General features: G+C 69.3%; 40 protein-coding genes (2 of these 40 running past the window's edge). 26 read left to right on the top strand and 14 right to left on the bottom strand.

The features are described from left to right. Together ACEXQC_RS11365 and ACEXQC_RS11370 are read right to left on the bottom strand one after the other, a co-directional pair. Positions 1-486, bottom strand: partial view of an alpha/beta fold hydrolase gene (locus tag ACEXQC_RS11365; protein WP_374821882.1) — the 5' portion only. Its footprint begins 291 nt before the window's first position; only the first 486 of its 777 coding nucleotides appear in the window; it begins with the start codon at positions 484-486; its stop codon lies beyond the left edge, outside the window. 61 nt (positions 487-547) lie between these two features. Beyond that, positions 548-1,177 (bottom strand): YqaJ viral recombinase family protein, encoded by a 630-nt coding sequence (locus ACEXQC_RS11370; protein ID WP_374822064.1) that lies wholly within the window; start codon positions 1,175-1,177, stop codon positions 548-550. A 122-nt stretch (positions 1,178-1,299) separates the two neighbouring features. Here ACEXQC_RS11370 and ACEXQC_RS11375 point away from each other — a divergent pair, with 122 nt between their 5' ends. The 6 genes from ACEXQC_RS11375 to rplL all read left to right on the top strand — a co-directional run bounded on the left by ACEXQC_RS11375 (position 1,300) and on the right by rplL (position 5,301). Then, complete coding sequence (locus ACEXQC_RS11375; protein ID WP_510186166.1) at positions 1,300-2,064, top strand: response regulator transcription factor; 765 nt, start codon at positions 1,300-1,302, stop codon at positions 2,062-2,064. Further along, on the top strand, positions 2,061-3,488 hold the full coding sequence (locus ACEXQC_RS11380; RefSeq protein WP_374821888.1) for a sensor histidine kinase: 1,428 nt from the start codon (positions 2,061-2,063) through the stop codon (positions 3,486-3,488). Before ACEXQC_RS11375 ends, ACEXQC_RS11380 begins: the two co-directional genes overlap by 4 nt. Before the next feature lie 106 nt (positions 3,489-3,594). Beyond that, the gene (locus ACEXQC_RS11385; protein ID WP_374821891.1) at positions 3,595-3,759 is read left to right on the top strand and encodes a hypothetical protein; all 165 of its coding nucleotides are present in this window, start codon (positions 3,595-3,597) and stop codon (positions 3,757-3,759) included. 44 nt (positions 3,760-3,803) lie between these two features. After that, entirely contained in the window at positions 3,804-4,034 is a 231-nt protein-coding gene (locus ACEXQC_RS11390) for a hypothetical protein (RefSeq protein ID WP_374821894.1), read from the top strand. 316 nt (positions 4,035-4,350) lie between these two features. Continuing rightward, positions 4,351-4,866, top strand: coding sequence for a 50S ribosomal protein L10 (rplJ, locus tag ACEXQC_RS11395; RefSeq protein ID WP_374821897.1), 516 nt, complete (start codon positions 4,351-4,353; stop codon positions 4,864-4,866). A 51-nt stretch (positions 4,867-4,917) separates the two neighbouring features. After that, on the top strand, positions 4,918-5,301 hold the full coding sequence (gene rplL, locus ACEXQC_RS11400; RefSeq protein ID WP_374821900.1) for a 50S ribosomal protein L7/L12: 384 nt from the start codon (positions 4,918-4,920) through the stop codon (positions 5,299-5,301). Positions 5,302-5,434: 133 nt separating this feature from the next. Here the strand turns inward: rplL and ACEXQC_RS11405 are convergent, their stop codons facing one another. Beyond that, complete coding sequence (locus tag ACEXQC_RS11405) at positions 5,435-6,460, bottom strand: LacI family DNA-binding transcriptional regulator (RefSeq protein WP_374821904.1); 1,026 nt, start codon at positions 6,458-6,460, stop codon at positions 5,435-5,437. Between the two features lie 251 nt (positions 6,461-6,711). On the opposite strand from ACEXQC_RS11405, the gene ACEXQC_RS11410 reads away from it, so the two are divergent. The 5 genes from ACEXQC_RS11410 to ACEXQC_RS11430 all read left to right on the top strand — a co-directional run bounded on the left by ACEXQC_RS11410 (position 6,712) and on the right by ACEXQC_RS11430 (position 13,254). Continuing rightward, positions 6,712-8,028 carry an ABC transporter substrate-binding protein gene (locus ACEXQC_RS11410; RefSeq protein ID WP_374821907.1) on the top strand — a complete coding sequence of 439 codons (1,317 nt, stop codon included), beginning with the start codon at positions 6,712-6,714 and terminating at the stop codon, positions 8,026-8,028. 143 nt (positions 8,029-8,171) lie between these two features. Then, complete coding sequence (locus tag ACEXQC_RS11415) at positions 8,172-9,302, top strand: carbohydrate ABC transporter permease (RefSeq protein ID WP_374821910.1); 1,131 nt, start codon at positions 8,172-8,174, stop codon at positions 9,300-9,302. Continuing rightward, on the top strand, positions 9,299-10,282 hold the full coding sequence (locus ACEXQC_RS11420; protein ID WP_374821913.1) for a carbohydrate ABC transporter permease: 984 nt from the start codon (positions 9,299-9,301) through the stop codon (positions 10,280-10,282). Before ACEXQC_RS11415 ends, ACEXQC_RS11420 begins: the two co-directional genes overlap by 4 nt. A gap of 88 nt (positions 10,283-10,370) precedes the next feature. Beyond that, entirely contained in the window at positions 10,371-12,257 is a 1,887-nt protein-coding gene (locus tag ACEXQC_RS11425; protein ID WP_374822067.1) for an ABC transporter ATP-binding protein, read from the top strand. Positions 12,258-12,291: 34 nt separating this feature from the next. Next, positions 12,292-13,254 carry a hypothetical protein gene (locus ACEXQC_RS11430; protein ID WP_374821915.1) on the top strand — a complete coding sequence of 321 codons (963 nt, stop codon included), beginning with the start codon at positions 12,292-12,294 and terminating at the stop codon, positions 13,252-13,254. Between the two features lie 43 nt (positions 13,255-13,297). Here the strand turns inward: ACEXQC_RS11430 and araA are convergent, their stop codons facing one another. From araA to ykgO, 5 genes are all read right to left on the bottom strand, one after another. After that, positions 13,298-14,821, bottom strand: coding sequence for an L-arabinose isomerase (gene araA, locus ACEXQC_RS11435; protein WP_374821918.1), 1,524 nt, complete (start codon positions 14,819-14,821; stop codon positions 13,298-13,300). After that, positions 14,818-15,615 carry an L-ribulose-5-phosphate 4-epimerase gene (locus ACEXQC_RS11440; protein WP_374821921.1) on the bottom strand — a complete coding sequence of 266 codons (798 nt, stop codon included), beginning with the start codon at positions 15,613-15,615 and terminating at the stop codon, positions 14,818-14,820. Before ACEXQC_RS11440 ends, araA begins: the two co-directional genes overlap by 4 nt. An 18-nt stretch (positions 15,616-15,633) precedes the next feature. Further along, positions 15,634-17,418, bottom strand: a complete 1,785-nt coding sequence (locus ACEXQC_RS11445) for a xylulokinase (protein ID WP_374821924.1) — start codon at positions 17,416-17,418, stop codon at positions 15,634-15,636. Positions 17,419-17,517: 99 nt separating this feature from the next. Then, complete coding sequence (locus ACEXQC_RS11450) at positions 17,518-18,573, bottom strand: LacI family DNA-binding transcriptional regulator (protein WP_374821927.1); 1,056 nt, start codon at positions 18,571-18,573, stop codon at positions 17,518-17,520. A gap of 38 nt (positions 18,574-18,611) precedes the next feature. After that, entirely contained in the window at positions 18,612-18,734 is a 123-nt protein-coding gene (ykgO, locus tag ACEXQC_RS11455; RefSeq protein ID WP_056039375.1) for a type B 50S ribosomal protein L36, read from the bottom strand. Positions 18,735-18,784: 50 nt separating this feature from the next. On the opposite strand from ykgO, the gene ACEXQC_RS11460 reads away from it, so the two are divergent. Continuing rightward, positions 18,785-19,852 carry a CobW C-terminal domain-containing protein gene (locus ACEXQC_RS11460; RefSeq protein ID WP_374821930.1) on the top strand — a complete coding sequence of 356 codons (1,068 nt, stop codon included), beginning with the start codon at positions 18,785-18,787 and terminating at the stop codon, positions 19,850-19,852. 44 nt (positions 19,853-19,896) lie between these two features. On the opposite strand, the gene ACEXQC_RS11465 is transcribed toward ACEXQC_RS11460, so the two are convergent. The 4 genes from ACEXQC_RS11465 to ACEXQC_RS11480 form a co-directional block, all read right to left on the bottom strand. Continuing rightward, positions 19,897-21,339, bottom strand: a complete 1,443-nt coding sequence (locus ACEXQC_RS11465) for a hypothetical protein (protein ID WP_374821933.1) — start codon at positions 21,337-21,339, stop codon at positions 19,897-19,899. 49 nt (positions 21,340-21,388) lie between these two features. Further along, positions 21,389-22,180: a TIGR03943 family putative permease subunit gene (locus tag ACEXQC_RS11470; protein WP_374821936.1), complete on the bottom strand. Its 792-nt coding sequence runs from the start codon at positions 22,178-22,180 to the stop codon at positions 21,389-21,391. After that, positions 22,173-23,324, bottom strand: a complete 1,152-nt coding sequence (locus ACEXQC_RS11475; protein ID WP_374821939.1) for a permease — start codon at positions 23,322-23,324, stop codon at positions 22,173-22,175. The genes ACEXQC_RS11470 and ACEXQC_RS11475 overlap by 8 nt, the downstream gene beginning before the upstream one ends. A 144-nt stretch (positions 23,325-23,468) precedes the next feature. After that, complete coding sequence (locus tag ACEXQC_RS11480) at positions 23,469-28,325, bottom strand: cell wall-binding repeat-containing protein (protein WP_374821943.1); 4,857 nt, start codon at positions 28,323-28,325, stop codon at positions 23,469-23,471. A 190-nt stretch (positions 28,326-28,515) separates the two neighbouring features. On the opposite strand from ACEXQC_RS11480, the gene ACEXQC_RS11485 reads away from it, so the two are divergent. The 9 genes from ACEXQC_RS11485 to ACEXQC_RS11525 all read left to right on the top strand — a co-directional run bounded on the left by ACEXQC_RS11485 (position 28,516) and on the right by ACEXQC_RS11525 (position 49,458). Continuing rightward, positions 28,516-32,625: a cell wall-binding repeat-containing protein gene (locus ACEXQC_RS11485; protein WP_374821946.1), complete on the top strand. Its 4,110-nt coding sequence runs from the start codon at positions 28,516-28,518 to the stop codon at positions 32,623-32,625. A gap of 23 nt (positions 32,626-32,648) precedes the next feature. After that, positions 32,649-35,996 (top strand): cell wall-binding repeat-containing protein, encoded by a 3,348-nt coding sequence (locus ACEXQC_RS11490; protein WP_374821949.1) that lies wholly within the window; start codon positions 32,649-32,651, stop codon positions 35,994-35,996. A 136-nt stretch (positions 35,997-36,132) separates the two neighbouring features. Beyond that, positions 36,133-40,911, top strand: coding sequence for a beta-L-arabinofuranosidase domain-containing protein (locus ACEXQC_RS11495; RefSeq protein ID WP_374821952.1), 4,779 nt, complete (start codon positions 36,133-36,135; stop codon positions 40,909-40,911). 295 nt (positions 40,912-41,206) lie between these two features. Then, positions 41,207-42,367: an HNH endonuclease gene (locus tag ACEXQC_RS11500; protein WP_374821955.1), complete on the top strand. Its 1,161-nt coding sequence runs from the start codon at positions 41,207-41,209 to the stop codon at positions 42,365-42,367. Positions 42,368-42,422: 55 nt separating this feature from the next. Continuing rightward, positions 42,423-43,697, top strand: a complete 1,275-nt coding sequence (locus ACEXQC_RS11505) for an efflux RND transporter periplasmic adaptor subunit (protein ID WP_374821957.1) — start codon at positions 42,423-42,425, stop codon at positions 43,695-43,697. A 104-nt stretch (positions 43,698-43,801) separates the two neighbouring features. After that, on the top strand, positions 43,802-44,479 hold the full coding sequence (locus ACEXQC_RS11510; protein ID WP_374821960.1) for an ABC transporter ATP-binding protein: 678 nt from the start codon (positions 43,802-43,804) through the stop codon (positions 44,477-44,479). Continuing rightward, positions 44,476-45,708 carry an ABC transporter permease gene (locus tag ACEXQC_RS11515; protein ID WP_374821962.1) on the top strand — a complete coding sequence of 411 codons (1,233 nt, stop codon included), beginning with the start codon at positions 44,476-44,478 and terminating at the stop codon, positions 45,706-45,708. The genes ACEXQC_RS11510 and ACEXQC_RS11515 overlap by 4 nt, the downstream gene beginning before the upstream one ends. 100 nt (positions 45,709-45,808) lie before the next feature. After that, a complete protein-coding gene (locus ACEXQC_RS11520) occupies positions 45,809-46,786 on the top strand; it encodes a hypothetical protein (RefSeq protein ID WP_374821965.1) in 978 nt (325 codons plus the stop codon). Between the two features lie 161 nt (positions 46,787-46,947). Then, positions 46,948-49,458 carry an HlyD family efflux transporter periplasmic adaptor subunit gene (locus ACEXQC_RS11525; protein WP_374821967.1) on the top strand — a complete coding sequence of 837 codons (2,511 nt, stop codon included), beginning with the start codon at positions 46,948-46,950 and terminating at the stop codon, positions 49,456-49,458. A gap of 319 nt (positions 49,459-49,777) precedes the next feature. On the opposite strand, the gene ACEXQC_RS11530 is transcribed toward ACEXQC_RS11525, so the two are convergent. Continuing rightward, positions 49,778-50,827 carry a LacI family DNA-binding transcriptional regulator gene (locus ACEXQC_RS11530; RefSeq protein WP_374821970.1) on the bottom strand — a complete coding sequence of 350 codons (1,050 nt, stop codon included), beginning with the start codon at positions 50,825-50,827 and terminating at the stop codon, positions 49,778-49,780. Further along, positions 50,820-52,439: a sugar ABC transporter ATP-binding protein gene (locus ACEXQC_RS11535; RefSeq protein ID WP_374821973.1), complete on the bottom strand. Its 1,620-nt coding sequence runs from the start codon at positions 52,437-52,439 to the stop codon at positions 50,820-50,822. Before ACEXQC_RS11535 ends, ACEXQC_RS11530 begins: the two co-directional genes overlap by 8 nt. A gap of 174 nt (positions 52,440-52,613) precedes the next feature. On the opposite strand from ACEXQC_RS11535, the gene ACEXQC_RS11540 reads away from it, so the two are divergent. The 5 genes from ACEXQC_RS11540 to ACEXQC_RS11560 form a co-directional block, all read left to right on the top strand. Then, positions 52,614-53,615 (top strand): ABC transporter substrate-binding protein, encoded by a 1,002-nt coding sequence (locus tag ACEXQC_RS11540; RefSeq protein ID WP_374821976.1) that lies wholly within the window; start codon positions 52,614-52,616, stop codon positions 53,613-53,615. 177 nt (positions 53,616-53,792) lie between these two features. After that, entirely contained in the window at positions 53,793-55,319 is a 1,527-nt protein-coding gene (locus tag ACEXQC_RS11545) for a sugar ABC transporter ATP-binding protein (RefSeq protein WP_374821979.1), read from the top strand. Further along, on the top strand, positions 55,316-56,455 hold the full coding sequence (locus ACEXQC_RS11550; protein ID WP_374821982.1) for an ABC transporter permease: 1,140 nt from the start codon (positions 55,316-55,318) through the stop codon (positions 56,453-56,455). Before ACEXQC_RS11545 ends, ACEXQC_RS11550 begins: the two co-directional genes overlap by 4 nt. Next, positions 56,452-57,495, top strand: a complete 1,044-nt coding sequence (locus tag ACEXQC_RS11555) for an ABC transporter permease (protein ID WP_374821985.1) — start codon at positions 56,452-56,454, stop codon at positions 57,493-57,495. The genes ACEXQC_RS11550 and ACEXQC_RS11555 overlap by 4 nt, the downstream gene beginning before the upstream one ends. Positions 57,496-57,557: 62 nt before the next feature. After that, on the top strand, positions 57,558-57,671 hold part of the coding region annotated (locus tag ACEXQC_RS11560; protein ID WP_374821988.1) for a family 43 glycosylhydrolase (this coding region is incomplete at its 3' end). 4,691 nt of the annotated region lie beyond the right edge of the window; 114 of 4,805 annotated nt are visible.

Raw genomic sequence — 57,671 nt, forward strand, 5'->3', positions numbered from 1 at the left:
CTCCGCCCCCAGCTCCGACTCCTCACGCACCGCGGCGTAGAGCGCTGTGTCGACGAAAGCGCGTTCGCCCTCGACCGCACCGAGATCGGCCAGCAGCTCCCCGATCACCGGGAAGGCGCGCAGGTTCTCCGGCAGCGACTCGTCGGTGAAGGCCGGACGCACGAACACCACGCGCTCGATCGGCAGCGCCTCGGTGAGCGCGAGACGCAGCGCGAGGGCCGCCCCCATCGAGATGCCGATCAGCGTGACGGGCGACCCGGCGACACCGGACGCCTCCTGCGCGGCGAGCACCTCAGCGGCGAGGGAGGAGGCCATCGCCTCGAGAGTCAGCTCCGACGCCGAGGCGGGCGCGAGGTCCGCGCCATGCGCGCGAGCATCCGGAGCCACGAGGTGCGCCGTCGCAGGCACGATGGGCGCGAACATCGCGAGCGCGTCGTCGCGTGAGCCGCCGAGCCCGTGCAGCAGCACGACCGTCACGCTGTGCACCCCGACGCACGATCCCAGCCCGAGCCCGTGCCCGCGAAAGCAGCGACGACGCGCGTCACCGTCACGGTCGCCCCCGCTCCCCGCGCATCCACGCCAGCAGTTCGTCGGCCCGCCGCACGAGCAGCTCGATCTCCGACTCGTCGCGCGACACCCACTCGCATCGCGGCGCCTCGGCGAGCGGCACGAAGTCGATGTGCTGCTCCCACACCACGAGGGTGCGCTCGGCCCCCAGCACATACTGCTGCCACCACACCTGCCGCAGGTAGCTGCGCGGGATGCTCTTCCAGGGCTTCGACGTGGTCTTGATCTCGGCGAGCTCCACCGTGCCGTCGGGGGCCACGCGGATGCCGTCGGGCGTGGCGAGGTGGCGCTTCTCGCGAGCGGCGTGGAAGAGCGAGACGCTCGGCACGATCTCGTACTCGCTCCTCACCCAGGCCGCGATGGCGGGCTCGCGAGCCCGGCCGTGGTCGGTGAAGGCGTTGCCGCCGAACCCGCTGCCGTTGAGCTTCTCCCAGGCCACCGACGCGATGGCGCGATCGCTCGCGAGCCGGGCCGCATCCGTGGCCGTGACCCCGCGGCTGCGGGCGCGCAGCCAGGCGATCCGATCGGTCGAGGCGGCCACCACGCGGCTGAGGTGCGGCGGTGGCGGCGGGGGAGCGACCTCCTCCTCTTCCCAGGGGAAGGAGAGCATGAGAGAGGTCACCCCACCATTGTCGCTCACCCGACGGATGCGGGCGGCTGCGACATTCTCAGACACAGCATCGTATCTTCATAGACTCCTCATAGCCGACTGCCGATACTGGAGATGTGACCATCGACGCCTCCCTCATCTCCGGCCGCGACGGCAGCTCCGCTGCCAAGCAGCCCCGCCTTCGCCGCGCCGACGGTTCACCCGTGCGCGCTCTCGTCGTCGACGACGAGAACACCCTCACCGACCTCCTCTCCATGGCCCTCCGCTACGAGGGCTGGGAGGTGAAGACCGCGAGCGAGGGCCGCCAGGCCATCGCGCTCGCCCGGGAGTTCCGACCGGACGTGGTGGTGCTCGACGTGATGCTCCCCGACATCGACGGGCTCCAGGTGCTGCAGCGCCTCCGCAACGACGGCCAGGAGACCCCCGTGCTCTTCCTCACCGCCAAGGATGCGCTCGACGACCGCATCGCCGGGCTCACCGCGGGCGGCGACGACTACGTGACCAAGCCGTTCAGCCTCGAGGAGCTCGTGGCGAGGCTCCGCGGCCTCATCCGCCGCAGCACCCTCGTGGTGGCCGACGCCGACGACCCCGTGGTGACCGTCGGCGACCTGGAGCTCGACGAGGACAGCCACGAGGTGTTCCGCAACGGCGACCCCATCGAGCTGACCGCCACCGAGTTCGAGCTGCTCCGCTTCCTCATGCGCAACCCGCGCCGCGTGCTCAGCAAGGCGCAGATCCTCGACCGGGTGTGGAGCTACGACTTCGGCGGCAAGTCGAGCGTGGTGGAGATCTACATCTCCTACCTGCGCAAGAAGATCGACGCCGGGCGCACTCCCATGATCCACACGGTCCGCGGGGCCGGATACATGCTGAAGCCCGCGCTGTGACTCTGCGCCGCACGCTGATCCTGAGCGTGCTCGGCCTCATCGCTCTGGCCGGCATCCTGATCGGGGTGGTGAGCACCCTCGCGCTCAACAGCTTCCTGCTCAACCAGCTCGACGCCCAGGTGCGGGAGGCCTCGAACCGCACGATCATGTCGCTGCAGAATCCGGGGCAGGGCCCGCGGCCCGAGCTCTCGCTGGGCCAGGCCTCGGGAACCATGGTCGCGGTCCTCTCGGACGGCGAGGCCGTGCTGGGGTACGTGCTCGACGAGTACGGCCAGTCACAAGCCCTCACCGAGGATCAGCTGGCCACCCTCGACGTGGTGACCGCCACGGCCGATCCGACGTCCATCTCGGTGGGCGACCTCGGGTCGTACCGCATCGACACCCAGGTCATCACGACCGCCGGCGACCTCGTGGTCACGGGCCTCCCGCTCGACGACGTGACCAGCACCCTCTCCCGGCAGATCATCGTGATCGCGGCCATCACCGCCATCGCCATGGTGGTGGCGGGCGTCGCGGCGCTCCTCCTCATCCGGCTCGCGCTGCGCCCGCTCGACCGGGTGACCGCCACGGCGACCCGCGTGGCCGAGCTGCCCCTCGACCGCGGCGACGTGGCGCTCGCCGAGCGCGTGCCCGCGGCCGACACCGATCCGAAGTCCGAGGTGGGTCGCGTGGGGCTCGCCTTCAACCGCATGCTCGAGCACGTGGCCTCGGCCCTCACCTCCCGGCAGCGCAGCGAGAAAAAGGTGCGCCAGTTCGTGGCGGATGCGAGCCACGAGCTGCGTACACCGCTCGCCTCGATCCGGGGCTACGCCGAGCTCACCCGCCGCACGGTCGACGACCTGCCCCCCGACGTGGCGCACTCGCTCGGCCGCATCGAGTCCGAGGCCACGAGGATGACGACCCTCGTGGAGGACCTGCTGCTGCTCGCCCGTCTCGACTCCAAGCCCGAGCTCGCCCGCGACGACGTGGACGTCTCGCTCGTGCTGGTCGACGTGGTGAGCGACGCCCACGTGGCCGGCCCCGAGCACATCTGGGAGCTCGATCTGCCCGAGGAGCCCGTGGTGGTCACGGGAGACGCGCAGCGCCTGCACCAGGTGTTCGCCAACCTGCTCGCCAACGCCCGTGTGCACACGCCGGCCGGCACCACCGTGGTGGCGTCGGTACGGGTGGGGGCGGATGCGGAGGGGGCCGGGGTGGCGATCGTCGAGATCGCCGACGACGGTCCCGGCATCGATCCCGAGCTGCTGCCCACCCTCTTCGAGCGCTTCGTGCGCGGCGACGGATCGCGGTCGCGGCACGCCGGCAGCACAGGGCTGGGACTCGCCATCGTGAAGGCCGTCGTGGATGCGCACGGCGGCGACGTGACCGCGCGGAGCGAGGGCGGCCGCACCGTTTTCGCGGTGAGTGTACCCCTCAAGGCCTGAGCCGGGAAGGGGAGGCGCGATCCCCCCGTTCGGGGGTATCGTCGGGCCCACGGCCATGTTCGGCCGAGGGAGAACAACCCGAACACCGAAAGGGTGAGATCTCACCATGAACATTCTGCTCATCATCGTCGCCGTCATCGCGATCGTCCTTCTCTTCACCGGCGGCTTCGTCTCGTCGCTGAACTTCCTGCTCTGGGTCGGCCTCATCCTGCTGGTCCTCGCCGTGATCGTCTTCCTCGTGCGGATGATCTCGGGCAACAAGCGCGTCTGACCTGGCGCACGGGGCTCCCAGCCCCGCCGGGTTAGGCTTCGGTCATGACCGATGCGACCCCGAACGAGCAGAGCGAGCCCATCATGGCCGGCAGTGACGAAGCGTCGCTGACGCAGAAGGCCGAGGGCATCCTCGCCCAGGTCAAGGCCGATGCGCCTGGCGCCTCCGGTGCTGACCTGGCGGCTCTGCTCCGCCAGCGCTTCGCCGAGGTCGAGCTCGATGTCAGTGACACCGAGATCGCCCGGCTCGCAGCGTGGGAGGCCGGCGAGAGCTGAGCCCCCGTCGAGGGACCGACCTCCGAGAGGCCGACGAGATCCGTTCTCGTCGGCCTTTCGTCGTCTCCGGGTGCATTTGCATCTCCGGCGGCCGTCGTCTACTCTGAACGAGGCCAAAGACCGCCGGTTATCGGTGTGCTCGTGCAGACGAGACAGATCGATCGAAGATTCGCGTGAGCGAAGACCAGCGCAGGTGTACGAAGCAACGTTCCGCACGCGAGTGCGATCCCAAGCTCCGGCCTCCTGCGCCGGAGCTTTTTTTCATGCGTCTCCACGGTGGTCGTCCCGGCCGACACTATCGATTACTAGGAGCGCCATGGCGAACAAGGAAGCCTCGGTAGCCGAGCTCACGGAACTCTTCCAGAGCTCGACCGCCGTACTGCTGACCGAGTATCGCGGACTCACGGTCGCCCAGCTCAAGCAGCTGCGTGGCAACATCCGTGAGCACGCGTCATACGCCGTGGTAAAGAACACGCTGACCAAGATCGCGGCGAACAACGCCGGCATCTCGTCGTTCGACGACGAGCTCGTCGGGCCGTCCGCGATCGCCTTCGTCCACGGTGACCCCGTGGCCGTCGCCAAGTCGCTGCGTGACTTTGCCAAGGCAAACCCTCTGCTGGTCGTGAAGGGCGGTTACTTCGACGGTAACCCTCTGACCGCCGCCGAGGTCACCAAGCTCGCCGACCTCGAATCCCGTGAAGTCCTCCTGGCGAAGCTCGCCGGTGCCTTCAAGGCTTCGCTGTTCGGTGCCGCATATCTCTTCAACGCCCCGCTGTCGAAGGCCGTTCGCACGGTCGATGCGCTGCGTGAGAAGCAGGAGTCCGCTTCCTAGGCTCACGCCCAGGATCGCGGTTGAACTAACTACCCAATCAAGGAGAACAACATGGCAAAGCTTTCCACCGAGGAACTGCTCGAGGCTTTCAAGGAGCTCACGCTCATCGAGCTGAGCGAGTTCGTCAAGGCATTCGAGGAGACCTTCGAGGTCACCGCTGCTGCTCCCGTCGCCGTCGCCGGTGCCGCGGGCCCCGCCGCCGCTGTTGAGGAGGTCGAGGAGCAGACCGCTTTCGACGTCATCCTCGAAGCTGCCGGCGAGAAGAAGATCCAGGTCATCAAGGAGGTGCGCGCCCTCACCAGCCTCGGCCTCGGTGAGGCGAAGGCGGTCGTCGATGGCGCCCCCAAGGCCGTCCTCGAGGGCGTCACCAAGGAGGCCGCCGAGAAGGCCAAGGCTCAGCTCGAAGAGGTCGGCGCTACCGTCACCCTCAAGTAGTCTCTGCTACTTCTTCAGAAGCCCCGGGCCACGGCCCGGGGCTTCTGCCGTTAAGCGGGTGGTGGTGCCCCGGGTTGCGGCCCGGGGCTTCTGCCGTTAAGCGGGTGGTGTGGTCGACGGGTAGTGCGGGCGCTCAGGAGGCGCGCGGGCGGGGCGGGGCCGTCGAGGAGCGCATCACGAGCCGGGTGGGCACGAAGGTGTGGTTGGCCGGTGGCTTCCAGCCCGGCTGCTCGAGCTGGCGGATGACCCAGTCGACCGCCTGCTCGCCCTGCAGATCGGGCCGCTGCTCCACGGTGCTGAGGCCGAACATCTCCGAGAGCGGATGGTTGTCGATGCCGATGACCGACAGATCGTCCGGCACCGAGATTCCGAGCTCGCGCGCGGCGAGGATGATGCCGATCGCCACCTCGTCGGCCGCGGCGAAGACGGCGGTGGGGCGGCGCCGCGGATCACCGAGCAGCTGCTTGCCCGCGCGATAGCCACCCGGGATGTCGAAGCGCGTGGAGATGAACGACTCGGTGTCGTGCGCGACCCCCGCGTCGGTGAGCGCCTCGAAGAAGCCCGTGAGTCGCTTCGAATGCACGTGGAAGTCCATCAGCTCGTCGACGTCGCCGCCCACATGGACGATGTCGCGGTGGCCGAGGAGCAGGAGGTGCTCGGTGGCGAGCCGCGCGGCCGCGATATCGTCGATGCTGAGGGTCGGCACGACGCCTAGAGGACCGCCGATACCGACGATCGGCTTGCCGAGCCCCACGAGCCGCTCGGTCTCCTCCGGCGTGATCTCGAGGGTCACCGCGATGACCGCGTCGACGCGCTTGCGCACGAGGAAGTACTCGAACACCTTCGAGCGCTCCTCCACCGTCTTGGAGACGTTGTAGAGCATGAGGTCGTAACCGCGATCGAGCAGCGCCCGCTCCACGCCCTCGACGATGCTCGCGAAGAACCACTGGTTGATGCGGGGCAGGATGACACCCACGTTGTTGCTGCGACCGGTGACGAGGCTCGAGGCGCTCGACGAGACGACGTAGCCGAGAGTCGACGCCGCCTCGGAGACCCGTGACCTCGTGGCGGCCGAGACATAGCCCCTGCCGCTCAGTGCGCGCGAGACGGTGGCCTTCGAGACCCCGGCGAGGTTCGCCACGTCTTCGATACCCGACACGGCGACCCCCTCGTCATCGTCTTCTGCAAACGCTTCCAGAATCCTAGCGCCTCCGCTGGAACACCCGCGAGCCCCGCCGTTCCGGGGATGTCCGGAGTCGCCCTCGTGAGAGCGCTCTCTGCAACCAAATCGTTACTTCTCTCCGACCGCTCACGGAAGGTTGTGGAATGCCGAAACTTATGGAAAGGTTTCCCTATCCACGCCCCCCAAGGCACCACAACGGGGGCGCACACACTCAATGAGGAGGAGAAATGCGGTCTATCCTGCACCGCCGTGTCACAGCCCCCATCGCCGTCGCGACCGGGCTCGGACTCGCACTCGTCGGTTGCTCGGGAGGCGCGGGCGGAGGAGCCGGCGCCTCTGCTGAAGCCGATGGCGTCGTCACCGTCTACGGAACCATCGCCGACACCGAGGCCGAGCTGCTCGAGCAGTCCTGGGCCGACTGGGAAGACGAGAACGGCATCGACATCCAGTACGAGTCGTCGAAGGAGTTCGAATCCCAGATCGGCATCCGGGCCCAGGGCGGCAACCCGCCCGACCTCGCGATCTTCCCGCAGCCCGGCCTCCTGGCCGACCTCGCGTCGCGCGACTTCATCAAGCCGGCCCCCGAGGGCGTCGAGTCCAACGTCGACGAGTACTGGTCAGAGGACTGGAAGGCCTACGGCACCGTCGATGACACGTTCTACGGCGCGCCCCTCATGGCCAGCGTCAAGGGCTTCGTCTGGTACTCGCCCAAGCAGTTCGCCGACAACGGCTGGGAGGTCCCTGCGACCTACCAGGAGATGCTCGACCTGACCGCGACCATGCAGACCACCCTCGGCACCCAGCCCTGGTGCGCCGGCTTCGGCTCGGGCGACGCCACCGGTTGGCCGGGAACGGACTGGGTCGAGGACCTCGTGCTCCGCCAGGCGGGCCCCGACGTCTACGACCAGTGGGTCACGAACGAGATCCCCTTCACCGACCCGCAGATCGCAGACGCGTTCACCGCTGTCGGCGAGATCCTGCTCGACCCGAACTACGTGAACGCCGGCTACGGCGACGTCAAGTCGATCAACAGCACCGAGTTCGGTGACGTCGCGACCGGCATGGCGCAGGGCACCTGCTCGCTCACGCACCAGGCATCCTTCTTCGACGGCTTCCTCACCGACGCCGGCGCCGAGGTCGGCCCCGACGCCGACATCTGGGCCTTCGTGACCCCCGCGGTCACCGAGGGTGAGACCGCCGTCACCGGTGGTGGCGAGATCGTCGGTGCCTTCACCGACGACGCCGACACCGTCAAGGTGCAGGAGTACCTCTCCAGCCCCGAGTGGGCCAACAGCCGCGTCTCCCTCGGTGGAGTCATCTCGGCCAACACGGGTCTCGACCCGGCCAACGCGCAGAGCCCCATCCTGCAGCAGGCCATCGAGATCCTGCAGGACCCTGACACCACGTTCCGGTTCGACGCCTCCGACCTGATGCCAGGTGCCGTCGGCGCCGGTACCTTCTGGAAGGGCATGGTCGACTGGATCAACGGCACCCCGCAGGATCAGGTGCTCACCTCGATCGAGGGCGGCTGGCCGACCGAGTAGGTCCACCACCCGCAACGAGGCCGCCCGGCGCACCCGGGCGGCCTCCTCGCACCCCGGGCCGCGACGCCCGTCGTGTACCGTGTCAGCACGGCGTACCCGCGCCGAGCCTGTCTTGAGTCCAGAGTCGCACTCGAAAGGTTGTCATGTCAGAGTTCCTGCTCTGGGTGGGGGGTCTCCCGCCGCTAGCCCAGATCCCCATCGTCGTCCTCGCCTTCGCGGCGGTCGTGGCGCTGATCCTGTTCTTCATCGAGATCGCCCCGCGATCCGGTCGCAAGTACACGATCATCCGTCTCGCCGTGTGCGTGATCGCCCCGTTCCTGGTCCTCGTGCTCGTGGGGTCGGTCTGGTGGGCGGCACTCATCGCCGCCGCGTTCGGCCTGCTGTTCTTCTGGATCGACAAGCGCTCCAAGCAAGGGGCGGGCTACCTCTTCCAGCTCTTCGGCTTCCTGGCCCCCGCGGTCATCCTGCTGCTCATCGGCCTCATCTACCCCACCGTCAAGACCGCCATCGATTCGCTGTTCTCCAGCCGTGGCAACTTCGTGGGGCTCGACAACTTCGCCTGGGTGCTCACCAACCCGCAGAACCTCCGGGTCATCCTCAACACCATCATCTGGGTGCTCGTGGTGCCGACCCTCTCCACCATCTTCGGTCTCGCCTACGCGGTGTTCATCGACAAGAGCCGCGGCGAGAAGTTCTTCAAGATCATCGTCTTCATGCCTATGGCGATCTCGTTCGTGGGCGCCTCGATCATCTGGCGCTTCGTCTACACCTACCGCCCCGAGGACCAGAACCAGATCGGTCTGCTCAACCAGCTCGTGGTGTGGTTCGGAGGGGAGCCGCAGCAGTGGCTCTCCGGCTCGCCCTGGAACACCTTCTTCCTCATCATCGTGCTCATCTGGATCCAGACCGGTTTCGCCATGGTCATCCTCTCGGCCGCCATCAAGGGTGTGCCCGCCGAGCAGCTCGAGGCCGCCGAGCTCGACGGCACGAACGCCTGGCAGCGGTTCACCAACGTGACGGTGCCGGGCATCCGCTCGTCGCTCGTGGTGGTGGTCACCACCATCTCGATCGCCTCGCTCAAGGTCTTCGACATCGTGCGCACCATGACGGCGGGCGCGAACGAGACGAGCGTGCTCGCGAACGAGATGTACACGCAGTTCAAGAACTTCGAGTACGGCCGGTCGGCCGCATTCGCCGTGATCCTGTTCATCCTGGTGATGCCGATCGTCATCTACAACGCCAGACAGATCAAGAAGCAGAGGGAGATCCGATGAGCGCCGTGCAGCCGATCGACCTGCCGGTCGACAAGTCGACGGAGGATCAGCTCCGCCGAGGCGAGAAGTCCCTCGAGCGCGGTGAGACCACCGCGAAGCGCACCAAGCGACGGCTCACGAGCCGCGGTGCCACGATCGCCGCCCTCATCATCGCCGTGGTCTGGACCATCCCGACCTTCGGCCTGCTGATCTCGTCGTTCCGCGACCGCAACGACATCCAGACCACGGGCTGGTGGACGACCTTCTCCAACCCGAGCTTCACGCTCGACAACTACGCCGAGGTGCTGCAGTCGGGCAACTCGTCCGTCACGATCGCCTCGTCGTTCGTGAACTCGATCGCCATCACCATCCCCGCCACGCTCATCCCGCTGTGCATCGCGGCGCTCGCGGCGTACGCCTTCGCGTGGATCGACTTCAAGGGCAAGGACTGGCTCTTCATCGGCGTCTTCGCGCTGCAGATCGTGCCGATCCAGATGGCGCTCGTTCCGCTGCTCTCGCTCTTCTCGCGCGGTGTCGCGGTGGGCGACGACTGGATCTTCTCGGGGATCCCGTCGAACGGCACCTTCTCGCAGGTGTGGATCGCGCACACGATCTTCGCGCTGCCGCTCGCGATCTTCCTGCTGCACAACTTCGTGTCGGAGATCCCGCGCGAGGTCATCGAGGCCGCTCGGGTCGACGGCGCAGGCCACGGGCAGATCTTCTTCCGCATCATCCTGCCGCTCACGATGCCGGCGCTCGCGTCGTTCGCCATCTTCCAGTTCCTCTGGGTGTGGAACGACCTGTTGGTGGCCCTCATCTTCGCCGATGGGGCGGTGGCGCCGATCACCAAGCTGCTGGCGGAGATCACCGGATCGCGCGGCCAGGACTGGTACCTGCTCACGGCGGGCGCGTTCGTGGCCATCGTGGTGCCGCTGATCGTGTTCTTCGCGCTGCAGCGGTTCTTCGTGCGGGGTCTGCTGGCGGGCTCCACGAAGGGCTGACGCGCCCTGTTCCGCACCACCGATTCCGCCGTGGGAGTAACCCGACGGCGGGGTCGGTGGTGCGGCGTATGGTGAGCGCATGAGTGGAATGGGCGGCGGCCGGATGAGCGCAGCGGCGGCCTCCGGTGGGGGTGGCCACCCCGGCGGCCGCAGCCGCGTGTCGTCGAGCGACGCCGACAGGCAGAAGGCGGTCAACGCCGACGCCCCCAAGATCCCGCACCTGCTGCGCCGCATCAGCGGGCTGTTCGTGCCGTACAAGCCCGCGCTCGTGCTCACGGCCGTGCTCGTGCTCTTCGGGGCCGCGCTCACCGTGATCCCGCCTCTTCTCACCCAGCAGGCCTTCGACCTCGGTCTGTTCCCCGCGGGCGGGTCGCCGAACATCCCCGTGCTGCTCGAGCTCGTGGGCCTCATGGTGCTCATCTGGATCGTGTCGGCGGCGCTGGGTGTGTGGCAGACCTACCTCACCGCCACGGTGGGCAATCGGGTGATGGGCGATCTGCGCATCCGCCTCTTCTCGCACCTGCAGCGCATGGAGCTCGCGTTCTTCACGCGCACCAAGACGGGTGTCATCCAGTCGCGGCTGCAGAACGACGTGGGCGGTGTGGCCAACGTGCTCACCAACACGGTGTCGAGCGTGCTCGGCAACACGGTCACTGTGATCGCGGCGCTCGTGGCGATGCTGCTGCTGAGCTGGCAGCTCACGATCGTGGCCGTCATCCTCATGCCCCTGCTGGTATCGGTGCAGCGCAGGGTGGGCCAGGTGCGCGCGCGCATCGCAGGCCAGACCCAGGAGTCGCTCTCGGACATGACGGCCATCACGCAGGAGACCCTGAGCGTCTCGGGCATCCTGCTGGCCAAGAGCTTCAACAGGCAGTCCACCGAGGTGGCGCGCTACTCGGCCGAGAACGACAACCAGATCGGCCTGCAGGTGCGCCAGCAGATGAGCGGGCAGTGGTTCTTCGCCATCGTGCAGATCGTGCTCTCGATCGTGCCCGCCGTGGTCTACCTCGCGGCCGGCTACCTCATCGCGGGCGGCGTCGACGTGACGGCGGGCACCATCGTGGCGTTCACGACCGTGCAGGCGCGGCTCATGTGGCCGCTGCTCGGCCTCATGCGCGTGGGGCTCGACCTGCAGACCTCGGGGGCGCTCTTCGCTCGCATCTTCGAGTACCTCGACCTCAAGCCCGCCATCACCGACCGGGCGGATGCGGTGGCGCTGCCGGCATCCGCGGCGGCCGGCCGGGTGTCGTTCGACGACGTGGGGTTCGTGTATCCGGACGGCGAGGCATCCAACCCCACGCTCGACGGTGTCTCGTTCACGATCGAGCCCGGGCAGTTCGCGGCGTTCGTGGGGCCCTCGGGTGCCGGCAAGACCACGGTGTCGTACCTCGTGCCGCGGCTCTACGAGGCCACCTCGGGGCGTGTGCTCGTGGACGGGCGCGACGTGCGCTCGGTCACGCAGGAGTCGCTCATCGCACGCCTCGGCATCGTGAGCCAGGAGACCTACCTCTTCCACGCCACGATCGAGGAGAACCTGCGCTACGCCAAGCCCGACGCCACCGGGGCGGAGCTGGCCGACGCGGCTCGGCGGGCCAACATCCACGAGCGCATCATGAGCTTTCCCGACGGCTACCGCACGGTGGTGGGGGAGCGCGGCTACCGGCTCTCGGGCGGCGAGAAGCAGCGCATCGCGATCGCGCGCGTGCTGCTCAAGGATCCGGCCGTGCTCATACTCGACGAGGCCACGAGCGCCCTCGACTCCATCTCGGAGCGCGTGGTGCAGGATGCTCTCGACGAAGCGGCGTCGGGTCGCACCACGATCGCGATCGCGCACCGGCTCTCCACGGTGGTGGATGCCGACGTGATCTTCGTGGTCGATCAGGGGCGCATCGTGGAGTCGGGCACGCATCCCGAACTGCTCGCGCTCGGGGGCGCCTACTCGCGCCTCTACGCTCAGCAGCTCAGCCCGGCGTGAAGCGGTTTCGGCGTATCTCCCTAGACTGAGGGGGATGCCGAACGTTGGGGGAACCGTGGGCCGTCGTCGTCTTTCCGTGCTCGTACCTGTGCTCGCCGGGGCGCTGCTCCTCGGCGGGTGCACCGCAAGCGGGCCCTCCGCCGAGGAGCAGGCCGGCGCCGCGCTCGAGGGGTTCTTCGAGGCGGTGGAGGGTGGCGACTTCGCCACGGCTCTCGCGGCCTCCACGGATCCGGACGCCGAGTTCGCGTGCGCGGCGTTCATGGAGGACGGCCAGCCGAGCCCGCGCATCAGCCCGATCGAGGTGGGCTCGGTGCAGGTCGCGGACGACGGCGCCACCGCCTCGGCCGAGGTCACGTACACCCACGATGCCGAGGTGACCGAGACGGTCGAGCTCGAGCGCTCCGGCGAGGAGTGGAAGGTCGTGCTGCCCGACTCCTACCGCGTAGCCGTCGAGTTCGCCGAGCCGGTCGTCGCCGAGGTCGAGATCGAGGAGTGCGCGTTCCCGATGGAGGGCACGAGCACCGAGGTGCGGGTGTGGCCGGGGATGCTCCAGGTGGCCTGGACCGACCCGACGGGCGTGGTGCAGGGCGCCGACCAGGTGAGGGTGCTCGTGCCCTCCGTCGACGCGGCGATCGTGCCCACGGCGGAGTTCGCGGGGATCGACGACTCCGTCGTGGAGCGGCTCGGGCTCGAGGCGTCGGCTGATCTGGCGCAGGTGGTGAGCGACTGCGTGGGCGCCGGATTCCAGGGTGTTGCCTGCCCGGTGAGCCTGCGGCAGGATGCTGCGGCGTCGCCGTTCGCGTTCGAGGACTTCAGCCCCGACTACCGCGACTTCGCGCGGGTGTGGACCGACGACGGCAGCGTCTGGAACTTCGAGACGGTGCCCGGCGAGCTCTACGGTGTACGCGACGGTGCGCCGGCGACGCTGCCGTTCACCCTCACCGGCACCCTCGACCGCGCAGACGACGGCACGCTCGAGGTGAACGTCAACCCCTGAGCGTGCCGCCGGGTGCGGGTGCCCCTGCTGCGGTCCCGAGCGGCTAGAGGCCCTGGGCCAGTCGGTAGTACGCCTGGTTCCAGCGCACCTCGTTGGCGAAGCCCTTGAGGGTCGTGCTCTCGTCGATGGTGAGGAGCTCGGTCTTGGCGATCGCCGCGAAGTCCACGAAGACCTCCACGCCCACCGCGGTCGACATGACCGTGTGGTGCGCGGCGCCGGCGGTGAGCCAGGCAGCGGCGGAGGTGGCGAAGTCGGGAGCGGGGCGCCACACGGCACGGCCCACGGGCAGGTTCGGCAGCGGGGCTCGCGGCTCGACGACCTCGACCACGTTGGCGACGAGACGGAAGCGGTCGCGCATGTCGCTGAGGGCCACCACGACGGCGGGGCCGGGGTCGGCGGTGAAGACCAGGCGCACCGGGTCGTCCTTGCCGCCGATGCCGAGCGGGTGGATCTCGAGCGTGGGCTTCGCGCTCGTGAGCGACGGGCTCACTTCGAGCATGTGCGCGCCGAGGATGGTCTCGGCCCCCTCGACGAGGTCGTAGGTGTAGTCCTCCATGAGGCTCGCACCACCGGGGAGGCCCGCGCCCATGACGTTGGCGGCGCGCACGAGGATGGCGGTCTTCCAGTCGCCCTCCGCGCCGAAGCCGTAGCCCTCGGCCATGAGGCGCTGCACGGCGAGACCGGGGAGCTGCTTGAGCGCGCCGAGGTCTTCGAAGCTCGTGGTGAACGCGCCGAAGCCGCCCTCCTCGAGGAAGGAACGAAGGCCGAGCTCGATGGCGGCGCCGTCGCGCAGGGACTGGTGGCGCTCGGCTCCCTTGCGCAGCTCGGGGGCCACGTCGTAGAGCTCCTCGTACTCGGCCACGAGGGCGTCGACGGCCGCGGTGTCCGCCTCGGCGACCGCCACGGCATCCGCCAGCTCGTTGACACCCCAGGTGTTGACCTGCACACCGAAGCGGATCTCGGCCTCGGTCTTGTCGCCCTCGGTCACCGCCACGTAGCGCATGTTGTCGCCGAAGCGGGCGAGCTTGAGGGTCTTGACGGCCTGCCAGCCGGCGGCCGCACGCGACCAGTCGGCGATCTTCTTCTGCACGAGCGGGTTGGTGGCGTGACCGACCACGGTCTTGCGGGCCACCCCGAGGCGGGTCTGGATGTAGCCGAACTCGCGGTCGCCGTGGGCGGCCTGGTTGAGGTTCATGAAGTCGAAGTCGATGTCGGCGTAGGGCAGCTCGACGTTGGCCTGCGTGTGCAGGTGCAGCAACGGCTTGGCGAGCGCCTCGAGACCGGCGATCCACATCTTGGCGGGGCTGAAGGTGTGCATCCAGGCGATGACGCCGATGACCCTGTCGTCGGCGTTGACGTCGAGGGCGGCGCGGCGGATGGACTCGCTGTCCTTGAGGACGGGCTTCCAGACGATCTTCACGGGGATGGCCTCGGCACCGTCGAGGCTCGCGACGATCTGCTGCGACTGCTCGGCCACTTGGCGGAGCGTCTCCTCGCCGTAGAGGTTCTGGCTGCCGGTGAAGAACCAGATCTCGTAGGGGGACAGGTCGGTGGTGAGCTTGGTCAATTCAGGGATCCTGTCGGGTCTTGTCCGTAGACGTTCTGGTATCGGTTGAAGAGGGAGTCGATGGCGCTCTGCTCGATCGGCTGGGGCTCGCCGAGCTGGCGGGTGAAGAAGACCGTGCGGGCCACATCCTCCACCATGACGGCGGCCTTGACGGCGTCGCGCGCATCCTTGCCGATGGTGAAGGGGCCGTGGTTCTTCATGAGCACGGCGCGCGAGCGGTGGCCCGAGAGCGTGTCGACGATGCCGCGGCCGATGGAGTCGTCGCCGATGATGGCGAAGGGGCCGAGGGGCACCTCGCCGCCGAACTCGTCGGCCATGGCGGTGGTGACGCAGGGGATGGCCTCGCCGCGGGCGGCCCAGGCGACGGCGTAGGGGGAGTGCGTGTGCACGACCCCACCGACCTCGGGCATGTTGCGGTAGACGTAGGCGTGGGCGGCGGTGTCGCTCGACGGCGAGCGGTCGGAGCCCTCGGTGCCCGGGACGACGGTGCCGTCGAGGTCGCAGAGGATCATGTTCTCGGGGGCGAGGTCGTCGTAGTCGACGCCCGAGGGCTTGATGACGAAGAGGTCGGCGCCTGGCACGCGGCCGGAGATGTTGCCGCCCGTCCAGACGACGAGGCCGTAGCGCACGAGCTGGGCGTGGAGGTCGCTCACCTGCTGGCGCACGCGGGCGATCTCGGCCGTGAGTGCGGCGGTGGGGGCGAAGGGGGCGGTGGTGTCGCCCGTGGCAGGGAGGGGGGCGGCCGGCGCGGCTGCGGTGGCCTGCTCGGGGCCTGGGGAGGTGGGATCAGTCATGGGGTTCCTTGTGGGGGGTCAGAGGTGCTGGGCGGCGGCGCGTTCGACGGCGAGGCCTGCGCGGTAGCGCTCGAGGTAGCTCGTGAAGCCGGCGACGTCGGCGGGGTCGGGATCGGAGGTCTCGAAGGGGGCGTCGGCGAAGACCCGGTCGCGCAGGTAGGCGTCGAGGGCGGGCGCGGTGGGGTGCGCGGAGGTGGGCGCCGCGGTGGATGTGCCGGCGAGGGTGGGCGCGGATGCTGCGGGCGACGACGGTGCGTTCGTGGCGGTGACGTAGGAGGCCAGGACCGCGATGCCCCAGGCGCCGCCCTCCGAGGCGGTGGCGGCGACCGAGACGGGGGCGTCGAGGGCTCCGGCGAGGAAGCGCTGGGCGACTCCGGCGGTGCGGAAGAGGCCTCCGTGGGCGAACATGCGGTCGATCGCCACTCCCTCGTCGTGCAGCACGCGCATGCCGAGGGCGAGGGTGCCGAAGACGCCGTAGAGCTGGGCGCGCATGAAGTTGGCGAGGGTGAGACGGCTGTCCGGGGTGCGGACCACGAGCGGGCGGCCCTCGTCGAGGCCCGCGATGGGCTCGCCGGCGAGGTGGTTGTAGGCGAGGAGGCCACCCGCATCCGGTTCGCCGAGGAGCGCCTCGCGGAAGAGGGTGTCGAAGACGGCGTCGCTGTCGACAGCCGATCCGCTGCCCGAGATGGCGCTGGCCTGCGCGAAGCGGGTGAAGAGGCCCGCCCAGGCGGCGAGCTCGCTCGCGCCGTTGTTGCAGTGCACCATGGCCACGGCGTCGCCGGCGGGGGTGGTGACGAGGTCGAGTTCGTGGTGCACGCTGCCGAGCGGGCGCTCGAGCACGATCATGGCGAAGATGCTCGTGCCGGCGCTGACGTTGCCGGTGCGGGGTGCGACCGAGGCGGTGGCGACCATGCCGGTGCCCGCGTCGCCCTCGGGCGGGCAGAGCACGATGCCGGGCTGGAGGGTTCCGGTGGGGTCGAGCAGGGCGGCGCCCTCGGCCGTGAGCTCGCCGGCGGGCTGACCCGCCACGAGCACCTCGGGGAGAAGGGCCGCGAGCGAGCTGCCCTCGCCGAGCGCGATGCCGCGTTCGGCGAGGAGGGCGTCGTAGCGGGAGAGGAGCTCGGCGTCGTAGTCGCGGGTGGCGGAGTCGATGGGGAACATGCCCGAGGCGTCGCCGATGCCGATGACGTGGCGGCCGGTGAGGCGCTCGTGCACGTAGCCGGCGAGGGTGGTGATGGAGTGCACCCGATCGATGTGCGGCTCGGCGTCGAGCACGGCCTGGTGCAGGTGGGCGATGGACCAGCGCAGGGGGATGTTGAGCCCGAACAGCTCGGTGAGTTCGGCCGAGGCCGGGCCCGTGGAGGTGTTGCGCCAGGTGCGGAAGGGCACGAGCAGCTCGCCGGCCGCATCGAAGGCGAGGTAGCCGTGCATCATCGCCGAGACGCCGAGGGCCCCGAACGTGGTGGGGCGCACGCCGTGGCGTCGCTCGGCATCGGCGAGGAGCTCGGCGTAGGCGGACTGCAGGCCGGACCAGACATCGGCGAGGGAGTAGGTCCAGACGCGGTCGACGAACTGGTTCTCCCAGTCGTGGGCGCCGACGGCCAGCACCGCGGAGGGGTCGTCGTCGCTGATGAGGCAGGCCTTGATGCGGGTCGAGCCGAACTCGATGCCGAGGGAGGTGCGGCCGGAGAGGATGGCCTGCCGCGCTGCGTCGGCTGCCCGCTGCGTGTCGGCTGCCCGCTCGGTGCTGGCCTCCCGCCCCGGGTTGGCCTCCTGCTCGGGGGTTGTGGCGGGCTCGCTCATGATGCTCGGACTCCTTCGGCTGCCTGCGATCTTGATGTGATCGATCACATTAAGGATGAGTGTAGACGAATCGTCTGTGCTCCGGAAGAGCGCCCGATCTCACCCGCGACGAGACGGGGCGGAGCGCGGGGGAGCGGTCGATTCGCGCAGCACGAGCAGCGGATCGACCGACGGCACCGCCTCCCGCGCTTCCGGTGCATCGAGCAGCAGTCCGATGGCTCGGCGACCGGATTCCGTGAACTCCTGACGCACGGTGGTGAGCGCCGGCAGGTAGTGCCTGGCCTCGGGGGTGTCGTCGAAGCCCACCACACTCAGGTCGCCCGGCACGGCGAGACCGGCGTCGTGGGCGGCGTGCAGCAGCCCGAGCGCCATCTGGTCGTTGGCGGCGAACACCGCCGTGGCGCCGGCGGCGAGGAGGGCGGTCCCGGCGCGGTAGCCGGACTCCGCGCTCCAGTCGCCCAGCTCGAGCAGATCGGAGTCGAGACCGCGGGCGGCGAGCTCCTGCCGGAATCCCGCCAGTCGCGACGACGCGTCGATCCAGTCCTGAGGGCCCGCGAGGTGCCCGATGCGCGTGTGCCCGAGGTCGGCGAGGTGCGCGGTCGCCTGGCGGGCGGCCTGCAGCTGATCGATCGCGATCTCGGACTCGTCGGTGGTGCCGAGCGTCTGCACGGTCACGTAAGGGACTCCGAACGTGAGCTTGGCGAGGGTCGCGAGCACCTTGGGCTGCGGGGCGATGACCACGATGCCCTCGGCGGCGAGGGCCACGAGGTGGTTGAGAGCCTCGTCGATGGAGGACTGGTCGAGGCCGTCGGCGTTGGCGATGCTCACGCTGTAGCCGCGGCTGCGGGCGGCGGTCTCGACCGCGGCGATGCTCGAGGAGGGGCCGTACTCGCCGCCGGCGGTGGAGAGGATGCCGATGATGCGCGAGCGGCTCGTCACGAGCGCCCTGGCCGCCAGGTTGGGCCGGTAGTCGAGCTCGCGCATGGCATCGAGCACCCGCTGCCGCGTGGTGGGGCGCAGGCTCGGGTGGTCGTTGAGCACACGCGAGACCGTCTGATGCGAGACGCCGGCGGCCTTCGCCACGTCGAACACGCTCGCGGCGCGGGGCGGGCGGCGAGAGGCGGGAGGGGTCGCCGCGGCGGATTCGGAGCTCATGATCCTCTGATTATGGCCCCCCTCCCTGGCCCGGCCGATCACCCCTGGCGGGCTTTGAAGCGCGGGTTGAGCTTGTTGATCACGAACACGCGCCCGCGACGGCGCACGACCTGGGAGCCCGGCATCGCCTTCATGGACTTGAGAGAGTTGCGGACCTTCACGGAGACCTCCGATTGTTGTTGAGAACGGTTCTCAATTAGCATAGGTCACCATGACCAGTCCTCTCGGCCACCGATCCCCCGCCGCGCTCGCCGTCACTCTCCTCAGCGGGAGCGACCCGTCGGCCGTCCGCCGTGTCGCGGGAATCCTCACGGGGCTGCCCGACACCGCTCTGCCCGCCGAGCTCGACCTACCGGGTGCGGGGAACGCGGAGTTCGCGGCTGCTCTCGCGGAGAGCCTCTCCTCGGAGGCGCGGCACGGGATGGTGGGGGAGTCCACGGTGGTGCTCGATCCTGACGCCGATGTCATGGAGGTGGCCTTGGTGCTCGAGCACGTGCTCGAATCCCGGCAGCAGAAGATCCCCGTGAGGATCAGGGAGGTCGTCGCCGTCACGTCGATCGACGAGATCCTCCGGGAGCTGTGCGTGATCGGAGGGTCGACCCTGCACGAGTCGGATCTCGGATCACCGGGGCGCCTCGCGCGTCGGCTCGAGTTCGCGGGCCTCATCGTGCTGACGGACATCAGGGCCGACTCGGCCCCCGCCGAGACCGCTCTGGTCGTGTCGCTGCTTGCGCTCCTCTCGCCGGCGGCCCGGATCGTCTCCGTGCCGGAGCTCGAGGTGGTCCGGCCGTCGGCGTGCCCACTCGTGCGGGGTCGAGCGCATCGGCTCGGCGCATCGATGGGGTGGCAGCGCCAGCTCGGTGACCGGGTCGCCGCCGCGAGCGCGCTCGAGCCCGTGGGCGCCTACGTCTTTCGCGACCCCCGCCCGTTCCACCCCGGTCGCCTGCAGCAGATGGTCTCGGATCGCCTCGCGCCCGATCGGGTCGGCCGGATCGTGCGATCGCGCGGCTTCGTGCGGTTGGCGTCGAGACCGGATCGGATAGGCGAGTGGTCGTCGGCCGGGGATGTGCTCGACCTGGATCCGACGGGCATGCGCAGTTGGGATCCGGAATCCCCGATCGGTCAGGAGATCGCCTTCTTCGGCCTCGACCTCGACAGGCGTGCCCTCGAGGCCGAGCTCAGCGGCTGCCTGCTCGAGGGCGACGAGCTCGCGGCCGGACCGACTCTGTGGGAGCGCTACGTGGATCCGTTCCCGGGGTGGGCGACCCACCACCACTGACGGTCGTGCGGTTCGTCTTCGAGGTGGGCGATCGCGAGGAGGGTTCAGCGGGCCCAGCTGCCGCCCGCCCCCTCGATCTCGGCGGTCTGACGAGGTCCGCCCGCCGCCCTGAGGTCGAAGAGAAGGGTGCGGGAGTCGCCGGTGGAGGGCTCCGACACCTCGACCGCGGCGAAGCGGCCATTCGGGGTGAGCGCCACATCGGCCACCGTGGCCCCGGAGGTTCCCGAGTCGAACAGGATTGCGTCGGCGGGGGTCGCTCCGCCTGGGTCGGCGGCAGGAGCGTCGTCGTCGCTGCGGCGGACGGACACCAGCTGCACGAATTGATGCGTCGCGGGGTCGACGACCGAGTACGACAGCAGCAGGAACCCGTCGGCGACGACCGCATCGGAGGGATAGGCGAAGCGGTCGTCGCCGCGCAGGATGTCGATCGGCTCGACCGCGCCCGAGACGAGGTCGTGCCTCACCAGTCCGTCCTCCTCGCCGATCACCATCGACCTCCCGTCGAGCCCGGTCGTCACCAGCGATGGATGGCTGCCGAGAGGGACCGCGGGGCGGTCCGGCCTCAAGTCGATGAGCACGACGTTCTGATCGACCCCTTGCGCCACGAGCGCGGGACGCCCGGGCAGGAACGCCCAGTCGAGCACGCGCAACGGCTGGCCGTCGATGCCGAGCACGGGCTGGGGAGCCTCCGTGCCCCGCCCGACGAGCAGGACCTTGTCGAGAGTGCGGTCGGCGGATTCCTCCGACGCCTCGAAGCGGAAACCCCAGAGCTGCTCGGTGGCTTCGATGCCGAGCTGCGACGCGAAACCGGGCTCGGGCATCGCGAGCTCGGTGACGGGGTCACCACTCATCTGGCCATCGGGATCGGATTGAAGCAGAAGGAGGTCGTCGTGGCCGTCGGATTCACCCGCGACGGCCACGAGCACCCGCTCGCCACCGGCTGTGAAGTCGGAGATCGTGCGCCCGGTGAGGAGCGTCGTCTCCGCCGGCTGCCCGGTGGGATCACCGATCGACCCCGCCTCGGCGGGCTCGACGAGCACGAGTTCGTCGCCGGCTGGCCCCTCCCGCTCGATTACGAGACCGGCCGCGGGGGTCGTGAAGGTGCGCGCTATCGTCGCGGGCTCGTCACCGAACGATCCCGAGACGCCGTCGACCTCGATGCGGTAGTCGGTGGCGTGATCGAGCACCTCGTCGAGCACGATCGTGATGCGATTCGCCGACGCGGTCAGGGAGAAGGGCACGGCCGGTGTGATGTCGACGTCGTCGGCGTCGATGGGCTGGAGCTGCTGGTTGGCCGTGAGCACCACGGCTTGGTGCGCCGCGTTGACCGAGCGCTCCGGATCGGGAAGCGACACCTCGACCCGCAGACCGATGAGGGCGCTCGCCCCCACGAGCGCCCCTGAGACGAGGGCGAGGACGACGCACGTGGCCGCCACGGTCCACCCGAAGGAGCGGGACGGCGTGGTGGAGCCGGGCTCGGGGGACATAGGCACCGTAGACACCGGCTCAGTGGACATCGGCACAGTGGACTTCGGCTCAATGGACATAGGGATCCGAGGGCTCGTCGACCAGCTCGACCGACTCGGGATCGACCACGACCGCCGGTCCTCCTCCGGTCGAGGGGTTGGCCACGAGCGGGCCCGACACGTGCACCCACTGGTTCTCGTCGAGCGTCGACCGCCAGGACGGCTCGAAGACGGGAACCCCCACGGGCTGAGCATCGACGGCGCAGCACGTCACGATGAACCGGGAGACGTAGTACACGTTCTCCGGGTCCTCGGAGTCCGGGGTCACGAATCCCACGACGTCGGCGCTCGCCCCCTCGAAGTAGTCGGCGGAGGAGATCTGGCCGAGCAGCGACGCCCAGTCCTTCACGGTGAACGACGTGTAGTCGCCTCCGATCGAGATGAGCTCGTCGTCGTCGAGCACCGGTGCGCCCGCGTTCATCTCGCGGTCGGCCGCGGTGGCGCTGCTGAGGGTGGCCGGCGGCACGATGACGAGGCACAGCACGGTCGCGGCCGCGAGTGCGAACGCTCCCGTCACCGCGAAGGCGCCTCTGCCTCGCTCGTGATCGTGGTGCTCTTGATCGTCGTGCTCGTGGTCGCCGTGCGAGTGCGAGTGCTCCGATCCGCTGCGCCCACGCACCCAGGCGAACGCCACCCCCGCCACGATGAACACGGCCGCGATGAGCGCCATCGCGAGCGTGAACTCCACGTAGCGCGGGTGGATGTAGAGCGGCAGCCGGCCGGAGGCGGCCAACCAGAGAGTGGCCCCCACGAGCACGGCGCACAGCACGATGCCCTGCCAGACCGAGACGCGCTCACGCAAGCTGGTTCACCACCAGTCCGATGACCACGGTGGCGAGCCCCACGACGATCGCGATCTGGAGTATCGCCGTGCGTCGATAGGTCGTGCGCATGAGCGCGATCATCTTGAGGTCGATCATGGGCCCGAATACGAGGAAGGCGACGATCGCTCCCGGCATGAAGGTCGACCCCAGTGAGAGCGCGAAGAACGCGTCGACGTTGGAGCAGATCGAGATCACGAACGCGAGAGCCATCATCACGAGGATCGACAGCAGCGGGTTCTGCCCGAGCTGCACGAGCACCTCCCGCGGCACGGCGACCTGCACGAGCCCGGCGACGGCGGCGCCCAGCACCAGAGCGGGCAGCATCGTGGAGGTCTCGCGCACGAACATGTCGACGCTGCCGCCGGCACGTGCCCGACCTCCGGTGACCGTGGGCTCGGGCACACGGCAGGCCGCGGCGAAGCGCCCGGTGAGGATGCTCTCGGGAGCCGGGTGCCGGCTGAACAGCCAGCCCATGAAGTTGGCAATGAGGAACCCGCCGACGATCCGTCCCACGAGGATGCCGCCCTCCCATCCGAAGGCCTGGTAGGTCGTGACGATCGTGATGGGGTTCAGGATGGGGGCGGCGAGGAGGAACACGATCGACTCGGCCGGCGTGAAACCACGCAGAACCAGTCCCCGAGCGAGCGGCACGTTGCCGCATTCGCAGACGGGGAGCAGCATGCCGATGAACGAGATGCACACGCGCCTGAGCACGCCGTTCCTGGGCAGCACGCGCACGATCAGGGTGGGCGGCAGCCAGTGCTGGACCACGATCGAGAGCACGATGCCGAGCACCACGAAGGGGAGCGACTCCACGATCACGCTGATCGAGAGGGTGAGGAAATCCTGAAGCCGATCGGGCAGATCCCAGGCGCCCGCCTCCCCGGTCGCGGCACGCACGGCCACCACGGCGGCGAGCAGCGCGACGCCGATCAGGGCACCTCGCCAGAACCGCGACCTCGGTCGGAGAGCGCCGAACGGGCCGTCGGGAACGAGTGGAGCGCGGCGGTCTGGCTGGGTGGCGGGCGCGCGGGTGGGCGCGGTGGCGGGCGACTTCAAGGGCGGAGCGGCTTCCGGATCTGCGGGCGGACTCCGCGAGGCTATCCGAGCGGAATCGCTCATCCGGGGGACTTCACCGTCGATTCGCGCGGAGTTCGCGCGGAGTTCTCGCAGTGGGCCGGAGGGCAGCGCGGAGTCGTCCCCCGACGGAGAACGGCACCGCCCTTCGCGAGGGGCGGTGCCGTTCTTGGTGCGGTGCGGAGCGGACTAGCGGCAGGCCACCAGGTTCTCCACGGCTTCGGTGAGGGTTGCGGTGCCGCCCAGGAGGGTGACCTTGGTGGCGCCGAGTTCCTCGATCTGGGCGAGGGTCTCGGCCGGGATGCAGTCGCTCAGCACGGTGAACAGCGGCGCGTCGATGCGGGGTGCGTAGGCCGAGCCTGCGAGGGCGTCGGGGAACGTCAGCCCCGTCGCCAGCAGCACGTGATCGGCTTCGGTGAAGAAGTGGTCGTTGATCGACCTGGCCGCCGCGAACCTGTCCGCACCGCCCAGACGCACGACACTCGTGAATCGAGCCGCATCCGCCTGGATGCCCGCGCTGACGGATGCTTCGCCGCCGGCGATCACGACGTCTGAGACACCGAGATCCTGGAGGAGGGTCCTGGTGGCTGCATCGAGCCTGGACGCCGATCCGTTGACGAGGATCACCGGACCGTCGCCGTCGATCGCCGCACCGGCAGCCAGAGCATCCGAGAACGTCGTTCCCGTGGCGAGCACTGCGGTCTCGGTGCCTCGCGGGAACGCCGCCTTCGCGATGTTCCGCGAGGCCTCGAACCTGTCAGCGCCACCGATCCGGGAGACCGTGCCGAGAGTCGCGAGCGACGCCTCGACCATCGTCGACACCGTCGAGGTGCCACCGACGATCACGATGTCCGTCGCACCCAGCCGCTCGATCTCGGCCGAGACCGAGGTCGGCAGGTTCGCCGCCGTGGTCAGCAGGATCGGGGCACCGGCGACCGTGGCCGCGGGAGCAGCCGACAGCGCATCCGGGAACACCTCACCCGACGCGACGTACACGGTGTCGGACCCTTCGGGGAACCCGGCCTTCGACGTGTTGACAGCGACCTCGTACCGGTCAGCGCCCGCGATCCGATCGACCTCGATGCCCTCCGGCGCGCCCTCGAACTCGGCGCTCGCGGTGGAGGCATCCAGGGTGTCGTAGCCCAGGTAGTCGGCCTTCACCGTCTGGGTGCCGGTGAGACCGGCGGGCAGGGCAGCGGTCGCCACGAAGGTGTCGCCCTCGGCGGTCACCGCGGCCGTGGTCGACCAGTCGCCGACCGTGAAGCGCACCTCGCCGGCCACCTCGTGCCCGTCGGCGGCGGTGACCGTGGCGGTCACCTGGCCATCGGCCGAGGTGGAGACCGCCACGGAGGTGGCGATCCGCTCCGGTGCCGAGCCCTGCAGCGAGAGCCACTGAGCGCGGGTGAGGTTGAGCACGGTTCCGTGACGGGGCACGGCGTTGGGGTTGGCGTCGGGCGGAAGATCCGCTCCCTCGGCCTGCGTCCACTCACCCGAGTCGAGGTCGTCGCTGTACAGCGGGATGTAGCCGCCGCCGTTGAAGTCGTCCACGAACAGGTAGTGGCCGTTCGTCGACCCCTCGGGCACCGAGGTGTCGCCCGGGTTGGCCTTGAAGACGGTCGGGCCCTCCACGAGGTTGGTGATGGCCGGAGTGGTGTTCTCCTTGGTGACGCAGTCGGCCACCGTGGTCCAGGCGCCCTCCTCACCGCGCACGGTCGGCGCCCGCAGGTCGGTCGACTTCTCGGCGATGATGTCGGTGCAGGTGCCCTCGCCGATCTCCTTCGTGTAGCGGTAGTAGGTGTCGCCCTCCTTGATCACGGTGGAGTCGATGCGGTCCCAGCCCTCCTGCCAGACCTGCGGCTCCGAGAACGTCTCGAAGTCACGGGTGGTGGAGTAGAGGATCTGCGCGAGCTCGGCACCGGGCGAGGTCTCGTAGTTGTGCGTGGCGTCGGAGAACATGCGCGAGGCCCAGTAGACGACGTACTCGCCGATGGTCTCGTCCCAGTACGCCTCGGGCGCCCAGGCCATGCCCGCGTTCTCCGGGGCGACCTCGACGTGGCGCTGCTCCGACCAGTTCTGGAGGTCGGTCGACTCCCAGATCTCGAGCGAACGGCTGCCGTTGGTGAACGAGTCGTACCAGGAGGTGCCGCTGCCGATGGAGAGGTCGGTGGCGAGCATGTAGAACTTGTCGCCCTCGACCGAGCGGATGATGAACGGGTCGCGGAGGCCTGTCGTGCCCTCGGTGGAGGTCAGCACGGGCTGGCCCTCGTTGACGTCGTTCCAGTTGAGCGCGTCGTTGCCGTCACTCGCGGCGAGGTAGATCTTCTCTCCCTCGACCGTGTTCTGGCCTCCCGGCTCCCCGGCGAAGTAGGCGAAGCCGTAGCCCTCGTCGGGAGTGGCACGCGGCGACTCCTTCACGGTGAGCGTGAACGACCGCGTCGCGGACTCCTCACCGGCTCGCACCGTGGCGGTCACGGTGACCGTGGTGTCGCCCTCGCCCCAGGCGGGGCGGGTCACGGCGCCCGCGGCGATCGTGCCGTCGGCGGCGGCCGCGGTGTCGGTGACCACGGCGGGGTCGGAGGAGACCCAGGTGATCTCCGAGCCGTGGGTCTCGCCTGTGGCCGGGAGCGTCACGCTGCCCACGACGGACTCGGAGCCCGAGATGGAGAGCGCCTCGGCGTCGTCCGCCACGCGCTGCGCGTCGGTGACCTCCTCCACGCCGGCGAGCTCGCGCACCGAGGCGGTGTCGAGTGCTCGGTCGTAGAGGCGGAAGTCGCGCATCTGACCCTTGAAGAGCGGATCGGCTGCCCACGACGAACGGCCGAGGTAGTTGAACGTGGTCGTCCCTCCACCGATCGCGCCAGGCGTGGTGGTGATGTTCGCGTTCGTGGCCACGAGGTTCTCGTTCTGGTACAGACGAGCGACTCCGGGGCTGCCCGCTTCGCCGCCCGAGACCGTGTAGGTGACCCGCACCCACTCGCCCTCCGGCAGTCGCTGCGGACCGGCGGCGCTCAGCTCGGCGCCACCGCTCGTGGGGGTGATGGCGGCACGGAAGGTGTTGTTGTAGTCGCGAGCGGTGGCGAACATGTACCCGCTGTTGGCGGTCGAGGCGTTGCCGAGCACGAACGACATGGTGTTCTGCGGGAGTCCGGCATCCACCCAGAGGTCGAAGCTCGCCGAGACGTCGTCGAGCCCCGTGAGCAGGTTGTTCGGCATCTTTATGCGGTTGCCCGTGGCCGTGGTGCCGCCCGTGAAGCGGAAGCCCTCGGCGCCCGCCCACTGCGGCGTGCCCTCGACGGTGGCGTCGCGGTCGTTGCCCGAGGTGTCCTCGGCCACGGTGCCCGTGGTCTCGTCGAGCTCGTAGTGCACCACGAGCCCCTCTTCGAGGCCGGGCGCCTCGGCGACCGTCACACGAGCGGTGAGAGTGGCCTCGAGGCCCTCCACCCGGCCCGTGACCTCGAACGATCCGACCGCGGAGTAGGCGGCGGGGTCGATCGCGTCCCAGGTGATCTCGGCCTGGCCGGTGGCACCGGAGGTGTAGGTCGCGGCGACCGTGGAGGGCAGCAGCGGAGCCTCTCCCGGGGTCGTCTCCACGTCGAACTCGGTCTGCGCCACGCCCTCGAGCGTGTTGTAGGCCTCCTGCAGGCGCTCCTGCTCGGCGGCCGTGATGGGCAGCACCGTGCCGTGGCGCGGCACGCCGGGGAGGCCGGAGGAGTCCTGCGCCTGCCAGGTGAGGCCCTTGTCGGTGGAGCGGAAGGCGACGTAGCCGACTCCGCCGTGGTAGCCGGGCTGGTCGATGAAGAGCCACCAGGTGCCGTCGTCCTGCACGTCCTTGAAGACCGTGGGGCCCTCGCCGCCCGTGTAGGTGCGGGTGGAGCCGTCGATGGCGGTGTACGTCTGGTTGCGGCCGATCTCGCGGGTCACGAGCGACCACGCGTTCGGATCCTCGGTCACCACCATGGGGTCGCCGCTCGTGGCCCGCAGGGAGTCGGACTTCTGCAGGAGCACGTTCATGGTGCCCTCGTCCTTGGTGAAGCGGTAGTACGTGTCGCCGTCCTGGATGACGGTCGAGTCGATGAGGCCGAGGCCACGACCGCGGTTGGAGTCGCTCCAGATCTGCGGCTCGGAGAAGGTCACGAAGTCGCGCGTGGTGGCGTACATCATGCGGTTGTAGGTGGCGAAGTTGTCGCGCGCCTCAGGAGCGATCGAGGCGTCGTAGATGTTCGAGGCCCAGAACACGACGTACTCGCCGATGGTCTCGTCGTAGTAGGCCTCGGGGGCCCAGGTGTTGCCGATGGTGGCCTCGTCCGACACCTGCACGTGACGCTGGGGCGACCAGTTCACGAGGTCGGTGGACTCCCAGATCTCGAGGTACAGGCTGCCGGTGCGCTGGGCGCGGCCGAAGTCGCCGTTGGGGTAGATCTTGAGGTCGGTGGCCACGATGAAGAACTTGTCGCCCTCGGGGGAGCGGATGATCATGGGGTCGCGGAGACCCTCCTCGCCGAACGAGGAGCTGAGCACGGGGTTGCCGCCGTTGAGCTCGTCCCACTCGAGCGGGCTCGAGCCCTCGCTCGCGCCGAAGTAGATCTCCTCGCCGGCGTCGGTGGACTCGCCCGCGAAGTAGGTGAACATGTAGCCCTCGGGATCCGCGGCGGGCACGGCGGCCTTGACGGTGACGTCGAAGACCCTCGACTCGCCCTCGGCGGTCGCGGTGAGCTGCACGGTCGTGTCCTCGGTGCCGCGGGTGACGGCACCGGGTGCGATCTCGCCGCCCTCGGTGGTGACCACGGCGTCGGAGACGACGGCGGGGTCGGAGGAGCTCCAGGTGATGGTGCTGCCGCTCGCCCCCGTGGTGGGCAGGTGGATGTTGCCGCGCACGTCGTCGGACGACGGGATGGCGATCGCCGCGAGATCCGCGGGGGCGTCGACGGCGGCCGGCGAGATCGATGCCGAGGCGGCGCCCGCAGAAGCGAACTGGACTCCACTGCCGATCAGCACTGTCGCCACCAGGGCGGCGCACCATCGGCGGGCGTGTGTGGACCTGGACATCGATCTCCTCCTCGAGAAACGGTGTGAGCGCTCACATTGCACTCCCGATGAACTTTAGGAGGTTCGGGTGACACCTGTCAACGAGAAATGTGAACCTTCACATTCGGGCCCTCCTGTGGCTAGAGTGATCGCTCACACGGCACCACGAATGGGTCGGGTGTGCGTACTCAACGATGAGCAGAGGGTGACCATGACGTCGAGGATCCTGACCAGAGCGATGGCCGCGGCGGTGTCGCTCGCCGTGATCGGCAGCGGGCTCGTCTCCGCCGGTGCGGCCTCCGCCGCCGAACGACCGGCCGACGGACTGATCGGCGAGTACGTGTTCTCGCAGGCCACAGGTGCCTCGGTGGCCAACTCCGCCACCGGCGCGGGAGCCGTGGGGGCCGCCACCGTGGTCAACGGATCCGACGCCAACTGGACGGGCGACTCCCTCGCCTTCGCCGGCGGCGGCAAGACGAGCGGCGCCAACTGGGTGCGCCTGCCGAACGACATCCTGGCCGGCGAGACCTCGGCCACGGTCACCACCGAGGTGAGCATCGACGCCTCGATGAAGTCGACCTTCAACTTCCTCTGGAACATCGGCAACGATGCGCCCACCTCGTACTTCTTCGCCTCGGTGCGGGATGCGGCGCGCACCGCCATCACCACCTCCTCGAACGCCGGCGAGATCAACGCTCGTGGCGGCAACCTCGAGGCCGGTCGCTGGTACAGCCTCACCTCGGTGATCGACGGCGCAGCCGGCACCATCTCGTTCTACGTCGACGGCGAGAAGGTGGGCGAAGCCGACACCACGCTCACGCCCGCCTCGATCGCCGACCAGTCGCTCAACGCGATCGGCCGCTCGCCCTGGCCCGACCCGTTCTTCAAGGGCGAGGTGTCGACCTTCCGCGTGTACGACCGGGCGCTCTCGGCCGACGAGGTCGCCGATGTCTCCGAGACGGATGCCGCCATCCACGCCGACGAGATGTCAGCGGCCGCCCAGGCCCTGCTCGACGGGCTCGAGCTCGCCGACCAGACCGTCGACGGCAACTACGTGGCCCTGCCCACCGCGGGCGGACGGGTGAGCTGGACGACCTCCGACCCCTCGATCGTCTCGGCCGACGGCCGCGTCACCCAGCCCAGCGAGGCCGACGGCCCCGCCACGGTCACCGCCACCGCCACGAGCTCCGTGCGCGGCGTGACCGCCTCGACGAGCATCACCATCACGGTCGTGCCCACGAGCGACCAGGAGCGGGTGGATGCGGCCGCGGCCGGCTACGCGCTGCCCCCGGTCGTGGCCTCCGGCACCGTGCTGCCCGCCCCTGCGGAGGGCACCGAGGTGACCCTGCAGAACGCGCAGGGCATCGCCGTGGCCGCCGACGGCACCGTGACCGCGGCGGGCGACGCGACCCCACCCGTCACCGGCACGGTCGACGCGATCGTCTCCGCCTCCGGCTTCCCCGGCACGACGGTGCAGAAGCGCTTCGCCCTCACCGTTCTGCCGGCCGCCGGCACGCAGCAGCTGCTGAGCTACCACCGCACCCCCACGACCGAGAACGAGGCCAACAACGCCGACGTGGCACTGAGCATGCACCTCGCCCTCAAGGATCCGGCGGCCACCGACTGGACTCCGCTCAACGAGAACTACGGCATCTTCTTCCCGAAGACCTCGGTGACCCCTCCCGCCGACGGCACCTCGGACGCCATCCTCCGCAGCCTCGTGAACCCCTCGGTGTTCATGCTCGCCGACGGCACCTACGGTGTGATCGCCACCCGCACCGCCCGCGGCGGCGCTTCCGACGGCACCCAGACTTCACGTGTGCTCATCGCCACCTCGGACGACCTGCTCGATTACGACGAGGTCGGCCTGCTCGACGTGGGCGAGACCAACGGCGTCAACGCACCGCACGTCGTCTGGGATTCGGCCGCCGAGCACTACCTGATCGCCTGGACCGACGATTCCGGCACCGCGAAGTACACCACGATGACCGACCTCACCGGAACCGGAACGCGCGGTGCCGTCGTGGCGGGCGACGTGGCCGAGTCCGGAGCGGTGGAGACCGCCGCCGGCATCCAGGACTACGTGGCCGGTCGCAGCGTGCCGGTCGACGCCGCCACCGTGACCGCCCTCGAGGAGCGCTTCGGCCGCATCGCCAACACGGGCTACCAGCCGTTCGACGACGTCACCCTCGACGAGGACGGCGATGTCGCCGCCCTCGAGCTCCCCACCTCGGTGGACCTCGACTACTCGGACGGCTCCACCGGATCCCTCCCCGTCGCGAGCTGGGACACGAGCGGCGTCGACGCCTCGACCCCCGGAACGTACACGGTGACGGGCACGGTCAAGCAGACCGACTACCCGATCCCGTTCGCCGACGAGCGTGCAGACCCCTCGGTCTACAAGTACGACTGGAACGGCACCATGAAGTACCTCATGATCGCCACGAACGACCTCTACGGCTCGAACATCGAGCAGCAGGGCGCCGCCAAGATGCCCATCCGCATCGCCGACTCCATCACGGGACTCTCCGACGCTGCGGGCGCGACCGAGATCGACCTCCTCAAGCGCGGCGACACGGATGCGCAGGGCAACGTGATGACCGGCTGCTTCTGGGCCCCCGAGTACCACGAGATCGACGGCAGGCTGTCGATCCTCTTCATGCCCTGCTACGGCAGCAACCCCGACATGTGGTCGGGTCGCGCGTCGATCATGCAGCTCAAGCAGGACGCATCCGGAGCCGACCTCGACCCGGCCGTCCCGGCCAACTGGACGAAGCCCGAGAAGGTGCTGCGCGCCGACGGCTCCGACCTCAACCAGATCGCCGGCATCTCGCTCGACATGACCTTCTTCCAGGACGAGAAGGGTCAGGCGTACTACATCTGGCAGCACCTCGGTGCGCTCTTCATCGCGAAGGTCGACCCCGCCGCCCCGACCCGTCTCACCTCGGAGCCCGTGCGCATCCTCGTTCCCGAGTTCGCCTGGGACAACACGATCGCCGAGGGCCCGAACGTGATCAACCACGACGGTGTGCTGCAGCTGCTGTACTCCGGCTCGACCGTGGGCAACACCTACACCACGGGGCTCGCCACGGCGGATGCCTCCGGTGACACCGACCTCACCTCGCCCGAGGCGTGGACGAAGCTCGACTACCCCATCCAGAAGTCCGGCATCTACGACGGCGCCTGGCAGCTCGGCACCGGCCACGGCATGTGGTCGGAGGACGAGGACGGCAACCTCATCTACGTGTTCCACGCCCGCACCGACAACAACGGCCTGAGCGGCCGCGACATGTTCGTGCGACGCGTGCACTGGTCGGCCGAGGGGCTGCCCGTGCTCGACATGGAGCGCGAGGAGGAGCTGGTCTCGCCGACCGTGACGCTCGACGTCGTGGTGTCGGGCGGGGAGCCGGAGCCGTCGGTGACGGTGGATCGTCTGGCCGGTGCGGATCGGTACGAGGTGGCGATCAACACGTCGAAGGCCGGGTTCCCGGAAGGGTCCGACACCGTCTACGTGGCGTCGGGTGCGGTATTCCCGGATGCTCTGTCGGCGGCTCCGGCTGCGACTGTTGCCGGTGCTCCGATCCTGTTGACCACGACGGCCGATCTGCCGTCGTCGGTGGCGGCGGAGATCGAGCGGTTGGGCGCCACGGACATCGTGATCGTGGGTGGCCCGTCGACGGTCTCGGCCAAGGTCGCTGACTCTCTGGCGAAGCTCGGGAGTGTGACTCGGATCGGTGGTGCTGACAGGTTCGAGGCGTCGCGGAACATCGCGAAGGCCGCGTTCCCCGACGGTGCCGACATCGCGGTGCTGGCCGACGGGAGCAAGTTCCCGGACGCGCTCTCCGCAGGTGCCGCGCTGGATGGTGCGGGCCCGGTGATCCTGGTGAACGGTGCGCTGTCCACCCTGGATGCGGCGACGAAGAAGCTGCTGACCGATCTGGGTGTGACCGAGATCGCGATCGCCGGTGGTGAGGCGTCGGTGACGGCGGGCATCCAGACGGATGCCGCAGCCATCGCCGACACCACCCGCCTGGGTGGTGCCGACAGGTACGAGGCGTCGCGGACGATCAACGCGGCGTTCTTCGACACCGCCGATCATGTGCTGCTCGCGACGGGGCTGAAGTTCTCCGACGCTCTCGCGGGTTCCGCATACGCACCGACGATCGACGCGCCGCTGTTCACGGTCAAGGGTGACTGCATCCCGGCCGAGACCCTCGCGCAGATCGAGGAGCTCGGGGCCACCAAGGTCACCCTCCTGGGCGGCACCGCCACCCTGAGCGAAGCCGTCCAGAACCTCACCGCCTGCGGACCGCAGTCGTGAGCGCCTCGAAAGGAACACAGAACGTGTCTGCACCCTCCCGCCTGCGCGTCACCGTGGCCTCGGCAGCAGCGCTGCTGATGGTCGCGGGGCTCGGCGCCGTCACCACCGGCGCCGCGAGCGCCGCCCCGGCGGCCCCGGCCGCCGCCCCCGTTCCCGCGCGGGCATCCGCCCCTGCCGACGGACTGATCGGCGAGTACCTCTTCTCGCAGACCTCCGGATCCACGGTCGCCAACACGGCCACGGGCGACGGCACCGTCGGTGACGCGACCGTGGTCAACGGATCCGATGGGCTGTGGACGGGCGACTCGCTCACCTTCACCGGTGGCGCGGCCTCGAGCAGCACCGCCAACTGGGTGGAGCTGCCGGACGACGTGCTCGCGGGCGCCACCTCGGCCACCATCACGACCGAGACCAAGCTCGACGCCTCCATGAAGTCGCAGTTCAACTTCCTCTGGAACATCGGCAATGCCTCCACGCAGCAGTACTACTTCGCCTCGGTGCGCGACACCCCGCGCACGGCGATCACCACCAACGGCGGCGGTGGCGAGGTCAACGCCCGATCGGGATCGGCCCTCGACGCCGAACGCTGGTACAACCTCACCTCGGTGATCGACGGGGAGGCGGACACCATCACGTTCTACGTGGACGGTGTGCTCGTGAGCCAGACCGCCACGACGCTGACCCCCGGATCCATCACCGACCAGTCGCTCAACACCATCGGCCGGTCTCCGTGGCCCGACCCGGTGTTCAAGGGCGAGGTGTCCGCCTTCCGCGTCTACGACCGCGCGCTGAGCGCCGAGGAGGTGGGTGCCGTGAGCGACACCGACGCCACGGCCCACGCCGAGAGCTTCGCCGCGGCGGCGCAGGGGATCGTGGACGGACTCTCCCCGGTCGTCATCGACGACTCGAGCCTCATCCTTCCCGACGCCGGTGGAGCCGTGCGCTGGGCGTCGAGCCTCCCCGGAGTGACCGTCGGCGACGACGGCAAGTCGGTCACGGCCGAGCTCCCCGCGGCCGGCGAACCCGCGCTCACGGGCACGCTCACCGCGACGGCCACCGTGCGGGGCGTCACCGCCTCTCGTGAGGTCGACGTCACGGTCGAGCCCGAGGCCGCCGCGACCGACGACTACGGCTACCTCATGGTGCACTTCATCGAGGACTCCGAGGGGTACGCCGAGAAGATCTACCTCGACGTCTCGCGGGGCGACAACCCCGAGCAGTGGGATCCGCTGAACGGCGGCGAGCCCATCCTCGCCTCCGACCTCGGCACCACGGGCGTGCGCGATCCGTATCTCACCTACAACCCCGAGACCGAGACGTACTACATCATCGCCACCGACCTGCGGGTCTTCGGCGGCGACCAGGGCTCAGGCACGTGCACCACGTGGTGCCACTGGACGCGCAACGCGAGCACGATGCTCAACATCTGGGAGTCGAAGGACCTCGTGACGTGGGGCGACCTGCGGCAGATCGATGTGGGGGCCGGGGCCGCCGGTGCGCTCGGCGCCGAGCTCGGCATGGCCTGGGCACCCGAGGCCACGTGGGTCGACGACTACTACGCCGACGGCAGCGGGGCGTTCGTCGTCTACTGGTCGTCGACGGAGTTCCCGGCATCCGACCCCGAGCAGCAGGGCGCGAGCTACAGCCGCGTGCTCTACGGAGCGACGCCCGACTTCACGCAAGAGACCTACGAGTTCGGTGGCGAGTTCGTGGACCTCGGCGGTGACGCCATCGACACCACGATGATCCAGGACGACGGCACCACGTACCGCATCACGAAGGACAACGCGTTCGGCGACGGCATCTACATGGAGGCCACGGAGGCGGAGCGCTGGTGGGAGTCGGGCACCACCTGGCGCACCCTGCAGACCGAGATCGGTGCGGTGTGGTCCGGGGGCAACCCGGGCGGCGTGGAAGGGCCGGCGGTGTTCAAGAGCCACAGCGAGGACCGCTGGTACCTGTACGTCGACGTCATCCCGAGCACCGGATACCGGCCCATGGAGACCACCGACCTCGAGGCGGGCTGGACCCAGCTGACGGGTGGCGACTTCTACATGGCCCCGAGCACCAAGCACGGCGGCATCGTGTCGCTCACGAAGGCGCAGTACGACACGGTGCGGGCTGCGGATGCGGTGTCGGTGGTCGAGAGCGATCTCGGATCGGTGACGCTCTCGGAGTCGGCGGAGCCCGCCGACGTCGCTGCGGCGCTGCCGGCGACGGCCGCCGTGAACCTCGCGTACGAGCGTGGAACCGCTGAGCTGCCGGTGACGTGGAACACGTCGGCGGTCGACCTCTCGACCCCCGGCACGTACGGGGTCACCGGCACGGTGCAGTCGATCGGGGCGAACCTCAACCAGTGGGTGGGGGCCGGCGGTTCGACTGCGTACGACGCTGCGGATCGGGAGCTGTTCAGCTCGACCCGTCTCGAGGTGACCGCATCGGTCGTCGTTCCGGAGCGCGTCGATCCGGAGCCGTCGCTGACGGTCGATCGGATCGCGGGTGCGGATCGGTACGAGGTCGCTGTCAACACGTCGAAGGCCGGGTTCCCCGAAGGGTCCGACACCGTGTACGTCGCGTCGGGTGAGGTGTTCCCGGATGCGCTCTCCGCGGCTCCTGCCGCAACGGTGGCCGGTGCCCCGATCCTGCTGACCACGGCGGCGAACCTGCCGACCTCGGTCTCGGCCGAGATCGAGCGGCTGGGCGCGACGGACATCGTGATCGTCGGTGGCACCTCCACGGTGTCGACCATGGTCGAGGCGTCGCTCGCGACTCTCGGCACGGTCTCTCGTATCGGTGGTGCTGACAGGTTCGAGGCGTCGCGGAACATCGCTGCGGCCGCGTTCCCGCGTGGCACCGAGACCGCAGTGCTCGCGACGGGAACGACGTTCTCGGATGCTCTGGCTGCGGGTGCGGCGATCGATGGTGCTGGTCCGGTGATCCTCGTCAACGGGTCGGCGTCCAGGCTCGATGCGGCCACCAGGACCCTCCTCGAGGATCTCGGTGTCTCCGATGTCGTGATCGCCGGCGGCGAGGCATCTGTCAGTGCGGGCATCCAGGCGGATACGGCTCGGTTCACGAGTGTCGTGCGTCTGGGTGGTGCGGACAGGTTCGCGGCGGCCAGGTCGATCAACGACCACTTCTTCACCGAAGCCGATCACGTGCTGCTCGCCACAGGGCTGACGTTCCCCGACGCCCTCGCGGGCTCGGCCTACGCCCCGCGCATCGACGCGCCGCTGTTCACGGTGCTGAGTGACTGCATCCCGGCCGAGACCCTCGCCCAGATCGAGGAACTCGGCGCCACCAAGGTCACCCTCCTGGGCGGCACCGCGACCCTCACCGAGGCCGTGGAGAACCTGGTCGCCTGCAGCTAGTCCAGCTCCGCAGCAACGAGCAACGAGCAACCAACACCGAACAACGAGCAACCAACACCGAACAACGAGCAACCAACACCGAACAACGAGCAACCAACACCGAACAACCAACAACGAACCGATGAAGAAAGAGTCAATGATGCCTCGATTCCTCCGGCTGGTGGCCATGGCCGCCGCGCCCTTGGTGCTGGCCGGCGGCCTCATGGCCGCCGCGCCGGCGCCGAGCGCCTCGGCCGCTGCCGACCCCGCCTTCGACGCCGCCAAGGTGCTCGATCTGCGCTTCGACGGCGACCTCGCCGACGCCGGTCCGAATGCGACCGCCATCACGATGCAGAAGGGCGATGCCGCGTTCGCCGAAGGAGCTCGGGGCCAGGCGTTCGAGTTCTCCGGTTCGAGTGCGATCTCGCTGGGCACGGCGGCCTCGCTGCAGCCCTCGAGTCTCACGGCGTCGTTCTGGTTCAAGCCGAGCGGCGCGATGACGGGCGAGCAGGTGTTCAGCTGGAGCAAGACCGTCTACAACTCGGACGGCTGGTACCTCACCTCGGCGAGCGACAGCACGCCGCTCGCACTGTCGATCGGCCCGGGCGGCAGCCAGCCGTACCAGGTCGCGGTGGACGCCCCCCGGGCGGAGTTCTTCCCCGCGGATGAGTGGACCCACGTGGTGGCCACCTACGACGAGACCACGAAGGCCGTGGCGTTCTACCGCAACGGCGAACGCCAGACCGCCACGGTCAAGTACCCGGCGACGGGCACGTCCACAGGCGTGCTGGGTTCGGAGAGCACCTCCACCAAGACCCTCGGCTACAACGGCCCCACCTACAACGGATCCCACGTGCGCGGTCTGCTCGACGACTACCGGCTCTACGACGCCGTGGCCTCGACCTCTGATGTCGTGGCCCTCACCCAGGAGACCGACCCCGCGTTCGATCCCGCCGAGGTCGCGCAGCGCGCCCTCGATTCGCTCACGGTGCCGGCCAGTGCCGCGGCCGACTTCCCGCTCTCCGCCGTGGCCGCCAACGGGGCCGAGATCACCTGGACCTCCTCCGATCCCTCCGTCGTCTCCACCGACTCGGACGACGGCCAGGCGCATGTGACCCGCCCCGAGGCAGGAGACGCCGACGTCACCCTCACGGCCACCGCGACCTACGGCGGCAGCGAGGCGCGCACGAAGGACTTCGTGGTGACCGTGCCCGGCCAGGGCAGCGAGGCCTCCATCTACGTCGACGACACCGATCTCAGCGAGGTGCTGCTCGAGGATCCGTATCTCGTGAACGGCAACCAGAAGATGGTCGACTACCTGCTGACCCTCGATCCGGAGCGGTTCCTCAGCGGCTTCTACACGCAGGCCGGTCTGCCCACCACGGCTGAGCCCTACGGCGGCTGGGAGCGCACCTCGGGCACCCGGTTCCAGGGCCACTTCTTCGGCCACCTGATCTCGGCGCTCTCGCAGGCCTATTCCTCCTCGACAGACCCCACCGAGAAGGCGGCGCTGCTCGAGAAGCTCACCATCGCGATCGACGGCCTCGAACGCGCGCAGACCGCCTACGCTGCGAAGGATCCCGCGAATGCCGGCTACGTCTCGCCGTTCCCGGTGAGCTACCTGCCGCACGGCAGCGACGGACTGCTCGTTCCCTTCTACAACCTGCACAAGGTGCTCGCGGGTCTCGTGGATGCGCACGAGTACGCCACTCCCGAGCTCTCGCAGAAGGCACTCACCGTGGCGAGCGGCTTCGGCACCTGGCTGCAGGGCTGGGCCTCCCGCCAGGCCGATCCCTCGAGCATGCTCAACACCGAGTACGGCGGCATGAACGAGGCGCTCTACAACCTCTACGCCATCACCGAGAACCCCGTGCACAAGCGCGCGGCGGAGTACTTCGACGAGGTGTCGCTGTTCCGCGAGCTCGCCGCCGGCAACGACGTGCTGAACGGCCGCCACGCCAACACCACGATCCCGAAGCTCATCGGTGCGCTGAAGCGCTACACCGTCTTCACCGACAACCCACGGCTCTACGCCACGCTCACCCAGGCGGAGAAGGACGACCTCGGCATGTACCGCACCGCGGCCGAGAACTTCTGGCAGATGGTGGTCGACGACCACTCCTACGCCAACGGCGGCAACAGCCAGTCCGAGCACTTCCACGCACCGGGCACCCTGCACGAGCACGCCACGAACGGCACCACGTCGGGCTACGGCGAGAACTCCACCTCCGAGGTGTGCAACGAGTACAACATGCTCAAGCTCACCCGCGCCCTGTTCCAGGTCGACCCGCAGGTCAAGTACCCGGACTTCTACGAGCACACCTACATCAACACGATCCTGGCTCAGCAGAACCCCGAGACGGGCATGATGACCTACTTCCAGCCGATGGCTGCGGGGTACGCGAAGGTGTTCGGCGCTCCGGAGGACGAGTTCTGGTGCGACCACGGCACGGCCACCGAGAGCTTCACCAAGCTCGGGGACTCCATCTACTTCCGCAAGGATTCGACCGTCTACGTGAACATGTTCCGCTCGTCAGTGTTCACCTCCGAGCCGCACAACCTCGAGCTCACGCAGACGGCGGATGTGCCGGCGTCACCCGATGTGCAGTTCACGGTCGACAGCATCGACGGCGGGGCTCTGGCCGAGGGCACGACGCTCCGTCTGCGCATTCCGCACTGGGTGGCCTCCACCCCCACCCTGACCGTCAACGGCCAGGCGCAGGATGTCGCTGCGCTCACCGACGAGGGCTACCTCGTGGTGCCGGTCAGCCAGGGTGACAGCATCCAGTACACGCTGCCCGCCGAGGTCACCGTCGACGACGGCACCGAGAACCCGGACTGGGTCGCCTTCCGCTACGGACCCGTGCTGCTCGCGACCGAGCTCAACCGCAACAACGTCGACGCCGACTACCTCGCGGGTGTGCTCGTGCGCATGAGCGTGGCCGACAAGACGGTGAACGACAGCATCGTGGTGCCCGACGCCGAAGCCTGGAAGGCGGGCATCGCCGAGAACCTGGTGCGGCTCGACGACGGAGCGGATGCCAACGGCACCGTCACGATGCGCTTCGGCCTTCAGAACGCGGATGCGGCCTCCGAGGCGCTTGTGTTCACGCCCTGGTACAGCCTCTACGACGCCAGATACGCCATCTACATGAATCTCATCGAGCCCGACTCGGCCGAGACGCAGGCCCTCATCCGGAGCGAGAAGGAGAAGCTGCGGATCGCCGAGATGACGACCGATTCGCTCGTGTCGTTCGACAACAACAACAGTGAGGCCGACAAGAACTACAAATACAGCAAGTCGGCCACGGGAGTGTGGCGCGGCCAGGGCTACCGAGACGGGCAGCGGGCCGTGGATGCGTACTTCCAGTACGACATGGTGGTCGACACGTCTGCTCCGAAGAACTACCTGGGCGTGCGCTACTTCGGTGGCGACGACGGGCGCACCTTCGACGTCTACGTCAACGACGTGAAGCTCAAGTCGGAGCGCATCACCAACGCGGCGGGTGCGGACGACTGGTACGTGCAGTACGACGAGCTGCCCGCCGACGTGCTGGCCGCCATCGACTCGCGCGACAGCTACAAGCGCGACCAGAACGGCGCCTACGTGCTCGACGCCGAGGGCCAGAAGATCCCGGTCGTGACCGTGCGGTTCCAGGGCAACGGCACGAGCTTCGTCGGAGGCGTCTACGGGGTGTACACCACCACCACGACGACCTTCGACACCGCGGCCGACCTGTCGGCCCTGCAGGTGGAGGGCGGAACGCTGTCGCCGGACCTCGCCGACGGGGTGTACGACTACACGATCACCGTTCCGGTGGAGGCGACCTCGGTGGTGCTCGACGTCGACCCGGCCGTGCCCAGTGGCCTGATCTTCGTCGACGGGATCCTCATCGACGACACGGTCGGTCGCACGGTCGCGGTCGCCCCCGGTGCGGAGCCGACGACCGTGGTGCTGCGCTCCTCGGCGCAGGACCACACGACCGAGAAGGAGTACCGCATCCGGATCGTCCGCGAGGCGGTGGAGCCGGAGCCCACGGGCCCGGTTGTCGATCGGATCGCTGGAGCGGACCGGTATGAGGTGGCTGTCAACACGTCGAAGGCCGGATTCCCGACGGGATCGTCGACCGTGTACGTGGCGTCAGGTGCCGTCTTTGCGGATGCGCTGTCGGCGGCTTCTGCCGCCACGGTCGCCGGGGCGCCGATCCTGTTGACGACGCCGACGGATCTGCCGACCTCGGTCTCGGCCGAGATCGAGCGGCTCGGGGCCACGGACATCGTGGTGGTGGGTGGTGAGGCCACGGTCTCGCGCAAGGTCGCGGCCTCGCTGTCGACCCTCGGGACCGTGACGCGGATCGGTGGTGCCGACAGGTACGAGGCGTCGCGCAACATCGCCGCGGCGGCGTTCCCGGATGGGGCGCCCACGGCGGTGCTGGCGACCGGCTCGACGTTCGCCGATGCGCTCTCCGCGGGTGCGGCGATCGATGGCGCGGGCCCGGTCATCCTCGTCAACGGCACTCAGCCCTCGCTGGATGCGGCCACGAAGGCGCTGCTCGCGGATCTCGATGTGAAGAGCCTCGCGATCGCCGGCGGCGAGGCATCGGTGTCGGCGGGGATCCAGGCGGATGCGGCGAAGATCGCCACCACCGTGCGGCTCGGCGGCGCTGACCGGTTCGCGGCCTCGCGATCGATCAATGACCACTTCTTCACGGAAGCGGATCACGTGCTCCTCGCCACGGGGCTCACGTTCCCCGACGCCCTCGCGGGCTCGGCGTACGCCCCGCGCATCGATGCGCCGTTGTTCACGGTGCTGAGCGATTGCATCCCGGCCGAGACCCTCGCCCAGATCGAGGAGCTCGGCGCCACCAAGGTCACCCTCCTGGGCGGCACCGCAACCCTCACCGAAGCGGTGGAGAACCTGGTGGCCTGCCCCTAGAAGACACACCGGGCCCGTCTTACGAGAAGGCGACCCATCCCATCTCGGGCAAGCGCGAAGCGCGCGGCAGCCCCAGTCGCCCCCTCCTCGTGATCATCGGGGGCCGACTGGGGCTGCCGCGCGCTTCGCGCTTGCCCTCGGATGACGGTGTTGCGTCTCAATGTCGGTGGCTGGTGATTGAATAAAGCTCATGAAGCCGAGATTCGTAGAGACACCGAGTCGGGCCGGTCGCGCCTTGGACCGGGTTGATGACCGGATTCGGTCTGCGGTGAATGGGTTCGCTCGGATGGATCGGATGATCGCTCGGCTGCAGGCTCGGCAGGTGCGGTTTCTTGCTGAGGCTGTTGCCGCGTCCGAGTGGAAGGCGGAGGTTCTCCAGGGTGGGCTGACTCCGGATGCGCGCACGTGGGCGCGGCGTTCTGTGAGGGCCGAGATCGCCAACGCTTCGCGCCGAACGGAGGGCTCGGTCGACAGGCTCATCGCCGACGCGGAAGCGCTCGTCGCAGATCTCCCCAAGACACTCGCCGAGCTCGGTTCCGGCAAGATCTCCTATGCTCACGCCCGGCGGATGGTCACCCAGGCGGGTTCTCTGCCGGTCGAGTCGCGGGCGTCGTTCGAGCAGGCCGTTCTGCCGAGGGCCAAGGAATGCAACCCCGCGCGCTTCGACGATGCGGCTCGGCGACTCCGCGAGACCCACCACCCCGACTCGATCACCCAGCGCGCCAAGAAGGCTCACGAAGACCGGGCCGTGTGGCTCGATGCCGAGCGTGACGGGATGGCCACTCTGCACCATCACCTGCCCGCGGTGGATGCGCTCGCGATCCATGACGTCCTCGATAAGGCTGCGCGTGCGGCTCGTTCAGACACGGAGTCGCGCACCCAGGCGCAGTTGCGGTCCGACATCCTCGCCGACACGATCCTCGGGCGGGCGGATGGCGCGCTGGGATTCACCCCCACAGTCATCGTCAGCGTGCCCGCGGCGATGATGGCGGGGTGCGAGGGCCCGGACGATGGGCAGGCACAGCTGCACGGGTACGGCCCGATCGATCCCGAGCTCGCCAAGCGGCTCGCGGCGAAGGCCCCCTCCTTCCTCAAGGTGCTTGTACATCCCGGCACGGGCGACACCATCGAGGTCGCCGGCCGTTACCGCATCCCTGCAGCGCTCCGCGACGCTCTCATCGTGGCCGACGAGCATTGCCGGTTCCCCGGCTGCGGCCGGCGGGCGGCGCGTTGCGAGCTAGACCACACCGAGGACTGGGCCCACGGGGGCCGATCCACCGCCTCGAACCTCGCCCACCTCTGCTCGGGTCACCATCATCTGAAGCACAACGGCGGGTGGAAGGTCAGTAGACCACCGGGTTCACCGCCGGGATCACGAGAACTCGAATGGCACTCCCCACTGGGTGCCACGTACCGCACCGTTCCGCCCACGAGTCGTGCATGGCGGCATCCATAGCTGCTCCCAAGGTTCGTGCAACACCGCCCATAGGTGCGATTCCTACGGTCGAACCGTGAAGATCATCGAACGAATGAAGCGGATGCGTGTGCGCACCTGGGTGATCGCGGGCGCCGCGGTCGTCATCATCGCGGGTGGGGGCACCACCTGGGCCGTCCTCGCCTCCTCCTCGGGAGCCGAAGCGCAGACCGCCCCGGCCGCGGCATCCGTGGCCGCCAGCCTCGAGACCCTCGAGAAGACCATCGACTCGTCGGGCACCCTCGCCCCGACCGTGCAGGAGGACGTGGACTTCGCCGTCGCTGGCACCGTCACCGCGGTGAACGTGACCGCCGGTCAGACGGTCGCCGCGGGAGACGTGCTCGCCACCGTCGACACCCTCACGGTGCAGGCCGACGCCCTCGCAGCCCAGGCCTCCCTCGCCCGAGCGCAGGCGACCCTCGCCTCCGCCGAAGCGGACGACGACGGCAGCGACGAATCGGCCGCCCAGATCGCCTCCGACCAGGCGGCCGTCGACGAGGCGCAGGCCGCCGCCGACAAGGCCGCCGCCGCGATCGCCGACGCCACCCTCGTGGCCCCGGTGGCCGGGCTCGTCACGAGCGTGAACCTCGAGGTCGGTGACACGACCACCGGCTCCGGCAGCGCATCGGGATCGACGGGCACCTCCGGATCCGCGGCGACCGGCGCGACAGGCTCGACCGGCACCACCACCTCGACCGCCCAGTTCACGATCGTCTCCACCGACTCCTGGCAGGTGAGCCTCTCCATCGGCGAGACCGACCTCGCCAACGTCGCCGTCGACGACCAGGTCGAACTCTCCACCGACGACGGCACTGCCTTCTTCGGCACGGTCTCCGAGGTCGGCATGCTGCCCTCCACCACCTCCGGCGCCGCGGCCTACCCCGTGACCGTCGCCGTCACCGGATCCCCCGAGGGGCTCCACGACGGAATCTCCGTGACCGCCTCCATCGTCTACGAACGCCGCACCGACGTGCTCACCGTGCCGAGCGCCGCCGTCACCACGGATGCGGATGGCGCGAGCACCGTGACCGTCGTGGATGCCGAGGGCACCGAGACGGTCACTCCGGTCACGGTCGGCGAGACCGTCGATTCGCTCACCGAGATCACCGAGGGGATCGCCGAGGGCGATCTCGTGCAGGTGAACTCCTTCACACCCGGATCCGGCAACAGCGGCACCATGCCGGGAGGGGGCGAGCTGCCCGACGGCTTCGAGCTGCCCGAGGGCTTCGACCCGAGCCAGATGGGCGGCGGGGGAGCAGGATTCCCCGGCGGCGCAGGCGGCACCGGCGGCGTGACGGGCGGCACCCAGTGACCCCGACAGCCACACACGCCTCTGCCGCTCGTCATATTCCCGAAAGTGCATACGGCGATCCGGTCATCGAACTCACCGGCGCCCGCAAGACCTACCGCTCCGGAATGATCGAGTTCGAAGCCCTTCGCGGCATCGATCTGGAGATCCGTCAGGGCGAGTACGTCGCCATCATGGGCCCCTCGGGGTCCGGCAAATCGACGCTCATGAACATCCTCGGGTGCCTCGACGTGCTCACCGAGGGTCACTACCGACTGGCCGGCCACGACGTCGACGACCTCGACGAAGCCGAGCTGGCGGCCATCCGCAACACCGAGATCGGCTTCGTCTTCCAGCAGTTCAACCTGCTGCCCTCGCTCGAGGCCTGGCGCAACGTGGAACTGCCCCTGCTCTACGGCAGGGTGCCCGCCGCCGAACGCCGTGCCCGCGCCGAGCGCAGCCTCGAGCGAGTGGGCCTCGGATCCCGTTTCGCGAATAAGCCGGGCGAGCTGTCGGGCGGCCAGCAGCAGCGTGTCGCCGTGGCGAGGGCCCTCGTGGGCGAGCCCACGATGATCCTCGCCGACGAGCCCACGGGCAACCTCGACTCGGTGTCGACCGCCGACGTGCTCGGGCTCTTCGACGAACTGAACGGCCTCGGCCGCACCATCGTGCTCATCACCCACGAGCTCGAGGTCGCCGAACGGGCGAAGCGCATCGTCTGGGTGAAAGACGGCGAGCTCAGGCTCGACGCTCCGAGCGGTGAGGCGCGTGCCCATGTGCTCGCCGGAGCGGCGGGTGCGGCATGAACTGGAGCGAGACGATCGGCACCAGCTGGGCCGCCGTGCGATCGCACGGCCTGCGTTCCCTGCTCACTGTGCTAGGCATCCTCATCGGCATCGCCGCGGTCATCCTCACCGTGGGCCTCGGTCTCGGCACCCAGAAGGACGTGAGCGAGCAGATCTCGTCGCTCGGCAGCAACCTGCTCATCGTCGAACCGGGATCCAGCACCGACAGCTCGGGTGTGCGCGGTGGCTTCGGCACGGGCGCCACCCTCACCACCGCGGATGCGGAGGCCCTCGCCTCGAGCGTCAACGCTCCCGACATCGCCGGGGTCGCCGCCGAGAAGAGCACCTCGCTCGCTCTCGAGGCCAACGACACGAACTGGACCACCACCGTCACGGGCACCACCGAATCCTGGCTCGACGTGCGCTCGCGCTCGCTCGAATCGGGTTCGTTCCTCTCCGAAGCGGATGAGGACGCCTCGGCCGCGGTGACGGTGCTCGGCTCCGAGACCGCCACCGAGCTGTTCGGCACCACGAACGTCGTGGGGCAGTCCGTCTCGATCGATGGGCGCACCTTCGAGATCATCGGCGTGCTCGCCTCCGCCGGTTCCGACTCATCGTCGAACCTCGATGACATCGCGCTCGTGCCGCTCTCGACCGCCGCGAACCAGCTCATCGGGGGCACGGACTCGAGCTCGGTCTCGACGATCTACCTCAAGGCGGCCTCCGACACGCAGCTCGCGGCGGCGTACCAGGAGGCCGAGGCGGTGCTGCTCAATCTGCACGCGATCTCGGATGCCGAGTCGGCCGACTTCTCCATCAGCTCCCAGAACGCGCTCGTCGACACCGCGACCTCGATCTACCAGACCCTCACCGTGCTGCTCACGGGCATCGCGGGGCTCTCGCTGCTCGTCGGCGGGATCGGCGTGATGAACATCATGCTGGTCTCGGTGACCGAACGCACCCGGGAGATCGGGCTGCGCAAGGCGCTCGGGGCGCCGCCCTGGGCCATCAGGAGGCAGTTCCTCGTGGAGGCCGCCATCCTGGGGCTCTCCGGCGGAGTGCTCGGTGCGCTGCTCGGCATCGGGGCGGCCCTCGCGCTGCCCGGGGTCGTCGGATCGTCGATCATCGTCTCTCCCGCCGCCGTGGGGGTCTCGATCGGGGTCGCGATCGCCATCGGGCTCGTCTTCGGTGTGTACCCCGCCACACGTGCGGCGCGACTGGCTCCGATCGATGCGCTCCGGAGCGAGTGACGCCCGGTGCCGTGATGTTCCCCGCCGTCTTCCCCGCCCTCGTCCCCTCGCCCGCCCCCTCCCGAATCTTCCCCTCCGTCTCCCACCCAGAAGGACAGTCATGAACTCCACCACTCCCACCTCCACTCCCACCCCGGCGGCAGCGAAGCGACGTCCGCTCGCCCTGCGCTTCGGCGTGGTGCTCGCGGCGGCCGGTGTGCTCGCGCTCTCGGCGTGCTCGGCGACGGCCGCGTCGAGCGACTCCTCGGCACCGGCCACAGAGGCGCCCGCCGAATCGGCCCCGGCCGAGGGCGGAGGCGGGGTCTCGGGCGAGATCGCGGCCGTGACCGGCACCACGCTGCAGGTGCAGGGATCCGACTCGCAGACCGCCGTGGACTACAGCGACTCGACCACCATCACGCAGACCGTGGCCGCTGCGCTCGCCGACGTGCAGGCGGGTGTGTGCGTGACGACCATCAGCGGAGGATTCACCCCGGGCGGCGCCGATGACGACGAGTCCGCGACCTCCACGGATGAGGATGCAGCCGCGACCATGGTGAGCATCTCCGCGGCCGTCGACGGCACGTGCGAGATCGCGGGCCTCGGCGGCATGGGCGGCATGGCCGGGGGCGGGATGAGCGGCGGCGAGCTGCCCGAGGGCGCCACGCCCCCCGCCGACCTTCCCGAGGGCATGACCGGTGCCCCCACGGGTGCCCCCGACGGCGCCGGGTCGGCCGGCGGCTTCGGCGGCTTCAGCTCGGGGCTCGTCACGGCGGTGACGGCGACGTCGATCACCGTGGAGACCACGGCCGAGGACGGGACCGCGACCACCACGGAGGTCGCCGTCGACGACAGCACCACCTACACCGCCACGAAGGCAGCGGATGCGACGGCTCTCGCGGTGGGGCTGTGCGTGACGGCGCTCGGCGAGTCCGACGACAGCGGTGCGGTGGCGGCGACCGCTCTCTCGCTCTCCGAGCCGACCGACTCCGGATGCTCGACCATCGCCGGCCCCGGCGGCTCCGGTGCGGGCGGGGGAGCGGGCCAGCGCCCCGACGCCTCCGGCGACGACACCACGACCGACACCACCGGCGCCTGATCGCGTCGCGACCACCGGCGCTCGATCGCTTCCCGACCACCGGCGCTCGATCGCTTCCCGACTACCGCGCTCGAACGCAACCCGACCACCCGGCGCCTGATCGCGGCGCGACCGACCTCGCCCACTCCACCCTGCTGACCACCTCGACCGGAAGCTGAACCGTGACCGACTCCACCCCCACCCCGCCCCGATCCGGGGAGCCCGACGCCTCCGCGAGCCCTGCGAGCCCAGTCAGCGCTCGTTCTGCCGCTTCTGGACCAGCAGAGTCCGGCTCGGCCGCGCCTGCTGCGAAGCCCGCGGGTGGCACGAAGGCCGCGGGTGGCACGAAGGCGGCGGATGCCACGAAGACCGCGGATGGCGCGAAGGCGGCGGGTGGCACGAAGGCGGCGGGTGGCACGAAGGCGGCGGATGCCACGAAGGCCGCGGGTGGTATGAAGCCCGCGGACGGCACGAAGGCGGCGGATGCCGCGGACGGCACGAAGGCGGCGGGTGCCGGGGTCGGGGGGTCGGCGGTGGCCGCGTCCACCGCGACGAAGGCGGGCGGCGGGCGGCCGCTCAGCCCCAAGAAGCTCGAGGCGCGGCGCAAGCGGCGTCGACGCGTCCTCGCCGGTGCCGTTGCGACCGTGGTGCTGTGCGCCGTCGGGGGAGGGGCGGCCTTCGCGATCGCTCAGCTGCCGACGGGCTCGTACCGCACCACCGCGGCGGCGCTCGGTTCCGTCGAGCAGACCCTTGATCTCAGCGGCACCGTGGCCTCGGCCACCCGGAGAGACGCGGCCTTCCAGGTGGGGGGCACCGTGAACGGCGTCTCGGTCGCGGTGGGCGACACCGTCACCGCGGGCCAGCAGCTCGCCACCCTCGACACCTCCGACCTGCAGGACGCGGTCGACGCCGCAGCCGACGCCGTGACGACCGCGGAGGAGCAGCTCGAGGCCGACCTCGAGGCGCAGTCGTCGACGTCGACAAGCACGTCGGGCACGGGATCCGACGCCACGGGCACGACGCAGGGCGGCACCGGCACCGGAACGGGCACCGGCACAGGCACCGGAGGCGCAGCGCCGGACGGCACTGCTCCGGACGGGTCCGCGCCCGATGGCTCCGACCCCGATGGCACCGATCCGGATGGCTCGGATCCCGACGGGTCCGATCCCGGCGGCTCCGATCCGGACGACCCCGGGTCGGGTGGCGGCGGCACCGTGGACACCGAGGCGCTGCAGGCCGCTGCCGATGCGGTCACCGCGGCGCAGCAGGCTCTTCTCGCCCAGCACTCCGTGGCCACCGAGGCTCTCGCCACGACCCAACAGACTCTCGCGTCCTCCGACGAGACCTGCCGCCCGTTCCTCGAGGCCACCCTCGACTCGCTGTCGAGCGGAACCGCCGATGACACGGCGACGGATGGGTCGGACCCCGCGGCCGAGGACCCGGCTGCCGCAGATCCGGCTGCCGATCCCGCGGCCGCCGACCCCGATGACACCGCGGCCCTCGATGCCATCAAGGCCGATCTCGCGGCCTGCCAGTCCGCCATCACCCAGGTGCAGACCGAGCAGTCGACCGCGAACGACGCCCAGTCGGCGGTGCTCCTGCTCATGGACCAGCTCGACGCGGCGGTCGCCACCCTCCAGTCGGCCCTCACCGAGGCCACGGGATCCGACGACACCACGCCCACCCCCGAACCCACATACACGCCCCTGGCCTCCGCACCCACCGCCGACACCACGGCAGCGCAGACCACAGCAGCGCAGACCACAGCAGCGCAGACGACCGCTGCCTCCACCGGCCTCGTGGTGCAGCTCGCCTCTGCGGTGACCGCGGCCGACCCCACCTCGGGTACGGGATCCGGCACCGCGGAGACCAGCACGGGCACCGGAGCCGCCTCGGGCGCGACCTCCGCCACCATCACCGCCGAGACCATCGTCGCCGACCAGGCCGACATCGACGTCGCGGAGTCCGAGCTGGCCATCGCGCAGCAGCAGCTCACCCTCGCGACCCTCACGAGTCCCATCGCGGGCACGGTGGCCGCGGTCTCGATCGCCGCCGGAGACACCGTCACGGCAGCCTCGACCACGGCGGTCATCACCGTCATCGGCGACGACGGCTACGTCGTGACCACCACGGCCACCCTCGCCGACGTCTCCACCCTCGCCGTGGGCCAGACCGCCACGGTCACCCTCCCGAGCGCCGACGCCGCATCGGCCGGCGCGCTCACCGGTGTGGTGAGCTCGATCGGCGTGCTCGACACCTCGGAGAACTCCTCCACCCCGAGCTACGACGTCACGATCGCCCTCGACCCCACCGAGGAGTCGCTGCTCAACGGCGCCTCGGCGCAAGCGGAGGTCGACGTGGCCTCGAAGGCCGATGTGCTCACCGTGCCCACCTCGGCCGTGCACCGCTCGGGAGCCGACTACACGGTCGACGTGCTCGTCGACGGCGTGCCCCGCAGCACGCCGGTGACGATCGGTGCGATGGGATCCGAGCTCACCGAGATCGCCGACGGCCTCACCGAGGGCGACACCATCGTGCTCGCCGACCTCGACGCCGACGTGCTCGACACCTCAGTGGAGGACACCGAGAGCACGGGCCTCGCAGGCCTCGGCGGCTCCGACACCACCACCGTGCCTGGCGGCGGCGTCCCCGACTTCACCGGCGGCGACTTCCCGGCCATCCCCACCCAGTGACCTCGCCCACCCAGTGACCTCGCCCACCCAGTGACCTCGCCCACCCAGTGACCTCGCCCACCCAGTGACCTCGCCCACCCAGTGACCTCGCCCACCCAGTGACCCCCACCCAGTGATCCCCACCCAGTGACCCCGCCCACCCAGTGACCCCCGCCCGGTGATCCCCACCCGATGACCCCCACTTGGTGATTCCGCCCGGTGCCCCACTCGGTGATCCCGCCCGGTGTCCCCACCCAGCGTCCCCACCCAGTGATCCCCGCTCGGCGATCCCACCGGGTGCCCCGCCCCAGCGCCCCCGCAGCCCCGGCGGCGTCGGGCGTCAGGGGCGGGTGCGGGTGCGCACGCCCGCGCCGGCGGTCGGCGTGGCGGCGCCGAGAGGCGCGGTCGACGAGCGCACCACGAGCAGCGGCAGCGAGGGCGGCGGCGGCTCGATCGGGTCGCCGTTGATGCGGGCGAGCAGGGTCACGAGCATGTCGCGCCCCACCCGCTCGAAGTCCTGCCGCAGCGTGGTGAGCGGTGGCGCCATGTGCGCCGCCTCGGGGATGTCGTCGAAACCGACCACGCTGATGTCCCCCGGCACGGTCAGCCCCCGCTCGGTGAGCGCGTGGATGAGCCCGAGCGCCATCTGGTCGTTCGCCGCGAACACGGCCGTGACATCCGGAGCGAGGCCCCGACCGAACTCGAAGCCCGACGCGGGCGTCCAGTCGCCCGTGCCCACTACGCGGGCCGCGAGCCCCGCCGCCGCGAGCTCGTCGCGCCAGCCGCGCTCGCGTTCGTTGGCGTCACCGGAGTCCGCCGGGCCGGTGAGGTGCGCGATGCGCCGATGACCGAGCGAGATGAGGTGCGCCGTGGCCGCCCGCCCGCCAGAGTACTGGTCGACCCCGACCGTCATCATGCCCGTGCGCTCCGTGGCCTGCAGCGCCACGAGCGGCACCGTCAGCTCCATGCCGGCCACGATGTCGGTCACACCCTCGCGGCCGCTGATCACCGCGATGCCCTCCACGTTCTGCCGCAGGAACGCCTCCACCGCCGCCCGCGCGGATCCCGGATCGCTGTCGACCATGTTGGCCGTGAACACCGACCATCGGGCATCCCGCGCGGCCGCGTTGAAGTGCAGCACCGACGACGACGGACCGAACTCGGTGCCCCCCGTGGCGATGAGCCCGATGGTGCGCGACCGCTTCGTCACGAGCGCGCGGGCCGCGGGGGAGGGCACGTACCGCAGCTGCTTGATGGCCTCCTCCACCCGCGCCTTGGTGGCCGGCCGCACGTTCGGCAGGTCGTTGAGCACACGGGAGACGGTCTGGTGCGAGACGCCCGCGAGTCGCGCGACGTCGAAGATGGTGGCCTGGCGCGGGGTGTCAGCCATGATCTCCGCCCGCCTCGCCCGGTGAAGGCGCCCCGTTCGCCAGCTCCGCCCAGTCAGCCAGCCCCGCCCCGTCAGCCAGCTCCGCCTCGTCCGGCCCCTCGGCCATCGCCGCCAGCAGCCCCGAGACCGAGAGATCGTGGTTCGGCAGGTCCGCGACCTTGCGCCGCTCCCGCAGCACCGCCACGCGGTGACTGATGCGCAGCACCTCCTCGAGCTCGGCCGAGATGAACACCACCGAGAGCCCGTTCTCGGCCAAGTCGGTCACCATCTTCTGGATCTCGGCCTTGGCCCCGATGTCGATGCCGCGCGTGGGCTCGTCGAGCACGAGCAGTCGGGGTGCGATCGCGAGCCACCGCGCGAGCAGCACCTTCTGCTGGTTGCCGCCCGAGAGGTTCTTCATGAGCGCCTCGGGGTCGGCGGGCCTGATGTCCATGGCCTGGATGTAGCTCGCCGCGAGCTCCTCCTGCCGCTTCCGCGGAATGCGCCTGAGCCACCCCAGGTCGGCCTGCAGCGCGAGCGCGATGTTCTCGCGGATGCTGAGCTCGCCGATGATGCCCTCGGTGCGCCGGTTCTCCGAGGCGTAGGCGATCCGCCGCTTGAGTGCTCGCCGGGGTGTGCCGAGCCTGGCGGGGGAGCCGTCGACGGCGAGCGAGCCGCTGTCGGCCCGATCCACTCCCGTCAGCAGCCGCGCCAGCTCTGTGCGCCCCGAGCCGAGCAGCCCCGCGATGCCCACGATCTCGCCCTCGTAGATCTTGAGGTCGACGGGCTCGATGGCCCCCGAGCGCCCGATGCCGATGGCCTCCACGTAGGGCTCCTCGTCGTCGAGCGAGTCCTCCACGTCGCTCGCGTCGATGCGCCGCCTGATCTCGTCGAACGCCGAGAGCTCCTTGCCGATCATCTTGTGCACGAGATCGATGCGCAGCAGCTCCTGCGGCAGGTACTCACCCACGAGCCGGCCCTCCCGCAGCACTGTGAGCCGATCGGAGATCTCGTACACCTGGTCGAGGAAGTGCGAGATGAAGAGGATCGCGACCCCCTCCGACTTGAGCACGGAGATGACCCGGAACAGCTCGGTCACCTCGTCGTTGTCGAGGCTCGAGGTGGGCTCGTCGAGGATCAGCACCCGCGTGCGCACGGCGATGGCGCGCACGATGGCGACGAGCTGCTGGATGGCGGGCGGATGATCCGACAGCATCGACGACGGATCGATCTCGACCCCCACCGAGTCGAGCAGCTCCCGCGTGCGCTCGCGCATGAGCGGCCACGAGATGCCGCCCCACGCCCGCCTCGGCTCCCGACCGAGCAGCACGTTCTCGGCGACCGAGAGGTTGGGCAGGAGGTTGATCTCCTGGTAGACCGTGCTGATGCCGGCGGCCTGCGCATCGGCCACTCCCGAGAACGACACCTCGCGCCCGTCGACGCGGATGGTGCCGCCGTCGGTGCGGTAGACGCCGGTGAGAGCTTTGATCAAGGTCGACTTGCCGGCTCCGTTCTCACCCATCAGGGAGTGCACCTCGCCGGGGTACAGCCGCAGGTCGACACCGTCGAGGGCCCTCACTCCGGGGAAGCTCACCGAGACCCCGGAGAGCTCGATGATCGGCGACGTCGGCATCCGCTAATTGTGAGGGTTCACATTACGTGTTGACAAGAGCGCCGGGCCATGGATATCGTTCAGCACAGCCCGGATGTGAGCGCTCACAAGAACGCTCACCCGATCTCACATCAAGAACAGCACATTCACACCGCTCCCCCGACGACGGGCAGGCGGATCTCGAGGAGGAGATCAATGTTCAAGACAGCACCCTTCCGCGCATTCGCGGGAATCGCACTCGCCGGAGCCATGGTGCTCGGCGTCACCGCTTGCGCAGGCGGCGGATCCGACACGGCCGCTGAAGGCGGCGGCACCGACGGCGAGATGACCACCATCGGCTTCGTGGCCGTCGGCCCCGAGGGCGGATGGCGCACGGCGAACGAGCAGAACATCCAGGACTCGTTCTCGGCCGAGAACGGCTTCGACCTCAAGTACGCCCCCGCCACCAACGGCGACCAGAACTCGCAGATCACCGCCTTCACGTCGTTCATCGACGAGGGTGTCGACGCCATCCTGCTGTCGGCCACCGAGGCCACCGGCTGGGAGAGCGTGCTCGAGCGCGCCAAGGAGGCCGAGATCCCCGTCGTGCTCCTCGACCGCGGCATCGAGCCGAACGACACCGAGCTCTACACGAGCCGCATCGCTCCCGACAACGTGGGCATCAGCGCCTCGGCCGCCGAGTGGGCGAACGGCCAGTTCCCCGACGGCGCCAACTACGTCGTGCTCGAGGGCCCTCCCGGCCTCTCGGTCGTGAACGACCGCAACAAGGGCTGGGACGAGTCCATCGCCTCGAACTTCACCAAGCTCGAGTCGCAGTCGGCCAACTGGTCCACCGAAGAGGCCAAGAGCGTCTTCGAGACCATCCTCAAGGCCAACAACAACGACGTGCAGCTCGTCTTCGCACAGAACGACGAGATGGGCCTCGGCGCCGCTCTCGCCGTCGAAGAGGCCGGCCTTACCCCCGGCACCGACGTGAAGATCATCACGATCGACGGCACCAAGGCCGCCCTCGAGGCGCTCGCCGCCGGTCGCCTGAGCTTCGTGGCCGAGTACAACCCGCTGTTCGGCGACACCGCCATCGAGGTCGTCGAGGCCGCGCTCGCCGGTGAGACCGTCGAGAGCGAGATCGTCGTTCCGAGCGTGACCTTCGACTCGCCCGAGGCGGCGGCCGAGGCTCTGCCCGACCGCGCGTTCTAAGCAGCACCCCGGCCGGTCGGCCGGCAGCCACTACGCTGCCGGCCGACCGGCTTGATCCGCTCCCCGCAGCACCGGGAGCAGCACCACCAGCACCAGCACCACCACCAGCACGAAGCACCAGCAGCACCACCGCCACCCACCGACGACGCCGGGCACCCCGGCAGAACCAGGCAGACCATGGCAATCACCGAGCCGATCGTCGAGATGGAGGACATCTCGATCGAGTTCCCCGGCGTCAAGGCCCTCCAGAACGTGCGCTTCCGCCTCTTCCCCGGCGAGGTCCACACCCTCATGGGCGAGAACGGCGCCGGCAAGTCGACCTTGATCAAGGCCCTCACGGGCGTCTACAAGATCGACTCCGGCACCATCCGCGTCGCAGGCGGCCCCCGCTCGTTCAGTGGAACAGCGGATGCGCAGAGCGCCGGCATCTCGACGGTGTACCAGGAGGTCAACCTCTGCGACAACCTCACCGTGGGTGAGAACGTGATGCTCGGCCACGAGGTCCGCGGCCCCTTCGGCATCAACTGGAAGAAGACCCACGAGGCAGCCCATGAGGCCCTCGTGCGCCTCGGTCTCGGCGACATCGATCCGCAGAAGCCGCTCTCGAGCATCTCGCTCGCGCTCCAGCAGCTCGTCGCCATCAGCCGCGCCATGGTCACCAACTCGAAGGTGCTCATCCTCGACGAGCCGACCTCGAGTCTCGACGCCAACGAGGTCGAGGGCCTGTTCCAGGTCATCCGTCGACTCCGCGACGAGGGCGTCGCCATCCTCTTCGTCTCGCACTTCCTCGACCAGGTCTACGCCATCAGCGACCGCCTCACGGTGCTGAGGAACGGCGAGTTCGTGGGCGAGTACATGACCCCCGAGCTCAACCGCACCGAGCTGATCTCCAAGATGATCGGCAAGGACTACGGCACCCTCGCGGCACTCGGCTCGAACCGCGGGCGCACCGCCGTCGCCGACGCCCCTGCCTTCTACAGCGCCAAGGATCTCGGCCGCAAGGGCTCGATCGATCCCGTCGACATCGAGGTGCACGCGGGTGAAGTGGTCGGCCTCGCCGGTCTCCTCGGCTCCGGCCGCACCGAGCTCGGCCGTCTCATCTACGGCGCCGACAAGCCCGACAGCGGCGAGGTCACGATCGGCGGCGTCACCTCCGAGGTGCACTCCCCGATGGCCGGTCTCTCGAAGAAGATCGCCTTCTCCACCGAGAACCGCCGCGAAGAGGGCATCATCGGCGACCTGACCGTGCGCGAGAACCTCATCCTCGCCGTGCAGGCCCGCAGGGGCTGGGCGCGTCCGCTCTCCCGCCGCGAGCAGAACGAGCTGTGCGACAAGTACCTGCTCGAGCTCAACGTGCGCCCCTCCAACCCCGAGCTGCCCATCAAGAACCTCTCCGGCGGCAACCAGCAGAAGGTGCTGCTGGGCCGCTGGCTCGCCACCAACCCCGAGCTGATCGTGCTCGACGAGCCCACCCGCGGCATCGACGTGGGGGCCAAGGCCGAGATCCAGGAGGCCATCGCGGCCCTCGCCGAAGACGGCATGTCCGTGGTCTTCATCTCGTCCGAGCTCGAGGAGGTCGTGCGCCTCAGCGAGCGGATCGTCGTGCTCAAGGACCACCGCAAGATCGGTGAGATCATCAACGGGCCCGACGTCACCGCCGACACCATCGTCGACCTCATCGCCACCGAAGGGAACGCGTCATGAGCGCCGCCACTCCGAGTTCCGCTCCGCCGCGATCGGCGCCGAAGGGATCGGGCCCCGACAGCTCCTCGGGCTCGGCCCGCAGGGTCATCGGCACCATCATCCACCAGCCCTACATCTGGGCGATCGCCACGCTCCTGCTGCTGCTCGTGATCAACCTGATCAAGGATCCGACCTACCTCGGCGTCTCGGTCAACGAGAGCACCGGCAACCTCTCGGGCAACGTCATCGACATCCTCCGAGCGAGCGCACCGATCATGATGATCGCGATCGGCATGACGCTCGTGATCGCCACCAGGGGCATCGACCTCTCGGTCGGCTCCGTCATGGCGGTCTCCGGTGCCGTGTCGATGGAGTTCATGAACAACTCCGGCGGCAACGACGCAGGCACAGCCTTCATGGCGGCGGGCCTCGCGCTCGGCATCAGCGCCATCCTCGGCACCGTCAACGGCGTGCTCGTCTCGATCGTCGGCCTGCAGCCCTTCATCACGACCCTCATCACGATGCTCGCCGGTCGAGGACTCGCGAAGGTCATCACCTCGGGCCAGAACACCTCGGCCACCAACGAGCCCTTCAACTGGATCGCCAACGGCACCGTGTTCGGGTTCCCGGTGATCTTCGTGATCGGCGCCGTGATCGTGGCGATCGTGGCGGTGCTCGTGCGTCGCACAGCCCTCGGCCTCATGATCGAGTCGATCGGCATCAACCCGCGCGCGGCCCGGATGGCGGGCATCCGCCCGATCGGCATCCTCATCTCCGTCTACATCGTGAGCGCGGTGCTCGCGGGCATCGCGGGCATCTTCAGCACGGCGAGCGTGATGACGGTCGAGGTCTCGAGAACCGGCCTCAACGCCGAGATGGATGCGATCCTCGCCGTCGTGATCGGCGGCACCTCCCTGGCCGGCGGCAAGTTCTCGCTCACCGGCAGTGTGATCGGCGCCCTGCTGATCGCCACCCTCGACAAGACCATCGTCTTCCTCTCCATCCCGTCGTCGGCCACGCCGGCGTTCAAGGCGATCGTGATCGTGGCCATCTGCCTCCTCCAGTCGCAGCGGGTGAGAGCCCTCTTCGCTAGGCGGAGAACCCGGACGACGCCCTCGGCGCCCGTCCCGACGCGAAAGGAAACGGTGTCGGCATGAGCACCCTCATCGATCGCCCCACCGCGGGCGCCCCGGCAGCACCCAAGCGCTCGCTGCGCTCGCGCCTGACCCCGAACCTCGAGAGCCTGCCCACGCTGGCCGCCGTCGTGATCTTCATCGGAATGGTCATCTACGGCGAGATCGCCTACGGCCGGATCGTGCAGTTCAGCACGATCTCGAACCTCCTGATCAACAACGCCTACCTGATCATCCTCGCCGTGGGTCTCACCTTCGTGATCCTCACGGGCGGTGTGGACCTCTCGGTCGGTGCCGTCATCGCCATCAGCAGTCTCGTGGGGGTGATGCTCGCCAATGCGGGCTGGAACCCCGGCGTCGTGATGGTGCTGATGATCCTCATCGGATCGGCCTTCGGCATCGCCTCGGGGATCCTGGTGCAGTACTTCAACGTGCAACCGTTCATCGCGACATTGGCGATGATGTTCCTGGCCAGAGGTCTCGCCTCGATGCTGAGCACCACCCCGGAGCGACTCGCCGACGACTCGGCCATCCGCACCCTCTCCACCGAGTGGAAGGTGATCGACGGCCCCAAGATCGACGACCTCATCACCACTCCCAACGTGCTCATCGCCGCCGCCGTCGTGATCGTGGCCTTCTTCGTGCTGCACAAGACGCGGCTCGGACGCACGGTCTACGCCATCGGCGGATCCGAGCAGTCGGCGCTCCTCATGGGTCTCCCCGTGGTGCGCACCAAGCTCCTCGTCTACGTGATCAGCGGCACGCTCGCCGGTCTCGCCGCCGTGGTCTACACCTCCAAGCTCGGCATCGCGCAGAACATCACCGGTGTGGGCTGGGAGCTCGACGCGATCGCGGCCGTCATCATCGGCGGCACCCTGCTCACGGGAGGCGCGGGCTTCGTGCTCGGCTCCGTGATCGGAGCTCTCGTGCTCGGCCTCATGAACGTGCTCATCACGCGCGACGGCAGCATCCCGCCCGAAGCGACCACGATCATCACCGGCGGCATCCTGCTGGTGTTCGTGCTGCTGCAGCGGCTCGTGGTCTCGCGCAAACGCAAGACCTGATCCGCACCATCCCATCCATCACCCCGTTCGACGACGAAGCCGAAAGAGGAGTACAAACCCCCATGAAACACCTGTCCCTGAAGACGATGGTCACGGCCACCGTCGCGGCGCTGGTGGTGCCGCTCGCCGGCACCACCATGGCGTCGGCCGCCAATGCGGCACCCCTCGCCTCCGAT

Origin of the sequence: Herbiconiux liukaitaii (assembly GCF_041927495.1) — a bacterium.
Classification (GTDB): Bacteria; Actinomycetota; Actinomycetes; order Actinomycetales; family Microbacteriaceae; genus Herbiconiux; species Herbiconiux liukaitaii.

Bases quoted from the DNA above. Each gene is read 5' to 3' on its own strand.
- ACEXQC_RS11370 (WP_374822064.1), bottom strand. From the start codon at position 1,177: ATGCTCTCCTTCCCCTGGGAAGAGGAGGAGGTCGCTCCCCCGCCGCCA.
- ACEXQC_RS11385 (WP_374821891.1), top strand. From the start codon at position 3,595: ATGAACATTCTGCTCATCATCGTCGCCGTCATCGCGATCGTCCTTCTC.
- ACEXQC_RS11390 (WP_374821894.1), top strand. From the start codon at position 3,804: ATGACCGATGCGACCCCGAACGAGCAGAGCGAGCCCATCATGGCCGGC.
- rplJ (WP_374821897.1), top strand. From the start codon at position 4,351: ATGGCGAACAAGGAAGCCTCGGTAGCCGAGCTCACGGAACTCTTCCAG.
- rplL (WP_374821900.1), top strand. From the start codon at position 4,918: ATGGCAAAGCTTTCCACCGAGGAACTGCTCGAGGCTTTCAAGGAGCTC.
- ACEXQC_RS11410 (WP_374821907.1), top strand. From the start codon at position 6,712: ATGCGGTCTATCCTGCACCGCCGTGTCACAGCCCCCATCGCCGTCGCG.
- ACEXQC_RS11415 (WP_374821910.1), top strand. From the start codon at position 8,172: ATGTCAGAGTTCCTGCTCTGGGTGGGGGGTCTCCCGCCGCTAGCCCAG.
- ACEXQC_RS11420 (WP_374821913.1), top strand. From the start codon at position 9,299: ATGAGCGCCGTGCAGCCGATCGACCTGCCGGTCGACAAGTCGACGGAG.
- ACEXQC_RS11425 (WP_374822067.1), top strand. From the start codon at position 10,371: ATGGGCGGCGGCCGGATGAGCGCAGCGGCGGCCTCCGGTGGGGGTGGC.
- ACEXQC_RS11430 (WP_374821915.1), top strand. From the start codon at position 12,292: ATGCCGAACGTTGGGGGAACCGTGGGCCGTCGTCGTCTTTCCGTGCTC.
- ACEXQC_RS11440 (WP_374821921.1), bottom strand. From the start codon at position 15,615: ATGACTGATCCCACCTCCCCAGGCCCCGAGCAGGCCACCGCAGCCGCG.
- ACEXQC_RS11445 (WP_374821924.1), bottom strand. From the start codon at position 17,418: ATGAGCGAGCCCGCCACAACCCCCGAGCAGGAGGCCAACCCGGGGCGG.
- ACEXQC_RS11450 (WP_374821927.1), bottom strand. From the start codon at position 18,573: ATGAGCTCCGAATCCGCCGCGGCGACCCCTCCCGCCTCTCGCCGCCCG.
- ACEXQC_RS11460 (WP_374821930.1), top strand. From the start codon at position 18,785: ATGACCAGTCCTCTCGGCCACCGATCCCCCGCCGCGCTCGCCGTCACT.
- ACEXQC_RS11465 (WP_374821933.1), bottom strand. From the start codon at position 21,339: ATGTCCCCCGAGCCCGGCTCCACCACGCCGTCCCGCTCCTTCGGGTGG.
- ACEXQC_RS11475 (WP_374821939.1), bottom strand. From the start codon at position 23,324: ATGAGCGATTCCGCTCGGATAGCCTCGCGGAGTCCGCCCGCAGATCCG.
- ACEXQC_RS11480 (WP_374821943.1), bottom strand. From the start codon at position 28,325: ATGTCCAGGTCCACACACGCCCGCCGATGGTGCGCCGCCCTGGTGGCG.
- ACEXQC_RS11485 (WP_374821946.1), top strand. From the start codon at position 28,516: ATGACGTCGAGGATCCTGACCAGAGCGATGGCCGCGGCGGTGTCGCTC.
- ACEXQC_RS11495 (WP_374821952.1), top strand. From the start codon at position 36,133: ATGATGCCTCGATTCCTCCGGCTGGTGGCCATGGCCGCCGCGCCCTTG.
- ACEXQC_RS11500 (WP_374821955.1), top strand. From the start codon at position 41,207: ATGATCGCTCGGCTGCAGGCTCGGCAGGTGCGGTTTCTTGCTGAGGCT.
- ACEXQC_RS11510 (WP_374821960.1), top strand. From the start codon at position 43,802: ATGATCGAGTTCGAAGCCCTTCGCGGCATCGATCTGGAGATCCGTCAG.
- ACEXQC_RS11515 (WP_374821962.1), top strand. From the start codon at position 44,476: ATGAACTGGAGCGAGACGATCGGCACCAGCTGGGCCGCCGTGCGATCG.
- ACEXQC_RS11520 (WP_374821965.1), top strand. From the start codon at position 45,809: ATGAACTCCACCACTCCCACCTCCACTCCCACCCCGGCGGCAGCGAAG.
- ACEXQC_RS11530 (WP_374821970.1), bottom strand. From the start codon at position 50,827: ATGGCTGACACCCCGCGCCAGGCCACCATCTTCGACGTCGCGCGACTC.
- ACEXQC_RS11535 (WP_374821973.1), bottom strand. From the start codon at position 52,439: ATGCCGACGTCGCCGATCATCGAGCTCTCCGGGGTCTCGGTGAGCTTC.
- ACEXQC_RS11540 (WP_374821976.1), top strand. From the start codon at position 52,614: ATGTTCAAGACAGCACCCTTCCGCGCATTCGCGGGAATCGCACTCGCC.
- ACEXQC_RS11545 (WP_374821979.1), top strand. From the start codon at position 53,793: ATGGCAATCACCGAGCCGATCGTCGAGATGGAGGACATCTCGATCGAG.
- ACEXQC_RS11550 (WP_374821982.1), top strand. From the start codon at position 55,316: ATGAGCGCCGCCACTCCGAGTTCCGCTCCGCCGCGATCGGCGCCGAAG.
- ACEXQC_RS11555 (WP_374821985.1), top strand. From the start codon at position 56,452: ATGAGCACCCTCATCGATCGCCCCACCGCGGGCGCCCCGGCAGCACCC.